The organism is Actinosynnema sp. NPDC059797 (assembly GCF_042732085.1).
Classification (GTDB): domain Bacteria; phylum Actinomycetota; class Actinomycetes; order Mycobacteriales; family Pseudonocardiaceae; genus Actinosynnema.
This window is the reverse complement of record NZ_JBHWIE010000025.1, coordinates 1-55,776: the sequence shown is the minus strand read 5'-3', so window position 1 is coordinate 55,776 and position 55,776 is coordinate 1. Positions and strand designations below refer to the sequence as shown.

The following is a 55,776-nucleotide window of genomic DNA, read 5'->3' as shown; positions in this document are numbered from 1 at the left end:
GGGGTTCCGGTCCGACTACGCCCTGGCACGGGCGATGGACGTCAACCGCTCCACGGTCACCCGCGTGCTCAACGGCGCGCTCCAACCCGGTCCCGCGTTCATCGGCGGCGCGCTGACCGCGCTCGCGCCGATGCAGTTCCACGACCTGTTCGAGATCGTCTCCGTGCCGCGTTGACCACTCTCCGTGTCAGCCTCGGGAGGCTTTTCAGGTGCCCGGCACGCGTAGGCGAGTGGAGTGCGCCGGCCCCTGCTGTGGAGACTCACCCGAATGCGTGACACTAGAAGCGTCGAAGCGGTCTGACTCGATGTGACCAGTGGCCAACGCACGAAGTTCGGCGGCGGAAGGACAGCGGCAGGTGAGCGACGAGTCACGGCACGCGGCTTCGGCGTTGCGCCGGGACCTGGTGGGCGTCTCGGGCTCCCCCGACGCCCGCGCCTGGTTCGACGCGAACCGCGGGCGCGTCGCGGACGTGCTGCGCTCGGCGGTGGACGAGCCGGAGGCGGTGGCGGCGCTGCTGGCGGAGGTGTGGCCGGCGGTGCCCCCCGACGCGGACGAGGACTGGTTCCGGTCGCTGCACGAGGCCGGCGCGCGGCTGGCCGCGGTGCTGCCCACGTCGCTCGTGCTGGCCACCGCCTTCCGGCGGGGCGCGCGCTCGCTGCGCGCCCGGGGCCTCCTCCAGCTCGCCGCCGCGCAGGGGATGCGCGAGCTGGCCGTGCACCGGGTCCGCGACGACGACCCGGCCGCGACCGCGGCCGCCCTGGACGACCTCGCGGAGACCTACCGGGCGCAGGGGCGGATGCACCGGGTCGTCGGCTGCGCCGACGAGGCCCTGGAGACCTTCTTCCGGCACGGCGACCTGCCCGGGGCCGCGCGGGCGCTGACCCGCCTCGGTGAGCTGATGACCGAGGTGGGCAGGCTGACCGCGGCGGTCCGCTACCTGACGCGCGCGGACCGGGTGTTCGCCGAGGCGGGCGACCCCGCGGGCGTGCCGGACCGGGCCGGGGCGCTGGCCCTGCTCGGGCGGGCGCTGTGGCTGTCCGGCGACCGGCCGGCCGCCCACCGCGCGTTCAACCGGGCGCTCGCGTCGCTGATCGGCGTGGACGACGCGGCCGCGCAGCGGGTGCGCGACCTGGTGGCGGAGCTGGAGCAGCTCACTCCCGGAACAGGTTGACCAGCGCCAGGACGAGCTGGATGAGCAGCCCGGCGGCGAACCGGGGGCCGGTCCGGTCCACCGGGCGGCGGCGGCGGTGGTGGCAGTGCGCCCGGCGGCAGCCTCGGCGGCGGCAGGGGCGGGCGTGGCGGTCGTCGGGTTCGTTCATCGCCTCGGCGCGGGTTCCCGTTCAGAAGTCGGCGGTGGTGTCGGGGTCGTCGGCGAGCAGGTTGAGCACGTCGGGGCAGAGGAACACCCGGCGGTAGCCGCGGAACTCCCACGGCACCAGGATGCCCAGCTCGACGAGCCTGCCGGTCAGGTCGGTGGCGGCCCTCGTGGTCACGCCGTGCCGCTCGCACAGCCAGGGGTGGTCGACCACCGGGAAGCCGATCAGCTCGGCGGCCACCCGCGGGAGCCTGCCGCCGGAGGGCAGGCGGCGGGCGTAGTCGGCGGCGAGGTCCTCCAGGCGGGCGATCAGGCGGAGCTGGGCGTGGGCCTGGGCGCGGAGGCCGGCGGTGAAGAAGTCGACCCAGTGGTTGATCATCCCGGTGTCGACCACGGCGCGGAGCTGCCGCCGGTAGTCGGGCATGGCGTCGTCCAGCCACACCGACAGCGGCAGGACCTGGTCGCGCAGCAGGCCGGCGCGCACCAGCTCCAGGAGCGAGAACAGGCGCGCCACGTGCCCGTTCGCGGTCGGGAAGGGTTGCAGCACCTCCAGTTGGTAGTGCGCGATCGCGATCTGCGCGGTGCGGGGCTGCCGGTCCTCGTCCCGCAGCCACGTCGACCACTGCTCCAGCAGCGCGACCAGGTGGGCGCCCGTGGCGGTCAGCAGGTAGGCGTCCCCCGGCGTGGCGCCGAGCCGGCCGGGCGCGTCGCGCAGCACGTCACCGGGCCGGTCCGGCGGGCGGCCGGCCATGATCGCGGCCATCTGCCCCACCAGCTCCACGCCGTTGGGCACGCCGGCGCGGAGCCGCGCGAGACCGTGCTCGCAGGCCCGCCGGTAGGGCGCGATGGCCTCGTGCTCGGTGCCCTCCAGCGGCGGCGCGCCCCGGGACATCAGCAGGTCCACGACGAACGCCTCGCGCAGGCCCATCGCGATCCCGGCCAGGCCCGCCGAGCTGTTCGCGTCGCGGACCTGGGTGGCCCGCACCAGCGCGGAGCGCACGCCGAGCCGCTCGGCCGCCTCGTCGAGCCGGCCGAGCGCGTGCTCGGCGTCGGCGCAGGACCGGTAGGTCGACAGGGGCAGCCAGAGGTCCGAGGGCAGCGGCGAGGGGAGGTAGGCGCCTTCGCGGAGGAGGTGCTCCGGGATGCCGGGCATCGGGAGGACGGGCGCCCACTGCCCCGGGGGCAGAGGCCGGAAATTCATGGCGCAGAGCATCTACGAGAACCGTCCCCTTGGCAATAGTGGAACGAATTGAAGCTGGATGGCACTTCACTGCCGTTCACTCAGAGCGATGACCGGGGAGCCGACCGGTCGACCGCACTGCTCCACTCGGGTCGTCCGTATTTGTGCGGTTCCACCGAGCGCGGTGCGATTGATCATATGCCCAGCTCACGAATGGTCCAGCGGAACGGCCCAGCGGACCGGTGGCCAATTCTGGGGAAACCCGGCGTGCCCAGCTTTATTCCACTCCGCGGAAGCGACGTCGTCGAGCACCGAAGGCCGTTCGTTCCGGAAATAAGCGCACCCACGACCTCCCGCCGGCCATCACTCGATCGAGGAGCAATATTTCCCCACAACCGTCGAACACGTGCGGGAGCGGCGGCCCGGTCCCCGACGGACCCAGGCGGCTTGCGATGGTGCCACAGTGGTGCCATATTGGCACCATGGACCTGACACCGTACGTCGACAACCTCCGCCGCGAACTCGCCACGGCCGCCGAGGCCGGCGGGGCGGAGGCCAGGGCGTTGGCCGAGCGGTTGGCGGCGCCGCTGGAGTCCGCCGTGCGGTTGACGCTCCTGGAAGCCTTGTCCACGGCCGCCGACGAGATCACCCGGGACCTCGCGCCGGGCTCCGTGGACGTGCGGTTGCGAGGGCGCGACCCAGAGTTCGTGGTGGAAGTTCCCGAGGGCGCGGCGGTGAGCCACGACGATGCCGCAGTGGCACCACCGGTCGTCCCCGACGAGGGTGCGGTCACCCGGATCAACCTGCGCCTGCCGGAGCGGTTGAAGGAGCGCGTCGAGGAGGCCGCGACCCGCGAGGGGATCTCGGTCAACGCCTGGCTGGTGCGGGCCGCCGCGGCCGGGCTCGGCGGGTCGGCCGCGCGGCCCACGGGGCGCTCCGCCGCAGGTCAGCGCTACTCCGGCTGGGTCCGCTAGCCCACGCCGAACACCGCGCCGGCACCACCGGGCCGGCACCACCGGGCCGGCGTCACCGGGTGCCACGCCCGACGCCGCGCCGACCGACGCCGCGCCGGCACCGACGGCAGCGCCCGCCAGCAGCGCCCACCGACCGCGCCGCCCACCGACCGCGCCCCACGGCGTGCCCGGCACCGCACGACGACACCGCAGACGACCACCGGGGGGACACCCATGCCCGCTTTCACCACACCGCACCCGATCACGTTGGACCTCGACGTGGTCGCCGGCGGCGCCCGGATCACCGCCGCCGAGCGCGCCGACACCGTGGTCGAGGTCAAGCCGACCGACCCCGCCGACGACAAGGACGTCAGGACCGCCGAGGCCACCACCGTCGACTTCGCCGACGGCCGCCTCGTCGTCCGGACCCCGCGGTGGCGCGGCCTGTTCGGCCGCCCCGGCTCGGTGGACGTCACCGTCGAACTGCCCGCCGGCTCGGCGGTCACCGCCCGCGGCTCGCTCACCGACTTCCGCGGCGACGGCCCGCTCGGCGAGTGCCGCATCACCACCTCCGCGGGCCACATCGACCTGCACCGCACCGGCGACCTGCGCGCCGCGACCGCCACCGGCGACGTCGTGGTGGCCCACGCGACCGGCCGCGCCGAGGTGACCACCGGCACCGGCGAGGTGCGCATCGGCAGGCTCGACGGCCACGGCGCGGTCCGGAACTCCAACGGCGTCACGCGGATCGGGGAGGTCCTCGGCGACGTCCGGGTGAACGCCGCCAACGGCGACATCCACGTGGACACCGCGCACGGCGACGTGCACGCCAAGACCGCCAACGGCCACGTGCGCGTCGGCGACGTGGCGCGCGGCTCGGTGGTGCTGGAGACCCGCGTCGGCGAGCTGGAGGTCGGCATCCGCGAGGGCACGGCCGCCTGGCTGGACGTGCGCTCGCTCGCGGGCCGCGTGCACAACCGGCTGACCGCCGCCGACTCGCCCGCCGACACCGACGAGCGGGTCGAGGTGCGCGCCCGCACCTCGCTGGGCGACGTCGTCGTCCGGCGCGCCTGACCCGACGAACACCAACACGAAAATCATTGGGGGACAACACATGTGGAACACCCACCCGGAGCAGTTCTGGCTGCGCGGCGAGCAGCCGGCCGCGCCCGTCGTCCACGACGGGGAGCTGGGCTTCTGGAACGTCTACGGCCACGAGGAGGCCGTCGAGGTGCTCGGCGACTGGGGCCGGTTCTCGTCGGACCTCTCGCGGCTGTTCCCGGAGATGCCGGAGGGGACGGCGCTGGACGGCAACATCGTCCAGATGGACCCGCCGAAGCACCGCGAGCTGCGGAACCTGGTCGGCCGGGCGTTCACGCCGAAGGTCGTCGCGGACCTGGAACCGCGCATCGAGCAGCTGACCCGGGAGCTGCTGGACCAGGTGGGCGACGACTTCGAGCTGGTCCGCGACCTGGCCTACCCGCTGCCGGTGACCGTGATCGCGGAGCTGCTCGGCGTGCCCGCCGAGGACCGGGGGCTGTTCAAGGAGTGGGGCGACCGGCTCTTCGAGGACGCCAACCAGTTCTCGCTCAAGGACGAGGACCGGGTGCGCGCGGACTTCGAGCACCAGGGCGAGGTCATCCGGCCGATGCTGGAGTACCTGGCCGCGCACGCCGCCGAACGCCGCCGCGCCCCGCGCGAGGACCTGCTCACCGCGCTCGTCGAGGCCGAGGTGGACGGGGCGCGCCTGTCCGACGTCGAGGTGGTCAACTTCGCGAGCGTTCTGCTCGTCGCCGGCCACATCACCACGACCATGCTGCTGGGCAACACCGTGCTGTGCCTGGACGCGCACCCGGACCAGTTCGCGGCGGTCCGCGCCGACCGGTCCCGGGTGCCCGCGGCGATCGAGGAGTCGCCGAGGTTCCTCACCCCGTTCGCCTCGGTCGTGCGCGTCACGGCGGAGCCGCAGGTCGTGGGCGGCGTCGAGGTGCCGGCGGACCAGATGCTGATGGTCTGGCCGGCCGCCGCCAACCGCGACCCGCGCCGGTTCGCCGACCCCGGCGCCTTCGACGTGGCCCGCGACCCCAACCCGCACCTCGCCTTCGGCCGGGGCGTGCACTTCTGCGTGGGCGCGCCGCTGGCCCGCCTGGAGGGCCGGGTCGTGCTGGAGGTGCTGCTGGACCGCTTCCCGCGGCTGCGCGTCGACCCGGACCGCGAGCCGGTCTTCCTGCCCTCGCCGAACCTGACCGGCGTGCGGTCCCTGCACCTGCTCACCGACTAGGGACACCCCGCGCGACCGCGTCGGGCCCGGCACCAGGTCGGGTGTCACGCGGTCGCGCGGGCCGTTCGCCGCAACCGTCACGGTGAGCCGCCCGGACGGCACGGTGCGGCGCTACGATCACGGGCGTGCGTCCCCTGGCTCCCGGAGTCCACCAGCTGCTCGGCAGGCCTCCGCACATGATGAACGCCTACCTGGTCGAGGACGTGCTGGTGGACGCGGGCACGCCCGCCGCCCGCAAGCGGATCGCGCGCCAGCTCGACGGGCGGAAGCTCGCCGCCCACGTGGTGACGCACGCCCACCCCGACCACTTCGGCTCCAGCCACGCCCTGTGCGAGCGGTACGACGTGCCGCTGTGGGCGGGCAGCCGGGACGTCGCGGCGATCGAATCGGCCCGGCCGGTGCCCGCGCCCGGCCTGCTGCCCGCGCTGCTGGCGAAGATGCCGATGCCCGAACCGCACCCGGTCGCCCGGGGCCTGGTCGAGGGGGACGAGGTCGCCGGGTTCACCGTGCTGGACGCGCCCGGCCACTCCCCCGGCCACATCGCCCTGTGGCGCGACCACGACGGCGTGCTGATCTGCGGCGACGTGTTCTTCAACCTGCTGCGGCCCGGACCGCCGCCGAAGTTCCTGACGCACGACGTCGAGCGCAACCGCGAGTCCATGCGCCGGCTCGCGGAGCTGAGGCCGAAGCTGGTGCTGTTCGGCCACGGCCGCCCGCTCCGCGACCCCGACCGGCTGAAGCGCCTGGTCGGATGAGGGCCCCGGGACCGGTCAGCCCGGAGCCCACCGGGCCGGGACCCACCGGGCCGGGACCCACCGGGCCGGGACCCTCCGACCCGGGACCCGCCGACCCGCGGCCGGGCACCCTGGAGCGGGACCGGGAGCTGGGGCGGATCACGGCGGCGCTGGACTCGGCGGCGGCCGGCGAGGGCCGGGTCGTGGTGATCGAGGGCCGGGCGGGCATCGGCAAGACCCGGCTGGTGCAGGACACCCGCGCCCTGGCCGGGCAGCGCCGGTTCGGCAGGCTCCAGGCCGTCGGCGACGTGCTGGAGAGCGCGATGCCGTGGGGCGTGGTCCGGCAGATGGTGGAGCGGTCGGTGTCCCGCTACCGGGGCGAGGTCCGGGAGCGGATCCTGGCCGGCCCGCCGGGGAACGCGCTGGCCGCGCTCGACGGCGCGGCGGCCGACCCGGGCGAGGCCGAGCTGGCGCGCACGCTGCACGCGCTGTGGTGGGTGGCGGTGGACCTGTCCGCGACCCGGCCGCTGCTGATCACCGTGGACGACGCGCACTGGGCGGACCCGTCGTCGCTGCGGTTCCTGGCCTACCTGTCGCGGCGGATCGCGGACCTGCCGATCGCGCTGGTCGTCGCGACCCGGCCGCCGGAGGGCAACACGGGCCCGCTGGCGCAGCTGAGCGTGTCGCGGCAGGCCGAGCGCCTGCTGCCGCGCCCGCTGACCGAACGCGCGCTGGGCGACCTGGTCGCGGCCCGGGGCGTGCGGCCCGCGCCGGAGGTGGCGGCGGCGCTGCACGCGGCGGGCGGCGGCAACCCGTTCCTGACCGGCGTGCTGGTCGACGAGCTGGAGGCGCTCGCGCTGCCCCTGGACGACCCGCGCACCGCCGACCGGGTCGGCGGCCTCGGCCCCAGCACCGTGTTCCGCGCCGCGCTGGGTCGGGTGCCCGCCGAGGCGGTGCGACTGGCCGGCGCGGCGGCCGTGCTCGGCACGGCGGCCGACCCGTGGCTCGCGGGCGAGGTCGCCGACCTCGGCGCGGACGAGCTGGCGCGGGCGGTCGAGGCGCTGGTGGCGGCGAACGTGCTGGCCGGCGAGGAGCTGGCGTTCCCGCACCCGGTGGTGCGCGAGGCGGTGCTGGCCGACCTGGGCCCGGTGGCGCGGGCGGCGCTGCACGCCAGGGCCGCCACCAGGCTGTGGACGGCGAAGGCGCCCGCCGAACGGGTCGCCGCGCACCTCTCGCGGGCACCGCGCGGCACCCTGCCGGAGGCCGCGGACGTGCTGCGCCGGGCGGCGGCGGCCCTGCTGGCGGCGGGCGACCCGCACACCGCCGCGTCCCACCTGCGGCGGGCGGTGGAGGAGCGGCCGGACGACGCGGGCCTGCGCGCCGAACTGGGTCGGGCGCTGCTGCGCGCCGGCGACGCCGCGGGCGCCCGCGAGGAGCTGCGCGCGGCCGCCGCCGCCCTGCCCGACGCCGAGCTGTCGGCCGCCGCCGCGTCCGCCACCGCCGCGGTCGACGGCCCGGACGCGGCGATCGCCGAGCTGGTCGAGGCCGTGTCCCGGCGCGGCCCCGACGCGGGCAGGCTGCACCTGGAGGCGCGGCTGGCGGTGCTCCGGTCGTTCTCCCCGAACCACCGCCGGGCCGCCTCGGCGCACCTGGGCGGGTACGCGTCGCTGGCCGGCCGCACCCCCGACGAGCGCACCCTGCTGGGCCTGCTCGCGCAGACCGGCCGCTACGAGGTGTGGCCCGCGGGCGAGGTGGCCGCCACGGCGTTGCGCGCGCTGTCGAACGGCGCGTACTTCGACGACGCCACCGGCAGCACCGACGCCATGGTCGCGTGGGTGGTGGCGCTGATCGCGCTGGTGGCCGCGGACGGCGTCGAGGAGGCGCGCCGGGAGGTCGAGCGCGCCCGGTCCCGGGTGCGGGCGCACGGGTCGCCGGTCGAGTACGCCATGGTGGCCAACGCGAACTCGTTCCTGAGCTGGCGGCTGGGCGACCTGGGCGCGATGGCCGCGGACGCCGAGGGCGCGCTGGCCGCCGTGCGGGACGAGGACCCGGTGACGCACGTGGTGGCGCTGCGCGCGACGGCCACCCACTTCCTGTGCTACCTGGGGTTGGAGCGGGGCGACCCGGGCGGCGTGGCCGAGGTGCTGGCGCGGTTCGACGCCCTGCACCCGGAGACGCCGCGGATCATGCCCACGATCTGGCTGCACCAGCCGCGCGCCCTGCTGGCGCTGGCCCGGGGCGACGCGCGGACGGCGCGCGAGGAGGCGTTCCGGCAGCGCGACGCCCAGGCCGAGGCCGAGATGGACCCGCCGTCCGTGCCGTGGCGCGACCCGGCGGTGCGCGCGGCGCTGCTGCTCGGCGACGGGGCCGGCGCGCGGGAGCTGGCCCACGAGCAGGTGGCGCTGGCGCGGAGGTGGGGCGCGGCCACCGAGGTCGGCGCGGCCCTGCGGCTGCTCGCGCACGCCGACGCGGAACGCCGGGTGGAGCTGCTGGTCGAGTCGGTGGCGGTGCTGGAGACCTCGCCGGCCCGGCTGCACCTGGCCAAGGCGCTGGCCGACCTGGGCGAGGCGCTGCGGGTGGCGCGGCGGCGCGCGGACGCGCGGGAACCGCTGCACCGGGCCATGGAGCTGGCCTCGGCGTGCGGGGCGACGGCGCTGCGCGGGCGGGCTGCGGAGGCGTTGGAGGCGCTGGGCGACCGGCCGCGGCGGCTGGTGCTGCCGGGCGCGGAGGCGTTGACCGCGAGCGAGCGCCGGGTGGCCGACCTCGCGGCGCTCGGGCGGGCCAACCGGGAGATCGCGCAGGAGCTGTTCGTGACGCCCAAGACGGTGGAGAACCACCTGGGCCGGATCTACACGAAGCTCGGCATCAGCGGCCGCCGCGACCTGGCCCGCGCGTTGGCCTGATCGGTGTAGGAGACGCCTGGGGGTCGTCCGGATACACCCAAGTTCCGCCGGGGGCAGTTGAGGGGCCTTCCCTCATGCCCGGCGACGTTTGCGCAGGTCAAGCTATGTCCTGTCACACCGAGGGGGCACTGCGGGAGGCGGTTCCCCCCACTTCACAGGAGGCAGGACCATGTTGCGCAAGACCGTGCTCGCCGCCGTCGCCACCGCCGCCGCCGCGCTCACCCTGCCGGGTGTCGCGTCCGCCGACCCGGTGTTCACCGCCCCGGAGCGCTGCGCCCGGATCAGCGACCTCGCCGGCCCCGACTTCCACGTCCGCCAGTGCGGGGTCAGCGACGTCGACCAGTTCCGCGCGGGCTTCGCCGGCAACGGCAACAGCCACTGCGGCCCGGCTTCGCTCTACAACGTGCTGCACTACTGGGGGCACCAGGAGGACGCGCCGGTCGGCTGGCTGACCACGAAGGTCGGCAACCTGAACCCGACCGACCCGGCCCACTACAACGTCGTGACCAACTCGATCGGCCGCATCGCGACCGACGCGGGCTGGAGCCACGAGGACGGCACCAACACCACGAACCTGCGCGCCGCCTGGAACGTCGCCACCGCGCCGGCCAGGAACAGCGGCTGGTTCGTGGACTCCGGGTACGTCAACTCCCACAGCGCCGCCGACTTCGCCGGCGACCTGGCGAGGAAGCTCGACTGGGGCCCGCTGCAACTGGTCTACGGCCGCTACGCGGACGGCCCGTCGGACAGCCTCAAGCGCACCGGCGGCCACCTCGTCACCGTGGTGTCGGCCAAGGGCTCGTTCAACGGCGACGTGGTCGAGCTGAAGCTGGCCGACCCCGGTCGCGCCCCCGACCACGGGCAGGGCGACTACCTGGCCACGCAGTCGGCGTACGAGGCGTTGGACGTGAAGCTGGAGCGGGTGAACTTCAAGCAGTACGTGCCGTCGAAGGACGACCCGAGCACGCCGGTGAACGAGGCGCTGCTGCCGGGCACCTACAAGGACGTCGAGCGGTGGGAGCTGACCGGTCCCCGCTACGTCAGCGACACCACGCGGCAGATGGTGGAGGGCTTCAACTGGTTCGTCATGGCTCCGCCGATCGGCTGAGCAGCGCCGGCCGACCGGCCGCGACCGACCCGGAGGGCCCCGCTCGCGAGCGGGGCCCTCCCCGCGCGTCCGGGGTGCCGCGAACAGCGCCTCGAACGCCTGTTCGATCCGTCCACACCTGGGGACAGGTCTGTGGACAACTCAGTTCCCGCGGGTCAGGGCCTGTGCGTGGGCGAGCAGTTCGTCCACGGTCCACTGGTCGTAGGCATGCCGCCCGCGCTTCTCCGCGACGATCCGGCCGTCGGGGGCGATGAGGAAGTCCGCGGGCAGCCCGAGCCGGCCCCCGGTCGCCCGGGGCGGCGGGCGGCGACCGCGCAGCAGCGGTCCGAGGTCGCGCGCGACGCCGCGGACGATGGCGCTCCACGCGCGCGGGTCGAGCAGGGCGCGGGGCGCGGCCTCGACGCCGAACTCCGCGTAGAGCCGCTTGTCCGGGTCGGCGACGACGGCGAACGGGAGGTCGGCGACGTGCGGGCGCAGGTCCGCCGCGCCGGAGTGGAACACGACCACCTCGACGACGCCGTGCGCGGAGATCTCGTCGTGCCGCAACACGATCGACCGCAGGTGGAGGTTGCAGACCGGGCAGCCGGCGAACCGGCGGAACTGGAGGTGCACCAACCGATCCGGGTCGGGCACCCGCACCGCGCCACCCCGGACGGTCTCCCACTCGGCCATGGTTCCCCCTCTTCAGCGTGCGCTGTACGCCTACGATCGCACGTTATGCGCGTATGCCGTACGCTGTCAAGGCGATGCCCCGCCCCAAGTCCCTCACCACCACCGCCCTCGCCGCGGCCGCCCTGGCCGTGGTCGACCGCGACGGCCTGGACGCGCTGTCCATGCGCGCGGTCGCCGCCGAGCTGGGGATGGGGACGATGTCGCTCTACCGGTACGTGGCCGACCGGGAGGAGCTGGAGGCGCTCGCCGCGGAGCTGGTGTTGTCCACAGTGGACACCTCGCCGCCCCGGCGCGCGTCGTGGGACGAACAGGTCGCCGTGCTGGTGGAGCGGCTGCGGGCGGCGGTCGGCGAGCACCCCCGGGCCGTGCCGCTGACCACCGCGCACCGGCACCGGTGCCCGAGCGCGCTGCGCTGGGCCGAGGCCGTGCTGGGGGTGCTGACCCGGGCCGGGTTCGACGGGGCCGAGCGGGCGATCGCGCTGCGCGCCCTGCTGGGGTACGTGATCGGCGCGATCGAGCTGGAGCACCGGGGTCCGCTGGACGGGCCCGGCACCACCGCGATGGCCGGGCTGGGCGAGGGGTTCCCGCTGCTGGCCGAGACCGCCGGTGCGGCGAGGGGGATCGACGCGGACGAGGAGTTCCGGCGCGGGCTGGCCGTCGTGCTGCGCGGGCTGCGCCGGGGCTGAGGGGCGGCGGACCCGTCGGGCTCCGCGGACCCGGGGTGACCGGCTCGGGTCCTCGGGTCGGGAGTTGGCCGGTGCGGAGACCGAAGCCGACCTCGGCCCCCGCACCGAACGCGACGAACACGGAGTTGCGCTCCGAGCGTGGCGTCGACGTGGGCGCGGCCGACTCCCGCTGCGTCTCCAGGTCAGGTTCGTCGATGAGGGGTCGGGTGACCCCTCGCCCGTCCGCCACCGCAGCTGCGGACGGGAAGTCGTGAGCGGTCCGGCCTACCGGGAGATCAGGCCGGTCACGCGATCCGGTCGTCGGGCAGGTCGAGCAGCTCTTCGAGCACGCTCGTCGCCGGCCCGTGCCTGCGCCAGGAAAAACGGCTGGGCGCCAGGACGTTCACCTCGTCGGCGGGCATCCGCATCGCGACCGCGTCGTCCGGCGTGTGCAGCCGCACGACGTCGATCACCGCGTCGTGCGCGCGAACGCCGACCACCGCCGCGAGCTCGCCCCTGGCATCCCTGGGGTGGAGGAACTGGAAGCCCCGCGCGATGAGTTCGCGCAGCTGGATGGAGGTGCGGTTGGTCGCCTGGTCAGCCGACGAGGTCATCGAACTCCCCGTCCCTGGCCCCGGCCACGAAGGCCGCGATCTCCGCCCTGGTGTAGACGAGCGCGGGGCCTTCGGGGAAGCGGGAGTTGCGCATGGCGACCGAGCCGTCGGTGAGCGTGGCGAGTTCTACGCAGTTGCCGAGCGCGCCGCTGCGGGCGCTCTTGCGCCACTCGACGCCGACGAGATCGGCAGCGGGCATACCGTTGTGGACCTGAGCGGTCATCGACATCACCCTCCAACCCGGAGACACATCGTCGTGGTGATGCATCTGCACGTGCATTTGATTGTGCACGGACCGTAGCACTGGCTGACGCACGGGTAAATGCACGTGCAGATGCAGAGCGTGAACTTCGCCCGTACGGAGGAAGCCCTACAGGTCCGCTCGGATCTTGCTCAGCAGCTGCCGGCTGCGGTCCGGCGTCTCCGCGTCCACGGTGAGCCGGTCGAACACCCGGCTGTAGACCTCCAGTTCTTCGAGTTTGTCCAGGTAGAGGGCTCCGGCGAGGTGTTCGAGGTACACGATGTCCGGCAGGTCGGGCTCGCCGAAGCGCAGCATCGTAAAAGCACCTTCCGCTGCGTAACCGCTGAGCTGGTACGGCACGATCTGGAGGGTGATCGGGCTTTCCTTGGTCACGCTGAGCAAGTACTCGATCTGCTCCAGCATCACGCGCCGCCCGCCGATGGGCCGGTGGAGCACCGACTCGTCGATCACCGCCCACAGCCGCGGCGCGCCCGGTCGCTGGAGGATCTTCTGCCGCTGCATCCGCAGCGCGACCCGCCGCTTCACCGCCGGCCCCGCCAGCTCGGGTCTGCCGTGGCTCGCGATCGCCATCGCGTAGTCCTCGGTCTGGAGCAGGCCCGGCACGAACAGCGTCTCGTAGGTGAGGATGCGCGAGGCCGCCTCCTCCAGGCCGACGTAGTCCTGGAACCAGTCGGGCATCAGGTCCGAGTACCGGTGCCACCAGCCCGGCGAGTTCGAGCGGCGGACCATCTCGAGGAACTTCCCGCGGACCTCGTCCTCGGTCACCCCGTACATGGTCAGCAGGTCGTTCACGTCGCGCTCCTTGAGCCCGACGCGCCCCAGCTCCATGCGACTGATCTTCGACTCCGAGCCGCGGATCGCGTAGCCCGCGTCCGCGCGGCTGATCTCGGCCGCCTCGCGGAGCCTGCGCAGCTGCGCGCCGAGCACGATCCGCAGAGCGGTGGGCCCGCTCTCCCGCTCGGAGGTCGGCTCACCCGTGACCATCGTGGCACCTCCCGACCGTCATGCCCCTGATCCACCCCTGGCCCACTGCCGGTCCAGCTCCGATTGGAGTCGTCCACCCGAACAGCGGTTGCGCCCGGAAGGGGCCAACTCGCATCGTCACTGAACGTACACCCCCGATCTTGCCGCGTCAGATGTGCGCGGCTCACTCACGCGGAAGGCCCATACGCTTACGCTGAGCGGACTGTGACGCGGTGCACGAAACATCGCCCCTTCTCCCCCGTTATGCGAGGTCAACACAATGTCGGGTTCGTCCTCGGACGCCGCCACCCCCGTCTACATCGACACCACCAAGGCCAGCATCGCCAGGGTTTACGACGCGTTCCTCAACGGCAAGGACAATTACGAGATCGACCGGGAAGTCCTGCGCCGCGTCCAGCAGGTCGCCCCCGAAGCGGCGACGTTGGCCGTGGACAACCGCAACTTCCTCATCCGCGCCACCCGTTTCGTCGCGAGCCAGACGGGTATCACGCAGTTCCTCGACTGCGGTTCGGGTCTGCCCACCGCCGAGAACACCCACCAGGTGGCGCAGCGGATTAACCCGGACGTACGAGTCGTCTACGTCGACAACGACCCCGTGGTGCTGGCGCACGGCCGGGCGCTGCTGGAGGAGAACGACCAGACCCACTTCTCGGCGGCGGACATCTTCAAGCCGCAGGAGATCCTGAACGACCCGGTGGTGCGCAAGCACATCGACTTCTCCGAGCCGCTGGCGTTGTTCCAGATGGGGACGCTGCACCACTACAACGGCACCACCCCGACGTCGGCGGAGATCATGGCCGAGTACATCGAGGCGCTGCCGTCCGGGTCCTTCGTCGGCATCTCCCACTTCCTCGACCCGGAGACCGAGGAGCACTCGGCCATCGCGCGGCGGATGGAGGAGACGTTCCTGCACTCGCCGATGGGCAGCGGGCGGTTCGCGACCAGGGGCGAGCTGCTGGGGCTGTTCAAGGGCCTCGAACTGATCGACCCGGGCCTGGTCATCTGCGCCGACTGGTGGCCGGACGGGCCGCGGTTGAAGGAGTTGGACACGGTGAGCTACTGCATCGCGGGCGCGGTGGCGCGCAAGCCCTGATGATCTTCGGTAGCCTCGGGCGCCGCGGGGAGGGCACGGGGCTGTTCTTCGAGGAAGCTCGCGTCGCACGATCGAGTGAACCTCGCAAAAAGATGTACGGAAACACCGTTCCCGTACATCGGTAGAGGAGAAATCGACGGCCGAGCGACCACCCCCAACCCTGCCAACGGGGCGGTGAGCACGGAGACGGGGTGGTCGCCCGGCCGGTCCGGCCAAGCAGGACTGGACGGCTGGACCGCACGACCAGGCCGGCCCGCGCGACCGGGCCGGACAGAACCGAAGGAGGCACCGACTTCGCACCCAGGACCAGGGGTCTGAGCCCCACCCCACTCGCACCCCCGGCGGCTTGCCGGCCACACCAGCCAGCCGCCTGCCGGCCACACGCCGGTCGGCCAACTGCGCGTCCACCAGCCAGCCGCACACCAGCCGCCGACCACACATCCGCAAGCCCGAACATCCGCAAGCCTGACCGCGCACCAGCCGCCGGTCCCTGTGCCCAGCGGTCACACACTCGCGCACTCGCGGCGCGCACGCCGGTTGCCGCCCGCCGCACGCCGACCCAGGCGAACCCTCGCTCCCGGCCGCCGAACTCGCCGCACGCCGCACATGCTGCTCGCCACACGCCGCACCCGTTGCCGCCGCACCCGCCACACACCGCACCCGTTGCCGTCGCGTCTCGCGGGCTGACTTGCCCGCCGCGCGCCCGCAGAGGAGTGCCTCGTCCGTCGCCGTTGCGTTGGCCGCCGGCCCGTTGCGGCGGCCGGGTGCTTGGGGTGGTTCGTTGCCCGTCCCAACCTGCTGCTTGGCCGCCGGGAACCGCGCTCTTGGCCGGACGCGCGAACCGGTCAGCCTTGGGGCGGTTAGCGTCCCGCGCGTCGAAGCGGCTTTGGGAGCGCTCTCATGTCCACATCGGACCACGCGGGTGGCCCGGCTGTCGTCGAGGCTGGAAGGGCTCGGTGACAGCCGGGCCGGCTAGTCCTAAGCGGACACCCGGTTGGTGAAGAACTCGGTCAGCACCGGGGCGGTCACCTTGGCCTTCACCATGTGGGTCTGTCCCGGCAGGACTACCAGCTGACCCTTCGGCAGCGCCGAAGCCAGGTACCGCTGGGCGTTCCGCATGTACTCCGGGCTCTTCTCCCCCGCGATCACCAGCGCGGGCACCTCCGCACCCGACCACCGACCCGCGGGCGGCGGGGTGCCGTGCTGGTACTCGCCCACCACGGCCAGGTCGTTCGGCAGCGTGTGGGCCACCCCCTTGAGCTTCTTCCACGGCGGCATGAGCGGGAACATCGCGATGAGGAACCCGGGCGTGCCGACGTAGCGCATGAACAGCTTCACGGCGTCTCCCCGCCGCCCCTCCGCGATCGCGCGGGACACCTCCGCCGGGAAGCCCGGGTCCATCGGCCGGTGCGTGTTGTCGATGATCATGGGCGACTCGTAGATCGCCACCCGCTCCGCCGCGACACCGCGGTGCGCCGCCTCGGCGACCAGCGCACCGCCCGACGACATGCCGAACAGGTGGGCCGAGCCCCCGGCCTCCTCGATCAACGCGGCGATGTCCTCGACCTCGCGCTCGACGTCGTACGACCCCGCGTCACCGCTCTCACCGCGGCCCCGCCGGTCGTAGGTGTAGACGGTGAAGTCCGACGACAGGGCCTTCGCCAGCTCGGCGGCCGGGCCGAACCCGCGGTAGCACAGGGCACCGTCCACGATGATCAGCGCCGGGCCCGACCCGACCTTGCCGTACGCGATCCTGGTGCCGTCCTTGGACACGACGTGCGCCATCTTCCTCGTTCTCCTCATGTTCTCGGGCGCGACCCTGTCGGACCACGTCGAACCAACACCCAACGGACAGGACCGAGCGCGTCCGGCGGCTTCGCGTGCCGCTCGGACGCCTCGATCAGGACAGGTCGCCGACCCAGGCCGACCACGCCCGCTCGTCGCGGTCGTCGCCGGCGAACACGTGGTGCATGGCGGCCAACCCGCCGTGCAGCGTGCGGAAGAACCGGTACATCGCGTCGGCCGTGCGGACGCCCACCGTCTGCGAGTTGGCGAAGTACACGACGCCCGGCACGCCGTCGAGGGTGACCTCGTCCCCGGTGCGCGGCGCGCGGTCCAGGCCGAGCCGGTGGCCCAGGCGCGCCCAGGTCGCGGCCCACTCGCCGACCGGCGGACCGAAGGCGGTGACCGGTCGCGCGGTGCGGCCGGTGAAGTGGCGCAGGTAGGTGACGAGCGTCTGCCAGAACATCTCGCCGCCGGCCGTCATGGCCTCGAACTCGTCCTCCCAGTCGTCGCCGGGCAGGAAACCGCCGGCGACCATGCGGAGCACGGTACTGCCCCGGTCACGTCCTTCGATCAGGAACTCGTAGGCGACGAACCGGCCGTCGGGCGCCTTCTCGCCGCCGTAGGCGAGGTGCTTGCCCGGCTCCCAGGCGGTGACGGGGTGGCTGGGGGCGTACCCGCCGAACGCCTGGCGCACCGCGGCGCCGGGCTCGACCTCGTTGCCGCCCATGAACCACGAGTCGATGCCGGGGCCGGTGGCGATGGCCTCCCACACCTGCTCGGGTGTCACGCCGTCCAGCTCGACCTCGTTGACGCCTTCGAACGCGTGGCCCACGGTCACTCCTCGGGGATGCTCGGGTGGACGGCGACGACGACGCGGTGCGCCCGACCGCCCGCCGCCGACTCGTCGTGGTACTTGGCGACCAGGCCGGTGACGGCGACCGCGAGTTCTTCGGCGAACGCCGCCCGTTCGGCCGCGGAGGCGAAGCGGACCTCGCCGTCGAGGGCGAAGGTGGCGACCCGCTTGCCCGCCTTGGACGCGCCGGTGATGAGGTGGCCGACGTCGCGGACCGTGCGGGCGGCCACGGCCAGCAGCCAGCGCGCGGACAGCCGGTCGGGTGAGCGCGCGGGATCGGGCTGCACGGCGGCCAGCGCCACGGGCGAGATCACGTAGGACGCGGCGGTGGCCCGCATGACCCGCTCGGTCATGTTGCCCCTGCGGCGCTCCTCGGCCAGCTCGACCAGACCGTGCTGCTCCAGCGTGCGCAGGTGGTAGTTGACCTTCTGCCGCGGCAGCCCCACCTTGGCCGCCAGCGTGGTCGCCGAACCCGGCTCGGCGAGTTCGGCCAGCAGCCTCACCCTCACCGGGTCCAGCGTGACCTCGGCTGTCGCCGGGTCCTCGATCACTGCCACATCAAGCATGGGAGAACCTTCGCACCGACAACTCGGATTGTCAAGACAACTTTTCTTGTCGGTGGAAGCTGGAGCTGGGACTGCGAGGAGGGAGGAAGGGTGAGCAGCAGAGCGGGAGGGAGGGGGAGGGAGAGGGAGACAGGCGGGCAGCGGGCTGGCCAGCGGGCTGGCGGGCAGCGGGCTGGCCAGCGGGCTGGCGGGTAGGCAGGCAGGCAGGCGGGGCGGACAGGCCGGCGGGGGAGGCGGATGCGGAGGCGGCTGGTGGAGAGGGCGTCGGCACAGGCGGAGCGCCGAGGCCGCGCCACAACAGACCCCAGGCCGCCAAACCCCAGACCACCAGACCAGGCCACCAGACCGCGGGGCGGCTCGTCGAGCCGCCCCGTCGGTTCAGAGCGGCAACCGCCCCACGTGCGCCCCGCGCTCGAAGTCGAGCAGTTGGCGCTTCCGCGCCAGCCCGCCGCCGTACCCCGTGAGGTCGCCGGTGGACCCCACGACGCGGTGGCACGGCACCACGATGCCGACCGGGTTCTTCCCGTTGGCCAACCCGACCGCGCGCGCCGCCGACGGCCGGCCGAGCGCCGCCGCCAGCTCCCCGTACGTCACGGTCTCCCCGTACGGGATCTCGCGCAGCGCCTGCCACACCGCCCGCTGGAACGGCGTGCCGATCAGGTCGAGTTCCAGGTCGAACACCTCGCGCTCGCCGGCGAAGTACTCGGCCAGCTGCCCGGCCGCCTCCCCGAACGGCCCGGGGTCCTCCGGGCCGAACGTCTCCTGCGCCGGCCGGTGGCGCTGGTCGGTCATGTAGACGCCGGACAGCGCGCCGCGGTGCGCGACCAGCGTCAGCGGGCCGACGGGGCTGTCGACCACGGTGTGGGTCATCTGTCTCCTTTCACGCGGGCAGCCGGTTGACCGCGTGGTCGCCGGTCGCCCAGAGGTGCTGGACGGCGTAGGCCCGCCAGGGGCGCCACGCCTGCGCCCGCCGCACCAGGGCGGCGGGGGTGCCGGGCAGGCCGAGGTCGCGGGCGGCGATCCGGATGCCCAGGTCGGTGGGGATGAACGCGTCGGGGTCGCCCAGCGCGCGCATCGCGATCACCTCGACCGTCCACGGCCCGATGCCGGGCAGCGCGAGCAGGGCGGCGCGGGCCCGTTCCCAGTCCGCGCCGACGCCCAGGTCCACCGAGCCGTCGGCCAGCGCGGTGACCAGGGCGCGGAACGCGGTGCGGCGCGACCCCGGCACGGCGAGCACCGCCGGGTCGAGGGAGGCCAGCGCCTCGGGGGTGGGGAACAGGTGGGTCAGGCCGACGTCCTCGACCCGGTCGCCCACCGCTTCGACGAGCCTGGCCGCGTGGGTGCGGGCGGCGGCGGTCGAGACCTGCTGGCCGAGCAGGGCCCGCACGGCGAACTCGGCGGCGTCGACCGTGCCGGGCACGCGGCGGCCGGGCGCCCGGGCGACCAGGGGTGCCAGGAGCGGGTCGGCGGCGAGCTGCTCGTCCACCGCGACCGGGTCGGCGTCGAGGTCCAGCAGCCGGCGGCAGCGGGCGATGGCGATGGACAGGTCGCGCAGGTCGCCGAGCGACAGCCGGCACGCCACGTGGTCCGGTCGCGGGCTCAGCGAGACCACGCCGTGCCCGTGCGGCAGGCGCAGGGTGCGCCGGTACGCGCCGTCGCGCCACTCCTCCACGCCGGGCACGGCGGTCGCGGCCAGGTGGCCGAACAGGTTGTCCGGGCACAGCGGCGCGCGGAACGGCAGCCGCAGCGACAGCACGCCGGGCGCTTCCGGCGCGGGGCCGCGGCGGGCGCGCAGGTCGGTCGGCGACAGGGCGAAGACCTCGCGCACCGTCTCGTTGAACGCCCGCACGCTGGCGAACCCGGCGGCCTGCGCGACCTCGGTCATCGGCAGCGACGTGGTCTCGATGAGCAGCCGGGCGGTCTGCGCGCGCTGCGCCCTGGCCAGCGCCAGGGGTCCCGCGCCCAGTTCGGCGAGCAGCAGCCGTTCGAGCTGGCGGACGCTGTAGCCGAGGTCGCGGGCCAGGCCGGGCACGCCCTCGCGGTCCACCACGCCGTCGGCGATCATCCGCATCGCCTTGGCCACGGCGTCCGCGCGGTGGCTCCACAGCGGCGACCCCGGCGAGGCGTCGGGGCGGCACCTCTTGCACGCCCGGAATCCCGCTTGTTGCGCCGCCGCCGCACTCGGGTAGAAGCGCATGTTCTCGACCTTGGGCGGCACCACCGGACAACTCGGCCGGCAATAGATCCCGGTGGTCAGCACCGCGGTGAAGAACCAACCGTCGAACCGGGCGTCTTTGGACCGGACGGCCCGGGCACAGCGTTCCGCGTCTTGGTGCACCGCACCAGCATCCGGCAAGGCCGGACCGTTGGCTGGCGGAAAAACGACATCGGCGTCCCGGGGCCGGAACCGCACCGCGCCGTGCGCGTCCCGGCTCGACCCGGCCCGGTCAGGCGGGCAGCGGGGCGGTGAGGCGGGCGAGCAGGTCCAGCCTCACCTCGGCCCGATCCCGGCCGTGCGCGTCGAGCACGGTGCGCAGGATCGGGCAGACCCGTGCTTCACCGGGGCACGCCCGGTCCTCACGGGCCGTGACCGGCGTGGCGCCGGTCGGGTCACCGCCGATCGCGGTCGGCATGGCAGGTCGCCGCGCCGTTCCAGCGACCGCGGTGGCCGGGCGCGCTCCGCTGAGAAGACCCCCAGGACTCCTCAGTCGAGGCCGCGCCGCCAGTAGCGGTAGTTGCCTGCAAAACCACTTGGACCGGTCCCTTCGCACCACTTCGACGACGCACCGGAACGTCCCGGCCAGCTTGGCACCCGAACTGGTTAGGGTGGACTGCCTGCTGCTCCACCGGTCCACAAAAGACCTGTTCACGCGCTCACACCGGTTTTCCGGTCCGGAAGACCGGCCCGAGGAGGCTCGCCGCGGATGACTGCTTCCGGTCGGGGGTCGGGTCCCCGAGCCCTCTTCGCGGAGCGGTTCGCCCTGCTCTACGCCGAGGCGGGCGACCCGCCGCTGAAGCGGGTGACCGAATCGGTCGGCCGGGCCAGGCGCACCGACGAGCGGGGCCGCCCGGTCCGGGCGACCGCGCAGCGGGTCAGCGACTGGCGCCGCGGGCGCAACGTCCCGGCTCGGTTCTCGGCACTCTCGGTAGTCCTCGAGGTCCTCATCGGGGAGGCGCGCAAGACCCGCCCGCAGCCGCCCGCGCCCGGCCTGTACGACCTCGACGCGTGGCGGGCGCTGTGGGAGGAGGCGCTGGCGAGCCCGGCGTCGCCCGCCGAGGACGAGGAGCCGCCCAGCTCCGACGAGATCGGCGTGTGCCCCTACCGGGGACTGGCCGCGTTCCAGGCCGAGGATTCGAACTGGTTCTTCGGCCGGGAACGCAGCACCGCCGCATTGGTGTCCCGGCTGGGCAGCGCCGCGGAAACCGGCGGAATAGTCATGCTGGTGGGCGCTTCGGGCGCCGGCAAATCGTCACTCGTGCGCGCAGGCGTCATTCCGGCCATTCGCGCGGGCGAACTGGCCGTCGACGGTTCCGAGAAATGGCCCGCGGTGGTCGTCACGCCCGGCGCGGACCCGATCGGCGAACTCGTCCGGCAGGTGCCGGAACTGGCCGACGTGCTCGACGCGCGGCCCGGTCCGGACGGGTCGGAGCACGACCGGGAGGCGGGCGGGCCCGGCCCGGACCCGTTCCCGGGGCAGACGCTGCTGGGCGTGATGCGGTTCGCCGGGCGGATCCGGGCGGCGTTCGCCGCGTACGCCGCGCGGCACGGCGGCGACCGGGTCGTGGTGGCGGTCGACCAGTTCGAGGAGGCGTTCACGCTCGCGCCGGACGAGCACCGGGTGCAGGTGTTCGTGCAGGCGCTGCACGTGGCGTGCACGCCCGCGGTCCCCGGCGGCGAGCCGCCCGCGCTGGTGCTGGTGGGCGTGCGGGCCGACTTCTACGGCCGCTGCCTGGTGTTCCCCGAGCTGGCCGACGCGCTCCAGGACCGGCAGATGGTGCTGGGCCCGATGACGTCGGCCGAGCTGCGCGAGGCGGTGTCGCGGCCCGCGAAGGCGGCGGGCCTCCAGCTCGAACCGGGCCTGGTCGAGCTGATGCTGCGCGACCTGGGCGTGCGCGGCAGCCGGCCGCGGTCGCGCGCCGGCCAGGGCGCCTACGACGCGGGCGCGCTGCCGCTGCTCTCGCACGCCCTGCTGGCCACCTGGCAGCGGCGGCAGGCGGGCAAGCTGACCATCGCCGGCTACCGGTCGGCGGGCGGCATCCAGGGCGCGGTCGCGGCCACCGCCGAACGCGCGTGGGCCGACCTGGCGCCCGAGGCGCAGCAGGCCGCCCGGCCGCTGCTGCTGCGCCTGGTCCGCGTCGGCGAGGACACCCAGGACACGCGCCGCCGCTCCACCCGGCACGAGCTGGTCGAGCAGACCGCCAACCGGGCCGCGGGCGAGCAGGCCCTGGAAACGCTGGCCCGCGCCCGCCTCGTCACCCTCGACGCGGGCTCGGTGGAGATCACGCACGAGGCGCTGCTCCAGGCGTGGCCGCGGCTGCGCAGCTGGATCGACCAGGACCGCGAGGGGCAACTGCTGCGGCAGCGGCTGGAGGAGGACGCGGCGGCGTGGGCGGCCGAGGACCGCGACTCGTCCCTGCTCTACCGGGGCGCGCGGCTGGAGACCGCCCGGCACTGGGCGGACGCCGCCGGACCCGGCGGCCTCACCGGCACCGCCCAGGACTTCCTCGCCGTGTCCACGCAGCACCGCAGGCGCGCCGCGTGGGGCATGCGCGCGGCGGCCGCGATCGTGGTCGTGCTCGCGCTGATCGCCGCCACCGCCGCCGTGGTGGCCGTGCGGCAGCGCGACGACGCGGTGTTCCGGCAGGTCGTGGCCGAGGCCGACCGGCTGGACGAGAGCGACCCGTCGCTGTCGGCCCTGTTCGACCTGGTCGCCCACCGGATGCGCCCGGACGACCCCGAGGTGCGCACCCGCCTGCTGTCCACGCAGACCACGCCGCTGGCCACGGTGCTGCTCGGGCACACCGGCCCGGTGTACCTGACGTCGTTCTCCCCCGACGGCAAGACCCTGGCCACGGCCAGCTACGACCAGACCGTGCGGCTGTGGGACCTGCGCGACCCCGACCACCCGCGCCCGCTCGGCTCGCCGCTGCTGGGGCACCGCGGCTGGGTGTCCTCGGCCGTGTTCAGCCCGGACGGCAGGACCCTCGCCACCGCCGGCGACGACCGCACCCTGCTGCTGTGGGACGTCAGCGACCCGGGCCGGCCGCGCTCGCTCGGCCAGCCGCTGGGCCGCGACCACGACACCATCTACCTGCTGGCGTTCACCCCCGACTCCAGGACGCTGGTCACCGCCAACGCCGACCACACCGCGCAGCTGTGGGACGTGGCCGACCCGGCGAACCCCCGGCGGCTCGGCGAACCGCTGCGCGGGCACACCGGGCAGGTCCGGTCGGTCGCGTTCAGCCCCGACGGGACCCTGCTCGCCACCGGCGGCGACGACGACACGGTCACCCTGTTCGACGTGCGGGACCGCCTGGCGCCCAAGCGGCTCGGCGCGCCGCTCGCCGGGTTCGACGACGACGTGCACTCGGTCTCGTTCAGCCCCGACGGCCGGGTGCTGGCCGCGGGCAGCGAGGACTGGACCGTGCACCTGTTCGACGTGACCGACCCGGCCGCGCCGCAGCCGATCGGGCGCCCGCTGACCGGCCACACCGGCGGGGTCTGGTCGGTCGACTTCAACCCCGACGGCCGGGTGCTGGCCTCCTCCGGCGCCGACGGCACCACCCGGCTGTGGAACGTCACCGACCCGGCCCGCCCGAGGTCCCTGGGACAACCCCTGACCGGCCGCAACGGCACCGTGTACGCGGTCGGCTTCAGCCCCGACGGCCGCACCCTGGCCACCGGCAGCCACGACTCGGCCGTGCGCCTGTGGTCGCTGCCGACCGGCGTGCTGGTCGGGCACTCCGCCAGCACCACCGACCCCCGCTTCACCCCGGACGGCAGGCGGCTCGTGACCGCCGCCGAGGACGAGGTGATCCACGTGTGGGACGTCCGGGACCCCGCCGCGCCGCGCATCACCGCCGCCGTCCGGCACGGCGCGCCGGTGTGGGCGCTGGCGGTGAGCGCCGACGGGCGGACGCTGGTCAGCGTCAGCGACAAGGTGGTGCGGCTGTGGGACCTCGCCGACCCCGACCGGCCCCGGCCCCTGGGCGAACCCATCGAGGTCGGCACCCGGTACAGCTCGCCGGTGGCGCTCAGCCCCGACGGGCGGGTGCTGGTGACCGGGCACGACGACGAGTCCGTGCAGCTGTGGGACATCGGCGACCGGGAACACCCCGCGCGGCTCGGCGGCCCGCTCGTCGGCCACGAGGGCTACGTGTACTACACCGGCTTCACCCGGGACGGCCGGACGCTCGTCACCGGCGGCGCGGACCAGACCGTGCGGCTGTGGAACGTCGCCGACCCGGCCGCCGCCCAGCCGATCGGGCACCCGCTGACCGGGCACAGCGGCGCGGTGCGCGCGGGCGCCGTCAGCCCGGACGGCGAGGTCCTGGCCACCGCCAGCGACGACAAGACCGTCCGGCTGTGGGACCTGGGCACGCTGAACCGGGTCAAGCCGATCGGCGCGCCGCTCACCGGTCACGTCGAAGGCGTGGTCACGGTGGACTTCAGCGCCGACGGGCAGTACCTGGCCGGCGGCGGCGAGGACAGCACGATCCGGCTGTGGGACGTGCGCGACCCGCAGCGGCCCTCGCCGCTGGAGGGGGTGCTGAGCGGGCACGAGGGGCCCCTGCGCGGCATCGCGTTCAAGCCGGGTGGGGAGGCCGTGGTGGCGTCGTCCAGCACGGACAGCACGGTGCGGTTGTGGGACCTCTCGCTGGACCACGTGATCCAGCGGGTGTGCGCCAAGACCAAGGGGACGTTGACCGAGGAGCTGTGGCGCGAGCACCTGCCCCAGTTGGACTACGAGCCGCCCTGTTCGTGACGAGCCGCCCTGTTCGTGACGAGCCGCCCTGTTCGTGACGGGGTGGTGCGGCGCGGCAGGGCGGCGGGACGCGGCGCGGCACGGGGGGCGAGGGAGCCAGTCGGGGTGGAGGGATGCCTTGCGCGGGCTGGTGGTCCGAACCACAACTCTGGTGAAACCGCAGGCGTTCCGGCGGTTCCGGTCACCCCCGATCGGCCGCACCGCGTCCCCGCGCCCGGTTCCCCCACTCGAGCTGACCTGCGGGGTTCGGGCGCGTCGTCGAACGGCCCTCCTCTCCGCCCGCGCCCGCGGGCCGGCCGGCCGCCGCCGACCCTCGTGGACTTCCGGCGGATTGTGGCTATGTTGCGGTACATGCGTTTTCTTGCCCGGGTGGGGAGCCCGCAGGCCGCGATCGCGTCGTTGACCGGCATCACCGCGCTCTACCTGACTCTCGTGGTGTTCGGGAACATCACCGACTACGACACCAACCACGCGTTCGTGCAGCACGTGTTCGCGATGGACACCACGTTCGGCTCGCCGAACACCACGTGGCGCGCCATCACCAGCCCGGCCGTGGTGACCATCGCGTACGTGCTGATCATCCTGTGGGAAGCGGTGACCGCCCTGGTGATGATCGCGGCCCTGGTGTCCTGGCTGCGCCGCCGCGAGGACGTGGCGCGGCGGCTGTCGTCCACCGGCTGGGTCATGCAGGCGCTGCTGTTCGGCGCCGGGTTCATCGCGATCGGCGGCGAGTGGTTCGCCATGTGGCAGTCGAAGGACTGGAACGGGCTGACGCCCGCTTTCCAGAACTTCGTCATCGCGGGCATCGGGCTGGTCCTGCTGCACGCGAGCCGGCGCGACTGAGCCCCCGCCCCCGCTACTCGTCCTCCCAGAAGTCGAGTCGGTGCGTCGCCCGGAAGTCCACACCGGTGATCGCGCCCGGCGCGAGCGACTGCACGTGCTCGTCCTCGGCGAAGCCCGGCCACGCCGGCAGGCCGTCGCCGTTGGGGTCGCCGGTGCGGGCGAAGTTGGACCAGTAGTCGATCATCACCTCCGACAGTTCGCGTCGACCACCGGTCAACTCGCGGTCCGGGAACAGGTACTCGATGTCCGTGCCGTGGCTCGCGCCCAGCTCCGAGGCGGCCGGGTCGGCGAACTCGAACGCGAACGTCGGCGTGTGCGCGGCCAGCAACCGGTGCTGCCGGAACGTCGGCCTCGCCCACACCCGGTCGGTCATCACGGCCGCCCACGCCCGGGTCGCGTCGTCGAACGCGGTCAGCGGGTACTCCCGCTCCACCTCGGCCGCCCGGTCGCCGAAGGCCAGGGCGAGCAGCCTCGGGTAGTCCCGGGGTCCGACCTCGCCGCGGAAGGTCGCCACGATGCCGCGGTGCTCGTCCCGCGTGGTGCCCGCCAGCACCGGGACCCGCGCGAACTCGCCCGCCTCCAGGGCTTCGGCGGGCACCGCGGGCAGGTCGGGGTTGCCGTAGCCGTAGGGCTGGAAGATGTTCATCACCATCGGGTGCCCGAGGACCTGCTCCGCGGGCAGCCCGCGCAGGCAGTCGACGTCGGCGCAGCCCAGCTCGGCGGCGACGGCCTGCCCGGCGGCCTGGACCTCCGCGGTGTCGCGCCAGCCCAGCCACGGCAGCGCGGGCAGCTCCGGGTACCAGGCCTCCGCGGGCAGGTCGGCCAGTGCGAAGCCGCTGTGCGTGATGGCCTTGTCGAACAGGCCGCGCGACTTCGGCGAGACCAGGTGCGCCGCGATCGAGGTGGCGCCGTAGGAGACGCCGAACAGCGTCACGTTGCCCGGGTCGCCGCCGAAGCCCCCGATGTTGCGCCGCACCCACTCCAGCGCGGCCCGCTGGTCCTGGAGGCCGAACGTGCCCGAGCCCTCCAGGCCCGGCAGTCCGAAACCGCCGAACACGCCGAGCCGGTAGTTGGGCGTAACCACCACCACGTCGCCCCGGGTGGCCAGGGCACGGGCGTCGAAGTAGTGGCCCGCGCCGACCGCGCCGTCGCCGTGCAACCACACCAGGACCGGCTGGCGGCCCTCGGTGGCGGGAGTGGTGACGTTGAGGAACAGGCAGTCCTCGTCCGTCGACGTGGCGTCCGAATAGGACGATCCCACCTGCGGGCACGGGCTGCCCGGCCTGGTGGCGTCCCGGACGCCGCTCCAGGGCACCGGCGGCTGCGGAGCCCGCCACCGGTTCCCACCCCCCGTCCGCGCGGCGTACGGGATGCCCTGGAAGACCGCGCGGTCGGTGTGCACCGTGCCGCGGACCTCCCCCGTCTCGACCCGCACCACGTCGTCCCGCACGGCACCGCCCCCTTCTCCTCGGCCCGCATCTCGCCCACCGGTCCCTCCCCCGCCGGCCGAGCACGCCGTCGCCAGCAGTGCCGCGGTCAGCGCCAACGTCCCCCGACGCATGTCACTACCCCCTCGTCACGGCGAGCCCCACCATCGTGATCAGCTCGCGTTCACAGAGGTCGAGGTCGACCTCCGCGTGATCGGCCGCCCTGGCGAGCACCCCGTTGCGCAGCGCCAGGACGAAGATCGCCATCGCGTCCGCGTCGAACTCCCGGAACTCCCCCGCCGACTGCCCCTCCCGGAGGAGGTCGGCCATCGCGCGGTGGTCGTCGTCGGCGTTGTCGGCGGCGGAGACGTGCGGCCGGACCTGGAGCAGCGCCACCATCTCGCTCCGGTGCGCCGCCATGAACCGCAGGTTGGCCCGCAGGAACGCCTCCAGCTCGCCCCGGGCGGAGTCGGACCGGTCCACCCGGTCCAGCACGAACGCGGTGAACCTGCGGTGCACCTCGGCGTAGACCTCGTCGACCAGCTCCTGCTTGCCCTTGAAGTGGTACGAGATCAGGCCCGTGCTGCTCAGCCCGGCGCGAGCGGCGATCTGCTTGAACGACGTCGCCCCGTAGCCCAGCTCGGCCAGCGTGGCGATCGCCGCGTCCACGATCTGCGCCCGCCTCGCCTGCTCCGTGACCGACTTTGCTCGCATGAGCAAAATTTAGCACAGCCGAGCAAGGAGGTGGGCCGAAAGAGGCCGGACAAGGAGGTATGGCCAGGTCAGAGGTGGCAAAGACGAGGACGGGGCGGAGTTCCGACGAAGTTCGCATGACTCCATGCTCGAACAGGTGTTCGAGCGGCGCAAGATCACTTTCGGGTGATCAGCCGACGATCTGGCGGAGTTGCTCCAGCAGTTCCGCGCGGCTGCCGCACCCGAGCCGCTGCCTCATCCGGGCCACGTGGTGCTCCACCGTCTTCGCCGAGATGAACAGCCGGTCGCCCACCTGCTTGTACGTCAGCCCTCCGACGACCAGCTCCGCCACCTCGCGCTCCCGGTCGCTGAGCTTGCCCGCGTCGGCCTCGACCACCGGCTCCGGCTGCCTGCGCGCCGCCCCCGCGGGCCGGCCCTGCAACAGCCTCGCGCAGTCCAGCAGCCGCACCATCGCCTGCCGGTCGGACGTGCGGATCGCCGCCTGCCCCGCCAGCCTGGCCGCGTCCCACCACTGGCCCACCGCGTGCAGCCCCCGCGCGGCCGCCTCGACCAGGTCCGCGTCGACCTTGCCCGCCAGCACGTCCAGCCAGCTCTCCGCCGCCGCCGACACGACCGCCGCGTACCGGCTCCGCGACGCGCACGCCGCCAGCGACGCCGCGTGCTCCTCGGCCGCCGACGTCTCCTCCGCGGTGATGGCCGCGTGCAGCGCGCTCCAGTGCAGCGGCACCGCCCACAAAGGCGGATCACCCAGGTCCCGCAACAGGTTCCGGGCCGCGCCCAGGTGGTGGGCCAGCCGGTGCTGGTCGCGCAGCCTCGCGGCCGCCGCGGCGAACTCGCCCAGCGGTAAGAACGCGAACAGGTCGACCGGGTGCCGCAGCACGGCCTCGCACGCCTGCTCCCAGGTGCGCTTCAACGTCGCCAGGTCGCTGTCCCGCCGCGCCACGCCGACCTCCAGCGCCACCGCGAACAGCCAGTCCCGCGCCTCCAGCGGCCGCCCGGCCCGGCGCAGCGCCAGCAGCGCCTCGCGCGCCGCGCCCAGGTTCCCGCGCAGCATCTCGACCCACGCCCGCAACAGCCTGTGCCGCACGGACATCAGCGCGCCGCCCAGCGACGTCGCCACCGCCCGGTCCAGCACCGACTCCGCCACCGACAGCTCGCCGCCGTGCAGGGCCACCAGCGCGGCCAGCGCGGCGGGCGTGTCCGGCAGCAGCACGGAGCGGCCCGCGGGCTCCAGCAGGCCGGTCGCGCGCACCAGGGTGGACAGCGCCGAGGTCGGCGCGCCGGTGACGGACTCCACGACCCCTTGCGCCATCAGGGAAGCGGCTCCGTCGAGCATGGTCGGCGGCGCGGGCGGCAGGGCCGCGGCGGGCAGCCTGCCCGTGCCCACCTGGCCGATCACCGCGAACGCGGTGGACGTGGCGCTCGGCGACCACCGGTGCAGCTCGGTGCTGCGCGCCAACTGGCCCCGGTGCGCCAGCGCGATGGCGGCCACCTCCGCGGCCGCGCCCCGGTGCGCCGACCCGCCGGCGATCACCTGGTCCGCCAGCCGCAGCGCCGCGTCCAGGTCGCCCGCCATCGCCGACGCCACCGCCCGCCGCACCGCGACCTCGGCCGTGGGCGTGCCGACGGCGGCCAGCAGCCGGGCCGCCAGCGCCGGGTCGGACGGCAGCGCCTCGCCGGCCGCCGCCTGGAACGCCGCCGCCATCCCCGGCCCGGCCACCCCGACCAGGGGCCGCACCAGCTCCAGCACCGGGCCGCCGGACCGCAGTTGCAGCTCGGCCAGCTTCTGCCGCACCGCGATCCGCCGGTCGGTGCGGCTCAGCGCGGCCACGGCGGTGCGCGCGATCGGCAGCAGCGCCCCGTCCGGCCCGAGCAGCCCGGTGGCGCGGGCCGCCTCGATGACGTCCCCGACCTCGTCCACGTCGACGCCCAGCAGCCCGCCGAGCAGGTCCAGCCGCAGCGCGGCGCCGGCCTCGGCGGCGAGCAGGAACTTCTGCACGTCCGGTTCGAGCCAGTCCAGGTCCGCCCGGAACGACGCCACCACCTCGGCGGGCACCTCGGGCGCGGTCAGCCCGGACAGCCGCGCCACGAACCGCGGCACGCCGCCGGTCTGCCGGTGCACGAACTCCGCCAGCCCCCGCGCGGGCGCGGGCAGCACGGCGCGCACCTCGTCGCGGGTGAACGGCTCGGGCATCAGCGCGGGCCGGACCCGGCCCAGCGACTCGGCCAGCGCGGCCAGCGCCCGCGACCGGGGCCACGGCCGGTGGGCCACGACGACCGGCCGGTCGCCCCGCTCGACCGCCGCGCGCAGCTCCAGCAGCTCCGCCTCCGGCAGCAGGTGCGCGTCGTCCACGACCACGGCCTCGACGCCCGCGTCCTCGAACGCCCGCGCGAACTCCCGCAGCGCGGTGGTCTTGCCGTACCCGCCGGGCGCGACGACGCCGAGCCGCGCGGGCACGCCGGACGCTATGGCGTCCAGGACCTGCTCGACCTGCTGGGACAGCACCGGCCGGGTGATCATCGCCTGGTTCAACGACCGTCCTCGTGGTTGCGGGCGCGGCGGTGGCCGCCGATGGGCGCCAGGCCGCGCACGACGCGCTTCACCGAGCGCCGCTCGGGCAGGTCCAGCGGGGTGATGTCGACGGGCGGCCGGGGCGGCGGCGGGGCGAACTCCGCGTCGGCCGGGTCGGCGCCGCCGACGGGGAAGCGCAGCAGCGGGTCGTCGTCGCGCAGCATCACGGACGTCTCGATGGGCTCGGGCTCCGACTCGGGCCCGACGACCAGCCGGCGGGCCGCGAGCGCCGCGCCCTTGACCACCGAGGTCTCCGGCGCGGCCTCCACCAGCACCGGGCCGGGCAGCGACGCGGCGATCAGCGGGATGCGGGCGCTGCCGCCGACCAGCACGGTCGTCCCCGCGCCGGCGGCGACGCGGGCGTGCTCGGCGACCGCGTGCTCGACCGCCGGCCGGATCAGCTCCTCGAACTTCGCCCTGGTCAGCGGCACGTCCACGCGCCCGGACGGCAGGTGCGCCGGGATCGAGGTCTCGACGGTGCCGGACAGCAGCCGCTTGGCCGCCTCGCAGTCGCGCCGCAGCCGGGCGAACAGCGCGCGGGCCCGCGGGTCCTCGACGTCCAGGTCGGCCAGCTCCCGCCCGAGGGAGGCGCGGACGTGCGCGAACACCGCGTCGTCGAAGTCCGCGCCGGCGTCCTGGTCGACGCCCTCGACCGCGGCGACCAGCTCGTAGCCGCCCCCGGCGGCGGTGGTGACGACGGCCGAGGAGAACGCGTGGCTGCCCAGGCTGAAGACCCCGAGCGCGCCGGTGAACGGCCGGTTGAACGCGTGGTTCTCGGCCGCCGCGACCGGTTCCGGCACCAGGGACGCCTCGACGCCGGTGGCGCGCAGCGCCCGGTGCAGGAGGCCCTTGGCGTGCGCGCCCCAGCCGGGCGGGTGCGCCACCGCGACGTGCCGCGGGTACCCGCCCTCGCGGGCCGCGACCTGGTTGACCACCCACTTGACCAGCAGCGCGGTCAGCTCCTCGGGCGTGCACCGCTCGGTCCCGAGCACCACGGGCACCACGTCGCCGACGCGGCGGGCGAACCCGGTCGCCGTCCACGCGGGGTCGCCCGGCTCGCCCACGAGGACCGTGCCGTCCGCGGTGAGCTGCACCGCCGTCGCCACCCCGCCGCCGGGACCGCCCAGGCCGACCGGCTCGGGCTCGCCGCGCCCGGCGCCGCCCAGCCGGCACACGGCCGCCGCCGTGCGCGTGGTGCCCACGTCGACCCCGAGGACGTACGGCAACTAGGAGCCCCCTTCTCACCTGATCGAAGTACGGCTGTACCTACACGGGTCACGACTAGGTCACAAGCCGATCCCCTAATCCCCTAGGGAGTGAACGACTGACACCCCATAGTGGTTGCGGGATCTACGGGGAGTAATCCCCGATGGCCGCTGAACCCCAGGTCGATACGTTCATCACCACACCGACCCCATCCCTGCCAGGTCGGCTCCCCGCGTCCTATTCCGACCAGGAGAGATCCACCATGGGCTCCAGCCCCAACACGCTGCACGACTTCGTCCTCGACCTGCTGAGCGACCCGACCGCGCTGGCCGACTTCCAGGCCGACGCCGCGGGCTCCCTGGCGCGGGCCGGTCTGAGCGACATCAGCGCCGCTGACGTGCAGGAAGTCATCCCGCTGGTCCTCGACTACGCGCCGACCGGGAGCCTGCCCGCCCTCGACGGCCCGCTGCTGGAGGACCTGCCGCTCGACGTCGCCGACGGTCCGGTGGAGGCGATCTTCCGCCTCAAGGCCGTGACCGACCAGCTCGCGGTGTCCGGCGCGACCGGCGCGTCGGACCTCAAGGCCGCCGCGGCGGGCACGTTGAGCGCGGACGCCGAGGGCCTGACCGTCTTCGGCGGCGTGTCCAGCTGGGACCTCCTCGACGCGTCGGGGGCGGCGAAGCTGACGGTCGGGGGTGACTTCTCCGCGGTGAACGACGTGGCCGGCACCCTGGACGGCCCGCTGGGCACCGCCACGGGTCAGGTGCAGGACCTGACCTCCACGGCGACCGGCGCGGTGGACGGCGCCGTCGCCACCGAGGGTGGGGTCACCGGCGCGTTGCCGGGCGCGGACAGCCTGACCAGCACCGCGTTCGGCTCGCTCGACACGCTGACCGGCGTGGTCGACGGCGTGACCGGTGGCCTCACCAGCGCCCTGCCCGGCGACCTGGGCGGCGTCGCCGACCTCGGCGGCGTCACGAAGGTCGTCGACCTCGACGCCCAGGCGCACGTGGCCGGGCAGCACCACACCTTCGACTCCGACGCGCCGCTGGCCACCGTGACCGACACGGTCGCGGGCGCCGCGCACACCGCGGGCGTCGGCGGGGTCGTGAGCAACGTCACCGACGCGGTGAGCGACGTCGACCTCCCGGTCGTCGGCTCGCTCGGCGTCGACGACCTGCTCTTCTGAGACTGATCCACTACCGGAGAGCCGGTCCCGTCCGACCAACGGGACCGGCTCTCGCTTTCCCCCCGACGGGTGTTGGCGGCACACTCTGGTGGGTGATGTCCGCGCCTTGGCTCGCCGTGCTCGACGACACGATCCGGGCTTGCGCCGCGCACAACCGGCCCGACCTGGCCGAACGGTTGCGCGAGAAGCGCGCCCGCCAGCTCGACCCCAAGATCCGGGTCCTCGTCGTCGGGGAGCCGAAGCAGGGCAAGAGCCAGCTCGTGAACGCGATGGTGAACGCCCCGGTGTGCGCGGTGGGTGACGACGTCACCGGCACCGTTCCCACCTTCGTGCAGCACGCGGAGACGCCCTCCGCGGCGCTCGTGCGCGGCGCGACCATCGCGAACACGCCCACCGAGCGCTTCGCGCCCCACCCCGTGCCCACCGAGCGCATCCCGGTGCCGATAGACGAGCTGGCCAGGCAGGTCAGCACCGGCCACGGCGACCTCGTCCGGGCGGAGGTCGGCATCCCGCGCGCCCTGCTCGACTCCGGCCTGGTGCTGATCGACACGCCGGGCGTCGGCGACCTGCGCCCCGCGCACACCGCCAGCACGTTCACCGCGCTGCTCCAGGCCGACGCGGTGCTGATGGTGTCCGATGCGACCGCCGAGCTGTCCGACTCCGAACTGGAGCTGCTCAAGCAGGTCATGACGTCCTGCCCGAACGTGGTCGTGGTGCTCACTAAGATCGACATCGCGGCGCAGTGGCGGCGCGTGGTCGAGCGGAACCGGGCGCACCTGGCCCGCGCGGGCGTGACCGCGAAGCTGATCCCGGTGTCCTCGGCGCTGCGGCTGCGCGCGGCCCGGACCGGGGACAAGGCGCTCAACGCCGAGTCCGGGTTCCCCGAGCTGATGGCGTGCGTGCGGCAGGACATCCTGGCCGCCGCCGACCTGCTGGCCCGCCGCTCGGTCGCGGTCACCGCCGCCTCGGCCATCCGGCAGCTCGTCGTCCCGGTCCGCGAGGAGCTGTCCGCGCGGGCCTCGCACCGCGCCGGGGACACCGTGGCCGCGCTCAACGAGGCGCAGCGCCGCATCGACGAGCTGCGCCGCCGGTCCGCGCGCTGGCAGGTGGTGCTGGCCGACGAGATGGCCGACCTGCTCTCCGACATCGAGCACGACCTGCGCGACCGCACCCGCCGCATCCTGCGCGAGGTCGAGCGGACCTTCGAGACCGCCGACCCGGCGCTGGGCTGGGACGAGTTCGAGAAGTGGCTGGAGGACAACCTCACCGAGGCGGCCGCGGCGAACTTCGCCTGGCTGCTGGACCGCTCCGAGTGGGTGGCGGAGAAGGTCGCGAAGAGCTTCCCGGTGGCGCGCGACGACCTGCTGCCCGAGTCGGTCTTCCCCGACGACGTGCTGGACCGGCCGGCGCCGCTGGACAAGCCGCTGATCGAGAAGTTCGGCCTGGCGCAGAAGGCGTTCACCGGGCTGAAGGGCTCCTACGGCGGCGTGCTGATGTTCGGCCTGGTCACCAGCCTCGCCGGGATGCCGCTGATCAACGCCATCTCGCTGGGCGCGGGCGCGCTGTTCGGCGGCAAGTCGATCCTGGACGAGAGCGACCAGCGGCTGCGCCGCCGCCAGGCCGCCGCGAAGGCCGCCGCCGCGCGGCACGTGGACGACTTCTTCCTCAAGTTCAGCAAGGACTGCCGCGACGCCGCCCGGCACGTCCAGCGCAGCCTGCGCAACCACTTCACCACGCTCGCCGAGGAGATGCAGGAGACGCTGCTGGAGTCCGCCCGCAGCGCGCGCCGGGCCGTGCAGGAGGACACCACCGAGCGCGAGCGCCGCGCCCGCGAGGCGCAGCGCGAGCTGGACCGGCTGGTGAGCCTGTACCAGCGGGTGCAGGCGCTGGCGGGCGGGCAAGCGCCCCCGCTGGGGATCAGCGCCTGATGGCGGTGGAGGACGAGGTCGGGGCGCTGCTCGTGGACGCCCTGGCGGTCTACCGGGACAGCCCTCGCGCGGTCGCGTGGCTGCGCGGGCACCTGGAGCGGCTGGGCGAACCGGTGCGCGTGGCCGTGGCGGGCGCGCCGCGCTCGGGCAAGTCGACCGTGGTCGGCGCGCTGGTCGGCGAGGAGTTCGCGCCGCCCGCGGTCACCACGTGGTACCGGGACGGGGCGCGGGCGCGGGCGTTCGCGGGCCAGTACGAGGCGCCGATCGCGCGGCGCGACGGCAAGGCGTTCGTGGACGCGCCGGACGCCGAGCGGGTCGTGGTCGAGTGGCCGTCCCGCTCGCTGCGCGACCTGGTGCTGGTCGACACCGCGCCGGGCACGCCGGTCGAGCAGGTCTGCGGCGAGGCCGACGCCGTGCTGTACCTGACCAGGCATGTGCACGCCGACGACGTGCGGTTCCTGCGGGCCGCGCACGACCACCCGGTGGCGCGGGCCGCGCCGGTGAGCACCGTGCTGGTGCTCGCGCGGGCCGACGAGATCGGCGGCGGCCGGATCGACGCGCTGTCCTCGGCCAAGCAGATCGCCCGCCGCTACCGGCGCGAGGCCGCCGTCCGGCCGCTGTGCCAGAACGTGGTCGCGGTCGCCGGGCTGCTCGCGGTCGCCGCCCGCACGCTGCGGCCCGAGGAGTTCGCCGCGCTGGCCGCGCTCGCGTCGCTGGCGCGGACCGAGCTGGAGGACCACCTGCTGTCCGCCGACCGGTTCGTGGGCGAGGACTTCCCGGTGCGGCTCGACCCGGCGGTGCGGCGCGGGCTGGTGGACCGGTTCGGCATCTTCGGCGTGCGGCTGACCACCACGCTGATCCGGCAGGGCTTCGACACCCAGGTCAAGCTGACCGGCCAGCTGGTGCAGCGCAGCGGCCTCGGCGAGCTGCGCGACTCGATCGGCGTCTACTTCACCGAGCGCCGCGGGGTGCTCAAGGCCCGGTCGGCGCTGCTCGGCCTGGACGTGGTGCTGCGCGCCGAACCGCGCCCCGGCTCGGCGGGCCTGGCCGCGGCCGCGGAGCGGGTGGTGGCCTCCGCGCACGACTTCCGGGAGCTGCGGCTGCTGGCCGCGCTGCAGTGCGGGCGCACGCGGCTGCCCGGCGAGCTGGAGGCGGAGGCGTCCCGGCTGGTCGGCGGGCTGGGCACGGACCTGCTGGTGCGGCTGGGCGTGGCCGAGGACGTGGACCCGGGCGAGTACGGCGCGGACGAGCTGCGGCACGTCGTGCTGGACGTGCTCGCCCGCTGGCGCGACCAGGCGGCCAACCCGGCGCTGGACCAGGCGCGGCGGCGGGCCGCGGCGGTGGTGGTGCGCAGCTGCGAGGGGATGCTGGCCGAGGTGGAGCGGACCCGGGTCAGCTGACCGCCTCGATCACCGCCCGCACCGCCGCCGACGGCGTGCGCCGCGGGTCGGAGACCAGGAACAGCGTGCTGTCCGGCAGCTCGCGCACGCGCTGGAGCGTGCCCGCGTCGAGCTGCTCGGCCACCGCCACGCGCGGCAGCACGGTCCAGCCCAGGCCCGCCACCGCGCACGACCGGACGGCCTCGATGCTGCCGAACCGGGTGATGCTCGGCGCGGCGGACAGCTCGCGCACGAACCGGTCGCTGTAGGAGCACCCCTCCTCCAGCAGGAAGTACCGCTCGTCCAGCACCACGCCGGGCGCGGCGACCAGCTCGATCGGCTCCACGCCGACGGCGGTCGCCTTCAGGCCCGGCGCGGCCACCGACTCCTCCAGCACCAGGGCCAGGTCGAGGGTGCCGTCGCGGACCCCGGCCAGCGCCCGGCGGGTGCCGGCGGGCGACAGGTGCACGGTGATGCCGGGGTACCGCAGCGCCACGTCGGCTATCCGCTGCGGCAGCCGGTAGGCGCACACGGACTCCGGCGCGGCGACCCGGACGTCCCCCTCCACGGCGGTGCTGCCGCGCACCGCGTCCCGCAGGCGCTGCTCGGCGGTCAGCACCTCCCGGGCGTGCTCGACGGCCTGCCGGCCGGCCTCGGTGAGCCGGGCGCCGCTGGGCAGCCGGTCGAACAGGCGCGCGCCGAGGTGCCGCTCCAGGGCCTTGACCTGGCTGGTCACCGTGGATTGCACGAGGTGCAGCTCGGCCGCGGTGGCGGTGAAGCTGCCCGTGCGCGCGAGCACCAGGAGGGTGCGCAGGAGGCGGGTGTCCACCACATCGACAATACCGATAGGACTGATCGCTGGGAATCGTTGGACTCGATGATGGCACGTGGGGGACGCTGTCCCCATGACCGCAGAGGCACCCACCGGCACCGTGCTCCGCTACAGCGCCTTCACCACCGACCCGGCGGGCGGCAACCCGGCCGGCGTCGTGCTCGACGCTACCGGCCTCGACGACGCCGCCATGCTCCGCGTCGCCGCCGAGGTCGGCTACTCCGAGACGGCGTTCGCCTTCCCCCGCCCCGAGGACGGCGAGTTCGACGTCCGCTACTTCAGCCCGCTCGTGGAGGTCCCGTTCTGCGGGCACGCGACCGTGGCCACGGCGGTCGCGCTGGGGCGGACCGGCCGGCTGCGGTTCCACACCAGGGCCGGGCTGGTCGAGGTCGACGCCGCGCCCGGCGCCGCGAGCCTGACCAGCGTGCCCACCTCGTCGGAGCCTGCGGCGGAGCGGGACGTGGGCGCGGCGCTGGCGGCGCTCGGGTGGTCGGCCGGCGACCTGGACCCGCGCTACCCCGCGCACTGGGCCTACGGCGGGGCGCGCCACCTGGTGCTGGCCGCGCGCACGCGCGAGCGGCTGGCGGCGCTGGACTACGACTTCGACGCGCTCGGCGACCTGCTGCGGGCGCACGGCGCGGTGACCGCGCACCTGGTGCACCGGCGCGCGGAGGGCGTGTTCGACGCGCGCGACCCGTTCCCGGTCGGCGGCGTCGTGGAGGACCCGGCCACCGGGGCCGCCGCGGCGGCGTTCGGCGGCTACCTGCGGGCCATCGGGGAGATCACCCGACCGGGCGTGCTGACCATCCACCAGGGGGTGGACCTGGGACGTCCGAGCACGCTGGAGGTCCGGGTCTCGCCCGACGACCCGCGGGTCACCGTGACCGGCGCGGCGGTCCGGATCTAAGCGCGCTCCAGGACCACCACGGGGATCTCCCGGTCGGTCTTCTCGGTGTACTCGTCGTAGGCCGGCCACACCTCGGTCATGAGCCGCCAGAGCCGCTCGCGCTCCTCGCCGGTCGCCACGCGGGACCGGACGCGGAACCTGTCCGCCGCGACCTGGACCTCGGCGGTGTTGTCGGCCTGCATGTTCCTGAACCACGCGGGGTGGTCGGTCGAGCCGCCGTTGGAGGCGACGACCACGTACGCGTCGCCGAGCGCCCGGTAGATCAGCGCGGTGCGGCGCGGCTGCCCGGTCCTGCGCCCCCGCGTGGTCAGCAGGAGCGTGAAGACGCCGGGCCGCCACTCGTGGCCCTCGGCGCCGTTGGTCTCGACGTACTTCTGGATGTGTTCCCTCACCCAGCCGACGGGGCTGTCCACCACTGACATGCCACCGAAGCTACCGAGGGAGGGCCTCCGCCGCTCGTCGGGCGGGGCCGCCGGTCGCTACTCCCCAGTCACGACCGGCGGCCCCGACGGGGTGGGGACGTCCGCCTCTCACCCCCTGGCGCGCCCGGTCCTCCGGCGCAGCTCCGGACCCCGCCCGCGTAAACGGGGTCCGGGTCGCTCGGTCGCGTCGTGAGACGCGGTCGGACCGGGCGGCCACGGCCTGCTCGCCCTAGTAGATCTGGCTCTTGCGGCGCATCTGCTCTCCTCGGCTCCGGTACTCCGCCAACTATGACCGGCGCGGGGGCTGGCGGCTCATACGAAAGGGGGATAGAAGAGCGTTATGCCCGAGCTGGAGCTCCGCCACCTGCGCGCGGTCTGCGCGATCGCCGAAGAGGGCAGCCTGACCAAGGCCGCCACCCGCCTGGGGCTCACGCAACCCGCGATGAGCGCCCAACTGCGGACCGTCGAGCGGATCGTCGGCGGCCGGCTGTTCGACCGCACGCCCAACGGCTCCCTGCCGACGGACCTGGGCAGGCAGGTCGTCGGCACGGCCCGGCTGGTGCTCGACGAGGTCGAGCAGCTCGTGGTGCTGGCGCGGGGCCGCAGCCGCGGCGACGCGCCCGGACCGCTGCTCGTCGGCGGGGTGCCCACGCTGTTCTTCGGGTCCTTCGTGGAGGAGCTGCGGCGGGTCATCCCCTGCTCCGGGGTCCGCACCGAGATCCTGCCCGGCGCGTCCGACCTGCTGGAGCTGCTGGTGTCCGGGCAGGTGCACCTGGCCGTGCTGGACCGGTTCGAGGGGCTGGAGCGGCGCGAGCTGCGCGGCCTGGAGGTCCGGCGGCTGGTCAGCGAGCCGCAGTTCGTGGCGCTGCCCGAGTCCGACCCGCTGGCCGCGCAGGAGGAGGTGGACCTCGCGCAGCTCGCCGACCGGGACTGGGTGTCGCCGCCGGACGAGATCGTCGGCAACCGCCTCCAGGTCTTCACCGCCTGCGCCGAGGCGGGGTTCACGCCCCGGTTCACCCACCACGTCAACGAGGCGAGCACCGCGCGCGGCCTGGTCGCCAACGGCGCGGTGTCGTTCGCGCTGCCCCAGTCGCGCGGCGGCGACGGCATCGTCATCCGGCCGCTGCGCGGCGCCCCGCTGATGGTGGACCTGCTGCTGGCGACCCGGCGCGAGGGGCCCGCCGCCGGCCGGGCGGACGACGTGTTCGCCGCCGCGGCCAGGGCGTACCGGGCGGTGCTGCCCCGCAACCCCGGCTACGCGAAGTGGTGGCGGGAGCACCCCGAGGCGCACCGGGAGATCGACGCGGCCCTGCTGCTGGGCTGACCCGCCGCCACCCGGTCCCCGGACCGGGCGTCACAGCGCGCGCACGGCGTCCTCGATCGTGGTGGGCGCGCGGCCGATCAGCTTCTCCAGGTCCGGCCGCACCTCCGCCAGGGCGCCGCGGCCGATGGCCACCTCGATGTCGGTCAGCAGCTCGGCCACGAAGCCGGGCAGGCCGAAGCCCTCCAGGCCCGCCACGCGCTCGGCCGCGGTGACCGGCGTGTGCGTGGTGCCGCGCAGCGCGGCCAGCTCGTCGAAGCTCCACGCCCGCGGCCCGGTCAGCTCGTGGACGGCGTTCTCGTGGCCCGGTTCGGTCAGCGCGATCGCGGCGGCCAGCGCCAGGTCGTCGCGGGACGCGCTGGCGACGCGGCCGTCGCCGGCGGCCGTGACGAGGGGGCCCGGGTTGAGGTAGTTCTCGTGGTACATGCCGTTGCGCAGGAACGTGAACGCCACGCCGGTCTCCCGGATGGCCTCCTCAGTCGCCCGGTGCGCGGCGGCCAGGCCCAGCGGCGAGGTGTCGGCCTGGAACACCGACGTGTAGAGGATGTGCCGGACGCCCGCGTCGGCGGCGGCGCGCACGGCGGCCCGCTGCGATCGGATCCGCTGCTCGTCGGGCCCGTCGGCGGACACGAGCAGCAGCTTGTCCACGCCCGCGAAGGTGCGCGAGAGGTCGCCCGCGAAGTCGCCGGGCCGCACCTCCACGCCGAGGTCGCCGACCCGCTCGGGGTGGCGCGTGGCCGCGACCAGCTCGCCGGCCGGGAGGCGGGTCCGGGCGTGGTCGAGGATCAGGGAACCGAGCCGGCCGGACACGCCGGTGATCAATGTCGTCATGCCGCTGAACGTAGGCAAGTAACTTTCGATTCGTAAGTACCTACTTTTCCGTGGGGTACTTACAGTCCGGTAAGTCTCCAGCTAGAGTGCGGTCCATGGGCGAACCGGCTGACGTCTACGACCCGAACTGCCCGTCCCGGCTGATCGCCGACCACGCCACGAGCCGGTGGGGCACCCTGGTGCTCGCCAAGCTGCTGCGCGGCACGATGCGGTTCGGCGAGCTGCGCCAGGCGGTGACCGGGGTGAGCGAGAAGATGCTCGCCCAGACCCTCCAGGCGCTGGAGCGCGACGGCCTGGTGCACCGCGAGGTCCACCCGGTGATCCCGCCGCGCGTGGACTACTCCCTCACCCCTTTGGGCACCCAGATCGCGGAACGGGTCAAGGGGCTGTTCACCTGGATCGAGGACAACCTGCCGAGCCTGGTGGCGGCGCAGGAGGAGTACGACGCGCGGCGCGCGGCGAACGTGTGACCGATCACGTCCAGCCCTCGGACCTGTGCCGCGTACGAGCACGCCCGTCGCGGGTGCGTCGCCGGCGCAGAGCTGCGGACATCCGATCTCTGTGACGGTCGGTGAACCCAACGTCAGGTGAATTCCCGGTGAGATTTGCCAGAATGGGGTCATGACGCAGCCGTTCACGGACGATAGTCACCCGGCCGAGCCCTACCCGGGAGCTCGGCCGGGACACTGCTTCGTGCACCTCGACGGCGCCGGCTGGCCGGTGACCCCCGACCCGACCGCCGTGTCCGGGTGGCGGGTCGCACCGGACGGGGCGGACCTCGACGACTGGCTGGCCGGGCACGGCGAACCGCCGCTGACGGGCCGGATGCCGGTGCTGGCCTACGGCTCCAACGCCAACCCGGCCAAGGTGACGTGGTTGCGGGAGGAACTCGGCCTCACCGGCCCGGCGGTGGTGCTGAGGGCCCGGTGCGAAGGGCTCGCCGCGGTGTGGGCCGCGGGGCTGCGCAAGACCGACGGCCAGCGGCCGGCGACGCTCGCCGCCGCGCCGGGCGTCGAGGAGGAGCACGCGGTGTGGTTCGCCACCGCCGAGCAGCTGCGCGTGCTCGACCGCTGCGAGGGCCGCGGCCTGCGCTACCGGCTCGTCCGGGTGCGCACCGGCCGGGTCACCCTGTTCAACGGCGCCGTCGTCGACTCCGTGCTGGCCTACACCGGCGCGGGCTGGCGGCGGATGCCGCTGCTGGTCAACGGCAGACCGGTGCGCTGCGCCGACGTGGACCAGCGGGGCGCCCACCGCCTCGCCGGGCGGCCCGCGGACACCGACGGCCTCGACGTGACGCCGGTGCACGGCGACCCGACGCCGGACGACTGGCCCGACCGCCTGTTCGCCTACGGCACCCTCCAGCCGGGCATGGGCGCGTGGCACCTGGTCGAGCCGTTCGTGGTCGGCGACCCGGTGCCGGCCGCGCTGCCCGGCATGCTGCACGACACCGGCCTGGGCTACCCGGCGCTGCGCCCCGCGGGCGGCCCGACCGTGCCCGGCCACCTGCTGCGGCTGGCGAACCCCGAGGACGCCCTGCCCGTGCTCGACGAGTACGAGGGCGACGAGTACGCGCGCGTCCGCGTCGCCCTGCCGGACGGCCGGGTCTGCTGGACCTACGTGTGGCGCTCCGAGGTGGGCGACATGCCGCTGCTCGACGGCGGCTGGGTCGAGAACCACCGTTGATGCCCCCGATCCGGTGAATTCTTCGCCGGGTCAGCCAACCACCCGGCCGCGGGGTACGTCCTCCGGGTAGACCACGCACCCGAGCCAGGAGGTGGACATGAGGCGACTCGCCGTCCTCGGCGCCCTCGCGGTCGCGCTCACCGCGTGCGGCAACCCGGGCCCCGCCGCCGACCGGTCGACCGTCGCGGTGGAACCCGGGTCGAGCAGCGACGGCGTGGCCCCCGTGCCGCCGTCGTCCGCGCCCCTGGCCACGCCGCCCTCGCCGACACCGCCCCCGTCGACGCCGCGGGCGTCCGGCCGGTGCACGGCCGCGGTGCTGGCGGGCGAGGTCCAGCCCGGCGACCCCGCCGCGGGCAACCGGCACGCCAAGCTCGTGGTGACCAACAACGGCCAGGCGCCGTGCACGCTCAACGGCTACAGCGGCCTCCAGCTGCTCGACGCCTCCGGGCAGCCGGTGCCCACCGACCTCCAGCGGACCACCGACCCGGGGCCCACCCTGGTGACCCTGCCGCCGAAGGGCCGGGCGGCGGCCAACCTGGGCTGGACCGTCGTGCCGACCGGCGACGAGCCCGTGCAGGGGCCGTGCGAGCCCGAGGCCGCGCAGGCCAGGGCCATCCCGCCGGACGAGACCCAGCCGATGAGCCTGTCCTGGGGCCTGGGCCCGGTGTGCGGCGGTGGGAAGATCGAGATCAGCGCGTTCTACCCTGCCTAGGTGATCGAGTCCAACGTCCCCGGCCACGCCGGGGAGCTAGCCGTCCGCACCTGGCCGAACCTCGACGCCACGTGGCTGGCCGTGCTCGTGCACGGCTACGGCGAACACGGCGGCCGGTACGGGCACGTCGCCGACGCCCTGGTGGGCGCGGGCGCCCTGGTCGTCGCGGCCGACCACGTGGGCCACGGCCGCTCGGCGGGCGAACCCGCGCTCGTCACCGACTTCGACGGCGTGGTCGCCGACGTGGCCACCGCGGTCTCCTCGGCGGCCTCCGACCTGCCCACGGTGCTCGTCGGCCACTCGATGGGCGGACTCGTCGCGGCCCGCTACGCCCAGCTGCACCCGCTGTCCGCGCTGGTGCTCTCCGCGCCGGTGCTCGGCACCTGGCACGGGCTGGACCTGCTCTCGCTGCCGGAGGTCCCGGACACCCCGATCGACCCGGACGTGCTGTCGCGCGACCCCGAGGTCGGCAAGCGGTACGCCGCCGACCCGCTGGTGTGGCACGGGCCGTTCCGGCGGGAGACGCTGGAGGCGCTGGAGCGCGCCCTGGACGAGGTGAACTACGGGCCCACGCTGGAGCACCTGCCCACGCTGTGGCTGCACGGCGACGCCGACGAGCTGGTGCCGCTGGCCGACACGCGCACCGGCACCGACCGGCTGCGCGGCCTGCTGTTCGAGGAGCGCATCTACCCCGGCGCCCGGCACGAGCTGTTCAACGAGACGAACTCGGACGAGGTGCTGGCCGACGTGGTGGCCTTCGTCCGGAGGGTGCTCGACCTGGGCTGAGGGTTGGGCCGGGGCTGAGCCAAGGGCCAGGCCGGACTGAGGGCTGGGCCGCCGGGCTGAGTCGAGCCGAGGGCTGGGCGGGGCCGAGGGTCGGGCTGAGTCGAGGCCGGGCCGGGCCGCGCGACGCGCCGGCGGCCACCTGCCGCGGCCGGGCCCGCCCTCGCGGGGCCTGCCGCGGTCGCTTCCCCGATGCCCGACGGCGCGCCCGTGACCGCACGCCCGACGGTGGGGATCGCCCCGCCGCGCGGTCGTCCCGCGTGGTGGGGCGATCCCCGGGTCGAGCAGGTCACGTCGAGGGGGTGGCGCGGCAGGCGCGGTCGCCGCCCCACCCGTCAGACGCGGGTGCGCGAAGGTCAGTCGTCGTCTTCGTCGTCCCAGCCCTCGGTGGCGGTGGCGTTGCTGTAGCCCGTCGCGGCGCCGTCGTCACCGGAGAAGCTCCACACCTCGTGGTGGCCCGCGTTGTCGCCCTCGTACGTCCACGACAGCTGGGCCCAGTAGCCCGCACCGTCCTCGCCGGCGTACAGGTAGTCCTCGGCGAAGTACGAGTACTCCTCGGAAGCGCCGGCCACCACGTTGTGGATGACCGCCCCGTCCGAACCGGCCGCCGCGGTCCCGCCGTCGTACTCCACGACGTCCGCGGACGCGAGACCCGCGGCGCCGAGCATGAGCGGCAGCGCGGCGACGCCGGCGACCACGAAACGGATGATGCTGCGCATGGTTGAACCTCCTGGTTGTCGTGTGGTGCCATGCGAAGACATCGTTACCGGGGTGGACCGGCCCTCGCCGGGCTGCTACCGCATCGTGTGACGTCCAGTTTGAACAGGCAAAACGCCCTGATCAGCGGTCATCACAAGGGGTGTTCGCAAGGCTGAGCTTGTGAGTGACGGCGGGTGAACCACGGGGTCCACCCGACCAGGTCGTGGACATCGCCGCGCCGGAGGAGTAGAAGCCCCGGCGACCGTCGCGGCGGGTCCGCCGGCGCGGGTCCGAAGCGGGCCGCTGACGCGGCGCGCGCGGATCGTGGACAATTTCACCCCGAGATGGCAGAGGACGACCTGGAGCTGCTGATCACCGCGGTGGTGGCGGCCGACGACGAGCGGCAGGCGCGCGAGGCCTGCGGCGGCCTGCTGCGCCGGGTCGGCGGCCGGGTCGTGCGGACCCTGGACTGCTCGGACGAGGAACCCGGCTGCTGGTCGGTGACCATCAGCCTGGTCAGCGGCGAGCGGGTGGGGCAGAACGTGGCGGGCGCCCTGGCCCGCGCCGTGCGGACCTTCGTGCGGCGGCTCGACGACGGGCTGCCGCTGCCGCGCGTGGCGTGCGAGCCGCCCACCGCGTGGACCGTGCTGGACGACCCCGAACCGCTCGACGCGCTGGTGCCCGGCGTCGAGCGGCTGCTGGTGGAGGCCTGGGCGGGCGGCGACCCGCAGCACCGCGAGCAGGCCGAGCCGGAGCCGCCGGCGGCGGAGGACCGCGAGCCCGCGTCGAGCACCAGGCTGCTGCTCCGGGTCGACGTGGCGACCGACCGGTCCGCCGGGGCCGAGTGGCAGGCACGGGCCGTGGCGAGCCGGGTCGCGCGCAATGGCAAGATCACCCGAGTGGCTCCCCGGGGTGATCTACTGAGCGTGCACGTCGACCTCGGTTCCACCGGGAATTCACCTGACGTGGCGCTACGGGAGGCCGTGGCGTCGCTGGGCCGTTCGGGGTGGTCCGGCCCGGCGTGGTCCGGCCCGTCGGCGACGGCGCGCTGGTCAGCCGCGCCCGTCCCACCAGCCGGGATAACCGCGCTTGAACTCACCGCGACCCCGGCTTCGGCATTCGTGTGGACGGTGCCCGACTGACCTCGACATCACTAATCCGATCGAGTGGTCTTCGCCTCCACCCGATTAGCCGATACCGCTTGTGAAACGTGATAATTCAGTTTCTAATTTCAACAATAGGAACACCAACTTTCCAGGAGGGTCGGGAGCGCACATGGCCAGCATCGGAGAGGTCCGCGGCTTGATCGAGCAGGCCATCGCGAAGGCCAACGAGAGCGTGAGCGCCCTGCAACAGGCCGCTGACCTGGTCGAAGACGCCCAATCGCTGCTCAGCACCGCCACCGAGGGCAGCAACAGGTCCGAGGCCGAACAGGTGAACGCGCGATTCGCCGAGGTGGTCAGCGGGGTATCCGACCTCCAGAAAACACTGAGCGCCGGGATCAGCCAGGCCGAAGGCATGAATTCAGAGCTGTGACGTGACGTCCATCGGCGAGGTCAAGCTCGCGCTCGAACAGAGCTGCGAGTTGCTCCGTGATGCCTACCGGTGCGTCCGGGAGGCCGAGAGCGCGTTGGTCGAAGCGGTCGACGCGCTGGGCAAGGCGAGCGCCAACCACCACCAGCCGCTGCTGCCACCGGAGTTCGCCAAGGCCCGGGAGATGTTCGCCGACGAGCTGGAGCTGATCGTCACGAGCCTCGAACTGGCCCGACGACTGACGACGGAGCTGTGACGACGTGAGCAGGCGGGAGGATCGCCAGAGGCGGATCACGGACGCCTTCGAGGAGTTCCGGCGCTCCGTGGCCGCCGCGCTGGGCAACGCCTCGCGCGAGCACCGCCTCGCCGCCGAGGAGCACGCCCGCGGCATCTTCGAGGCCGTGCTGCGCGGCGAGGGCGTCGACCGGGCGCTGGACGACCCGCTGCTGGCCGGGGTGCTGCGCAACGAGCTGTTCGACCAGCACGTGGCCCAGGCGGTGGCCGACCGCGTCGAGGCGTTCCGCGAGTGGTCCGAGCACGGCCCCGACCGGCTGGCCGCGCTGGTCGGCGCGGTGGCCGACGGCCCGGCGTCCCGCCCGCCCGAGGAGTGGCTCGGCACGCCCGGCGCCGCGGACGGCAGCGAGGGCGTGCCGGAGCTGTGGCGCATCGGCACGGGCACGGTGCCCAGCGCGCCGGAGCGCCGCGGGTTCCCGGTCGCCGTGCCGCTGCTCGACCAGGCCCACCTGCACGTCTCCTCCACCCACGCCGGCCGCGTCACCGCCGAGGGCATGGTGGAGAACCTGCTGCTGCGGCTGCTCAGCCACTTCCAGCCGGGCCTGGTGCACGTCCACGTGTGGGACGTCGGCCAGCTCACCGGCGCGCTGCCCGGCCTGTACCCGCTGACCCGCGCCGGGCTGCTCACCGTCCACGACCCGGCCCGGCTGCACGAGCTGCTGGACGAGCTGTCCGACCACATCCGCCGCGTCCACACCGGCGTGCTGGTCGAGGGCCACCACTCGGTGGGCGCCCACTCGGCGGGGGTGACGGGCGGCCGGCGCACCGAGCCGTGGCGGGTGGCCGTGCTGTTCGGCAACCGCCGCCCGCTCAAGGAGGAGCACCAGCAGCAGCTCCAGCGGGTGGCGCGCAACGGGCTGGCCGCGGGCATCCAGCTCGTCGTCGTGGACATCCCGGTCACGGTCAACTCGGCGGTCGAGACCGTCACCGTCACCGACGACCTGACCGCGAAGTGCACCATGACCGGCGACAACGTGGTCGTCGAGCTGGACCCGCCGTTCCCGCGCGACCTGGTGCCCCGCGCGTGCGCGGTCATCGCCGAGGCCCGCGAGGCGCGCCGCACCCGGCTCAGCTCGTTCGGCGACCTGCTGCCCGAGGACCTGTGGCGGGAGAGCTCCGCGGCGGGCGTGGTCGCGCCGGTCGGCTTCCACGAGGGCGAGCCGGTGCACGTCGCCCTGGGCGACACCTCGCCGCACGCCCTGATCGGCGGCCCGAGCGGGTCGGGCAAGACGAACTTCCTCTACGCCATGCTCGGCAGCCTGGCCGCCCGGTACGCGCCGGACGAGCTGGAGCTGTACCTGCTGGACTTCAAGGAGGGCGTGTCGTTCGCGCAGTTCGCGCCGGGTCGCAAGGACCCGACGTGGCTGCCGCACGCGCGCCTGGTCGGCGTGAACGTCAACACCGACCGCGAGTTCGGCGTGGCGCTGCTGGCGTTCCTGGCCGACGAGATGCGCCGGCGCGCCGACGCGGCCAAGCGGCACGAGGTCACCAAGCTGGAGCAGCTGCGCGAGGAGGACCCGGACGGCCACTGGCCCCGGGTGGTGGCCGTGATCGACGAGTTCCAGTACCTGTTCGCCGAGCGCGACCAGGTCACCGCCAAGGCCACGCAGCTGCTGGAGGACGTGGCCCGGCGCGGCCGGTCGCAGGGCATCCACCTGGTGCTGTCCAGCCAGGACGTGTCGGGCATCGAGGGCTTCTGGGGCAAGTCGGCGATCTTCGAGCAGTTCACCGTGCGGATCGCGCTGCCCAAGGCGCGGCGGGTGCTGGCCGAGCCGCAGAACGACGCCGCGGTGGAGCTGCCGCGCTGGCACGCCGTGGTCAACCACGAGTCGGGCGTGCGGCCGGGCAACGAGGTCGCGCGCATCCCCGACGCCACCCGCAAGGGCACCATCGACGCGTTGCAGGTCGAGCTGCACCGCCGCCGGCCCGCGGACCTGGCCGAGCCGATCCTGTTCGACGGCAGCAAGGTGCCCGCGCTCGGGTCGCTGCCCGACTACCGGGCCCTGCGGCCAGGCACGGCCCACCCGACCGTGCTGCTCGGGCAGGTCATCGACGTGGCGGGCAGCGCGGCCAAGGTCCGGTTCGCCCGCACGCCCGGCCGGAACGTCGCGGTCATCGGCTCGCTGGCCGAGGACGCGGCGGCGGTGCTGGCGGGCGCGGCGCTGTCGCTGGGCCGCCAGCACGAGCCCGGCGAGGCCCGGTTCACGCTGGCGCACCTGACCGAGGACGCCTGGCCGCACGCGGACCGGCTCGCCAAGCAGCTGCGCGACGCCGGCCACGAGGTCGGGCTGGTGGGCCTGGACGGCATCCGCGGGCTGGTCGACGACACCGCGACCCGGATCACCGCGAGCATGACCGGTGAGACGGGCGCGCCGCTGGAGCCCCACTACGTGGTGGTCTACGCGGTGGACGCGGCGCAGGCGCTGCTGGAGATCAAGGACGACAAGCGGGTCTCCGGCGTGGACCGGCTGCGCACGGTGCTCAAGCACGGCCCGGAGCACCGGACGCACGTGCTGGGCTGGTGGCGCGGCGTGCAGCGGCTGAAGAACAGCCTGCCGCCGGGCGTGTACGACGACGTCGGCGCCTGGGTGGCGTTCGACGTGCAGGGCAAGGACCTGGTCTCGTTCGGCCCGGAGCAGGTGCTGACGTGGTCGCCCCGACCGCGGCGCGGCCTGTTCTTCGACCGGTTCGAGCACTCGCGCCCGCAGGTGGTCATCCCGTTCGACACCGAGCCGCGCCGCGGTTCGGCCCTAGCCGGGGAGGAAGCATGATCGGACACGCGTCCTTGGTGCCGGTGCAGCGCACCAGCGGGGAACTCGTGCCGCGGACCGTGCCGGGCTCGGCGGTCGAGCGGTACAAGGAGGTCGTGCGGCAGGTCGACCAGTCGCTGGAGCGGATGCGCGAGCACGACCGCGAGCGGGTGCGGCTCATGGTGGGGTGGCTGATCGCGTCCCAGGAGCGGATGGCCGCGGTGATCGAGCAGGAGCGGGTCACCAGGGGCCTGGCGCGGGTGCACTGGGAGGCCGTGGTCGAGCTGCTGTGGGACGAGCGGTGGATGAAGATCACGCCGATGCCCGCGCCCGACGAGTCGGTGCCGCCGCGCTCGCAGCAGGAGTACGACGAGGCGATGGACCGGGCCTACCGGGCGTTGGAGGAGGCCGCGCAGAAGCGGTCCCTGCTGCGCCGCAAGAGCGCCTGAGGGGCTCCGCGGGCCGGGCGGCGGCGCCCGGGTCGGCCACCGCGGCGCCCGGGCGGCGGCCACGGCAGCCGGGCGGTCCCACGGCGTCCCGGGCGGCGGCCACGGCGCCCAGGGCGGCGACTGCGGCGTCCCGGCGGCCCCACTGCGCCCGGGTCGGCCACCGCGGCGTCGGGCGAGGTGATCCGGCGGACATCCGGGCAGGCGGGGCGCGACGCCCGGGTGATGATGCGGTCATGCGCGTGCTCCCCACCCCCGCCGACGTGATCTCGTCTCACCCCGACCCGCTCCTGCGCTGGTCCTCGCAGTCCCTGCGGCCCGGCCGCGGCGGGGCCGCGTGGGCGCACGGCGACGCGGTGGCCGTGTGGGCGCCGGGCCTGTACCGGCGCGACCGGCTGGTGCTGGCCGGGCCGCCCGCGGACGTGGCGGTGCTGCTGCGGGAGCACGACCGGCCCGGCGCGCGGCCGCTGATGACCGCGGAGCTGGCCGGGGAGCTGGCCGCCGAGCTGGACCGGCCGCTGCTGGGCGTGTTCGGCTGGATGGAGCGCACCGGGTCGGTGGACGCGCCGCCCGACGGCGCCCGGTGGCTGGCCGAGGACGAGTGGGGCGAGGTGGAGGCGCTGCTGCGCCGGGCCAACCCCGACTCGTGGGCGTGGCCGGGCGAGCCGCGCACCACCAGGTGGGCGGGGCTGCGCGCGGAGGACGGCGCGCTGGCGGCGGTGGCCGCGGACGCGTGGTCGACGCCCGGGGTGGGGTTCATCGCGGGCGTGGCGACGGACCCGGTCCACCGGGGCCGGTCGCTGTCCACGCGGGTGTGCGCGTTCGTCGCGGGCGCGCTGCTGGCCGAGCACGGCACGTGCGCGCTGATGGTGGACGCCGGGAACCGGGCCGCCGTCGGCGTGTACCGGCGGTTGGGGTTCGCCTACCGCAGCGTGGGGGTGCTGGGCGACGCAGGTCACAGCTGACGGCCGGAACAGCGCCCGGAAGCCGCGCGGTTGTCACTCGTATGACCGCACCGAGCACCGCGCGTGAGATCCGCCTCGCCTCCCGGCCCGTTGGCTACCCGACCCCCGAGAACTTCGAGCTGGTCGAGGCGCCCGTGCCGACGCCCGGCGACGGGCAGCTGCTGGTCCGCAACCTGGTGATGAGCGTCGACCCGTACATGCGCGGGCGGATGAACGCCGGCAAGTCCTACGTGCCGCCCTTCGAGCTGGGCGCGGCGCTCGACGGCGGCGCGGTCGGCGAGGTCGTGGCGTCCCGCGCGCCCGGTTTCGCCGAGGGCGACGTGGTGCTGCACGGCGCGGGCTGGCGCGAGTACGCCGCGGTGGACGCCTCCTCGGCGGTGCGGGTCGACCCGGGGGCCGCGCCGCTCGGCGCCTACCTGGGCGTGCTGGGGATGCCCGGCATGACGGCCTACGCGGGCCTGCTGGACGTGGCCTCCTTCAAAGAGGGCGACGTGGTGTTCGTCTCCGGCGCGGCGGGCGCGGTGGGCCAGGTCGCCGGCCAGGTGGCCAGGCTGCGCGGCGCGAAGCGGGTCATCGGCAGCGCGGGCAGCCCGGCCAAGGTGAAGTACCTGGTGGAGGACCTGGGCTTCGACGCGGCGTTCGACTACCACGACGGCCCGGTGGCGGACCTGCTCGCGGCGGCCGCGCCGGAGGGCATCGACGTGTACTTCGACAACGTCGGCGGCGAGCACCTGGACGCGGCGCTGCTGTCGTTCAACCTCTACGGCCGCGCCGCGCTGTGCGGCGCGATCTCGAACTACAACACGCCCGAGCCGGTGGGCCCGACGAACCTCGGCCTGGCCGTGGGCAAGCGGCTCACGCTGCGCGGCTTCCTGGTGCGCGACCACGAGCACCTGCGCGAGCAGTTCACCCGCGAGGTCGGCGGCTGGGTGGCCGACGGCAGCCTGCGGTACCGGGAGACCGTCACCGAGGGCCTCGACCGCGCGCCCGAGGCGTTCATCGGGATGCTGCGCGGCGAGAACGTGGGCAAGGCGCTGGTCACGCTGTAAACCGTTGGCGGGCCCGGCCGCGGGGCGCTAGGTTCGCCGGCATGTGCGCAGCCGCGGGTGTCGCAGTGATAAAGCTCCGCCGCTCCTAGCGGCCGGGGCTCGCCCCTCTTCGTGAAGCTCCGCCGCTCCAGCCGACCAGGCCGGGCGGCCACCCGTGCTGCCCGGCTCGAACGCCACGAGTCGCGGAGCCCTCCTTGCGCACCCACAACGACGGCCGGCACGAGCTCGGCCAGAACTTCCTCACCGACCCCGCCGCGATCCGCGCGGTGGTGGACCTCGTCGCCCGCACCACCGGCCCGATCGTCGAGATAGGACCCGGCGGCGGCGCCCTGACCCTGCCCCTGGAGGAGCTGGGCCGCCCGCTGACCGCCGTGGAGGTGGACGGGCGGCGGGTCCGCGAGCTGCGCGACCGGGTCGGCCCCGGCACGTCGGTCGTGCACGCCGACTTCCTGCGCTTCCGGCTGCCCGCCGCGCCGCACGTGCTGGTGGGCAACCTGCCGTTCCACCGGACCACGGCGGTACTGCGGCGGGTCGTCCACGCCTCCCACTGGACCGACGCGGTGCTGCTGGTGCAGTGGGAGGTCGCGCGCCGCCGGGCGGGCGTGGGCGGCGCGACCATGATGACCGCGCAGTGGTGGCCCTGGTACGACTTCGCGCTGCACCGCCGGGTGCCCGCGTCGGCGTTCCGCCCGCGCCCCGGCGTGGACGGCGGGCTGCTGACCGCGACCCGCCGGCCGCGACCGCTGGTGCCCGACCCGCGGCGGCGGGAGTACCAGGCGTTCGTGCACCGGGTGTTCACCGGGCCGGGGCGCGGGCTGCGGCAGGTGCTGCGGGCGGCGTACCCGGCGGCGCGCACCTCGGCGTGGGCGCGGCGGCACGGCGTCACCGACCGGGCGCTGCCGCGCGACCTCGGCGCGGCGCAGTGGGCGGAGCTGTTCGACCTGGTCCGCTAGACCGGACCGCCCCTGCCCGGACCGACCCCGCCCGGACCGACCCCGCTGGACCTACCCCCTGCCTAGACCAGCTCGCCCTCCGCGGCCACGACCCGCCCCGCGTGCACGACCAGGGTGCGCGGGGCGCGGTCCATCACCGCGGCGGTCACCGTGTCGCCCGGCACCACGACCAGGTCGGCGGGCGCGCCCTCGGTCAGGCCGAGCGCCGCGCCGAGCACCGCCGCGCCGCCCCGGGTGGCGATGTCCACGCACATCTCCACCTCCTCGTCCCGGCGGAACCCGTTGCGGTGGGCCAGCTGCCAGGTCCGGTCGAGCATGTCGCCGTCGCCGTAGGGCGACCAGTAGTCGCGGATGCCGTCCTGCCCGAGGCCCAGCCGCACGCCCGCCCGCCGCAGGGCGCGCAGCGGCAGCGGCTCGCGCGCGCCGGGCGCGACCGTGGTCACCGCCACGTCGTGCTCGGCCAGCAGCTCCACCAGCTCGTGCTGCCGGTCGACGTCCACAGTGGACAGGGCGAAGGCGTGGCTGACGGTCACCCGGCCCTGCAGGGACAGCACGCGCACCCGCTCGCAGATCAGCTCCACCTGGAACGCGCCGAGCGAGCCGGCGTCGTGCAGGTGCACGTCCACGCCGCGCTGGTGCTTCTCGGCCAGGCCGAACACGACGTCCAGGTGCCGCACCGGGTCCCGGTCGAAGCCCGCCGGGTCGAGCCCGCCGACCAGGTCCGCGCCCGCCCGCAACGCGGCGTCGAGCAGCTCGGCCACGCCCTTCTCCCGCAGGATGCCGCACTGCGGGAACGCCACCACCTCGACGTGCGCGCGCCCGGCGTGCCGCTCGCGGGCGGCCAGCACGCCCTCCAGCCGCTCCAGCCCCGAGTCGGCGTCCACCTGGGCGTGGCTGCGCACGTGCGTGGCGCCGGCCGCGATGGTGCGGCCGAGCGTGTACGTGGCGCGGTCGGCCACGGAGCGCTCGGCGGACCGCCAGTTGCGGCGGTCGTTCTCGACCAGGCCGGCCAGGCCCGGTTCGGCGGTGTGCGGGCGGAACGGCAGGCCCAGGCGCGTGGAGTCGAGGTGGGCGTGCGCGTCGGTGAACGCGGGCAGCAGCACCCCGCCCCGGCCGTCGACCACCGGGACGCCGTCGGGCGCGTGGAGGTCGGGCGCCAGGGCGGTGACGCGCCCACCGGCGCACAGGACGTCGAGCGGGTCCGTGCCGGGGGCGCTCGGCCACGGTCGCACGGAGCGGATCAGCAGGTCACCGGTCACCAGGCGACGCTACCCCCGCCGCGCGCGGCCCGCCGGCGAGGAGCTTCCCCGGGTTGAGCACGCCGGTCGGGTCGAGCACGCGCTTGGCCGCCGCCAGCACGTCCAGGCCGAGCGCGCCGACCTCCGCCTCCAGGTAGGGGGCGTGGTCCGCGCCCACCGCGTGGTGGTGGCTGATCGTGCCGAGCCCGGCGATGGCCTCGCTCGCGGCGGCCTTGGCGACCTGCCACTGGCCGACCGGGTCGGCGGTGTCGCGCGCGGCGACGGCGGTGAAGTACAGCGACGCCCCGGTCTCGTAGGCGTGCGAGATGTGGCACATGACGATGCCGCCGCCCAGCGCGTCGAGCAGGGCGCTCCGCACGGCCGCGCGCAGCTCGTCGAGCCGGGACCAGTGGGTGGCGGTCTCCAGGGTCTCCACGCACACGCCGACCTCCATCAGCGCGTCCCGCTGGCGCGGGCCGTTGAACCGGCCGTGCCGCCACGCCTCGCCGAGCGGCGTGCCCAGGGGCACCAGCCGGTGGCCGCGCAGGGTGTCGCGGCGCTTCCGCGCGACCTCCGCCGCGTCGCGGCCGTGCCAGCCGAGGACCAGCAGGCAGGGCCGCCGGAGGCCGCGCGCCCGGAGGTAGGTCTTGAGCGCCGTGGTCTTCCAGCCGCCCGCCAGGGCGAGCGTCACCTCGGTCTCGTCCACGTCGGACAGCCGGGTCACGTCGGCGAGCACCCGGTCCTGGGCCAGGGCGCGCACGACCCGTTGCCCGCGCTCCCAGCCGTCGACGGCGAAACCCTCGTAGCGCTCGACCGCCGGCCGGGGCCGCACGCGCAGCGACACCTCCGTGATGACGCCGAGCACGCCCTCGCTGCCGACGACCAGCTGCTTGAGGTCGGGGCCCGCGGCGGACGCGGGCGCGCCGCCCAGCCGCCACTCGCCCGCGGGCGTGGCCAGGCGGACGCCCTCCACCAGGTCCTCGAACCGGCCGTAGCCCGACGACGCCTGGCCGGCCGACCGCGTGGCCGCGAAACCGCCGATCGTGGCGCGCTCGTAGGACTGCGGGACGTGGCCGGTGGTCAGGCCGTGCGCGGCGAGCAGCCGGTCCGCGCGCGGCGCGGTCACCCCGGCCTGGAGCACGGCCAGCCGGGACACCGGGTCGACCTCCACCAGCCGGTCCAGCCGGGACAGGTCGAGCGCGATCACCGCGGCCTTGTCGCCGCGCAGGGCCTCGACGCCGCCCACCACGGACGTGCCGCCGCCGAAGGGCACCACCGCCACGTCGTGCTCCACGCAGACCTTGAGCACGTCGACGACCTGCTCCGGGGCGCCCGGCAGGACCACCGCGTCCGGCACCGCCAGCCCGCCCTCGCCGCGCTGCCGCAGTAGGTCCACATAGGACAGACCGCCGGCGCGGCCGAGCCGCGAGTCCCGGTCGACCCGGACGAAACCGGGGCCGACGACGTCGTTGAGCGCGGCGCGCGCGTCGTCGTCCAGCGCCGACCCGGGCACGGCGGGCGGGCGGGCCGGGGTGCCGGCCCCGGTCAGGCCGATCCGCCGCCGGAGCCACTGGAGGGCGTGCGGCGGCAGGTGCCCGGCCTCGGGGGTCCAGCGACCCCGGAGGGTGTGGTCGATGCGCTCCGTCACCGCTACAGTGTGACACATGACGTCCCAACGTCACAGTGATGACGCCCTGCTCGACGCGGCCCGCGACTGCGTGGTCGAGGTCGGTGTCCGCCGCACCACGCTGACCGACGTCGCCAAGCGCGCGGGCGTGAGCCGGATGACCCTGTACCGGCGGTTCCCCGACGTGAAGACCCTGGTCCGGACCCTGATGACCAGGGAGTTCACCACGCTGCTCCAGCGCGTGGAGGTGACCGGCGACAACGCGCGGGAACGCCTGGTGGCGCAGGCCATCGCGGGCATCCGGCTGCTGGCGGCCGACCCGCTGATGCGGCGGGTGCTCGACCTGGACGCCGAGCTGATGCTGCCCTACCTCGTGCAGCGGCTGGGCAGCACGCAGCGGCTCGTCGAGGCGTTCCTGGTGGCGCGGGTCGAGGAGGGGCACGCGGACGGCTCGATCCGACCCGGCCCCGCCGCCGCGCAGGCCCGGCTGGTGCTGCTGACCACGCAGTCGCTGGTGC

The 55,776-nt window shown here is 74.7% G+C and carries 52 protein-coding genes (1 of these 52 only partly in view); 30 read left to right on the top strand and 22 right to left on the bottom strand.

All coding sequences use genetic code 11. The features are described from left to right. Window positions 1–175, top strand: partial view of a transcriptional regulator gene (locus ACFV4N_RS10455; protein ID WP_499672212.1) — the 3' portion only. Its footprint begins 56 nt before the window's first position; 175 of the gene's 231 nt are visible here — the last part of the coding sequence; its start codon lies off the left edge, out of view; it ends in the stop codon at window positions 173–175. A gap of 181 nt (window positions 176–356) precedes the next feature. After that, a complete protein-coding gene (locus ACFV4N_RS10450; protein ID WP_499672208.1) occupies window positions 357–1,172 on the top strand; it encodes a hypothetical protein in 816 nt (271 codons plus the stop codon). Here the strand turns inward: ACFV4N_RS10450 and ACFV4N_RS10445 are convergent. Then, window positions 1,153–1,320, bottom strand: a complete 168-nt coding sequence (locus tag ACFV4N_RS10445) for a hypothetical protein (RefSeq protein WP_499672207.1) — start codon at window positions 1,318–1,320, stop codon at window positions 1,153–1,155. The genes ACFV4N_RS10450 and ACFV4N_RS10445 overlap by 20 nt on opposite strands. A gap of 21 nt (window positions 1,321–1,341) precedes the next feature. Further along, window positions 1,342–2,517, bottom strand: coding sequence for a Fic family protein (locus ACFV4N_RS10440; RefSeq protein WP_499672206.1), 1,176 nt, complete (start codon window positions 2,515–2,517; stop codon window positions 1,342–1,344). Between the two features lie 461 nt (window positions 2,518–2,978). Here ACFV4N_RS10440 and ACFV4N_RS10435 point away from each other — a divergent pair, with 461 nt between their 5' ends. The 6 genes from ACFV4N_RS10435 to ACFV4N_RS10410 all read left to right on the top strand — a co-directional run bounded on the left by ACFV4N_RS10435 (window position 2,979) and on the right by ACFV4N_RS10410 (window position 10,475). After that, window positions 2,979–3,470 (top strand): toxin-antitoxin system HicB family antitoxin, encoded by a 492-nt coding sequence (locus ACFV4N_RS10435; protein ID WP_499672205.1) that lies wholly within the window; start codon window positions 2,979–2,981, stop codon window positions 3,468–3,470. 213 nt (window positions 3,471–3,683) lie between these two features. After that, window positions 3,684–4,523, top strand: a complete 840-nt coding sequence (locus ACFV4N_RS10430; protein WP_499672204.1) for a DUF4097 family beta strand repeat-containing protein — start codon at window positions 3,684–3,686, stop codon at window positions 4,521–4,523. 40 nt (window positions 4,524–4,563) lie between these two features. Continuing rightward, the gene (locus ACFV4N_RS10425) at window positions 4,564–5,730 is read left to right on the top strand and encodes a cytochrome P450 (protein ID WP_499672203.1); all 1,167 of its coding nucleotides are present in this window, start codon (window positions 4,564–4,566) and stop codon (window positions 5,728–5,730) included. A 125-nt stretch (window positions 5,731–5,855) separates the two neighbouring features. Continuing rightward, the gene (locus ACFV4N_RS10420; RefSeq protein WP_499672202.1) at window positions 5,856–6,485 is read left to right on the top strand and encodes an MBL fold metallo-hydrolase; all 630 of its coding nucleotides are present in this window, start codon (window positions 5,856–5,858) and stop codon (window positions 6,483–6,485) included. Then, window positions 6,482–9,367 (top strand): helix-turn-helix transcriptional regulator, encoded by a 2,886-nt coding sequence (locus ACFV4N_RS10415; protein ID WP_499672201.1) that lies wholly within the window; start codon window positions 6,482–6,484, stop codon window positions 9,365–9,367. Before ACFV4N_RS10420 ends, ACFV4N_RS10415 begins: the two co-directional genes overlap by 4 nt. 169 nt (window positions 9,368–9,536) lie before the next feature. Then, entirely contained in the window at window positions 9,537–10,475 is a 939-nt protein-coding gene (locus ACFV4N_RS10410; protein ID WP_499672200.1) for a hypothetical protein, read from the top strand. Window positions 10,476–10,616: 141 nt separating this feature from the next. Here the strand turns inward: ACFV4N_RS10410 and ACFV4N_RS10405 are convergent, their stop codons facing one another. Further along, the gene (locus ACFV4N_RS10405; RefSeq protein WP_499672199.1) at window positions 10,617–11,147 is read right to left on the bottom strand and encodes a peroxiredoxin-like family protein; all 531 of its coding nucleotides are present in this window, start codon (window positions 11,145–11,147) and stop codon (window positions 10,617–10,619) included. Window positions 11,148–11,200: 53 nt separating this feature from the next. Here ACFV4N_RS10405 and ACFV4N_RS10400 point away from each other — a divergent pair, with 53 nt between their 5' ends. After that, on the top strand, window positions 11,201–11,833 hold the full coding sequence (locus ACFV4N_RS10400; protein WP_499672198.1) for a TetR/AcrR family transcriptional regulator C-terminal domain-containing protein: 633 nt from the start codon (window positions 11,201–11,203) through the stop codon (window positions 11,831–11,833). Between the two features lie 284 nt (window positions 11,834–12,117). Here ACFV4N_RS10400 and ACFV4N_RS10395 read toward each other — a convergent pair whose 3' ends face one another. The 3 genes from ACFV4N_RS10395 to ACFV4N_RS10385 all read right to left on the bottom strand — a co-directional run bounded on the left by ACFV4N_RS10395 (window position 12,118) and on the right by ACFV4N_RS10385 (window position 13,672). Continuing rightward, complete coding sequence (locus ACFV4N_RS10395; RefSeq protein ID WP_499672197.1) at window positions 12,118–12,426, bottom strand: hypothetical protein; 309 nt, start codon at window positions 12,424–12,426, stop codon at window positions 12,118–12,120. Beyond that, the gene (locus tag ACFV4N_RS10390; RefSeq protein WP_499672196.1) at window positions 12,410–12,649 is read right to left on the bottom strand and encodes a DUF397 domain-containing protein; all 240 of its coding nucleotides are present in this window, start codon (window positions 12,647–12,649) and stop codon (window positions 12,410–12,412) included. The genes ACFV4N_RS10395 and ACFV4N_RS10390 overlap by 17 nt, the downstream gene beginning before the upstream one ends. A 147-nt stretch (window positions 12,650–12,796) precedes the next feature. Next, window positions 12,797–13,672 (bottom strand): Sco1979 family transcriptional regulator, encoded by an 876-nt coding sequence (locus tag ACFV4N_RS10385; RefSeq protein ID WP_499672195.1) that lies wholly within the window; start codon window positions 13,670–13,672, stop codon window positions 12,797–12,799. Window positions 13,673–13,931: 259 nt separating this feature from the next. On the opposite strand from ACFV4N_RS10385, the gene ACFV4N_RS10380 reads away from it, so the two are divergent. Continuing rightward, window positions 13,932–14,765 carry an SAM-dependent methyltransferase gene (locus tag ACFV4N_RS10380; protein WP_499672194.1) on the top strand — a complete coding sequence of 278 codons (834 nt, stop codon included), beginning with the start codon at window positions 13,932–13,934 and terminating at the stop codon, window positions 14,763–14,765. A gap of 978 nt (window positions 14,766–15,743) precedes the next feature. Here ACFV4N_RS10380 and ACFV4N_RS10375 read toward each other — a convergent pair. From ACFV4N_RS10375 to ACFV4N_RS10350, 6 genes are all read right to left on the bottom strand, one after another. Continuing rightward, window positions 15,744–16,550: an alpha/beta fold hydrolase gene (locus ACFV4N_RS10375; RefSeq protein WP_499672193.1), complete on the bottom strand. Its 807-nt coding sequence runs from the start codon at window positions 16,548–16,550 to the stop codon at window positions 15,744–15,746. A gap of 115 nt (window positions 16,551–16,665) precedes the next feature. After that, on the bottom strand, window positions 16,666–17,382 hold the full coding sequence (locus tag ACFV4N_RS10370) for an SRPBCC family protein (RefSeq protein WP_499672192.1): 717 nt from the start codon (window positions 17,380–17,382) through the stop codon (window positions 16,666–16,668). Between the two features lie 2 nt (window positions 17,383–17,384). Next, a complete protein-coding gene (locus tag ACFV4N_RS10365; RefSeq protein WP_499672191.1) occupies window positions 17,385–17,969 on the bottom strand; it encodes an ArsR/SmtB family transcription factor in 585 nt (194 codons plus the stop codon). Between the two features lie 378 nt (window positions 17,970–18,347). Next, window positions 18,348–18,839, bottom strand: a complete 492-nt coding sequence (locus ACFV4N_RS10360) for a methylated-DNA--[protein]-cysteine S-methyltransferase (RefSeq protein WP_499672190.1) — start codon at window positions 18,837–18,839, stop codon at window positions 18,348–18,350. A gap of 10 nt (window positions 18,840–18,849) precedes the next feature. After that, window positions 18,850–20,307 (bottom strand): DNA-3-methyladenine glycosylase 2 family protein, encoded by a 1,458-nt coding sequence (locus ACFV4N_RS10355; RefSeq protein ID WP_499672189.1) that lies wholly within the window; start codon window positions 20,305–20,307, stop codon window positions 18,850–18,852. A gap of 109 nt (window positions 20,308–20,416) precedes the next feature. Next, window positions 20,417–20,602: a hypothetical protein gene (locus ACFV4N_RS10350; protein WP_499672188.1), complete on the bottom strand. Its 186-nt coding sequence runs from the start codon at window positions 20,600–20,602 to the stop codon at window positions 20,417–20,419. A 291-nt stretch (window positions 20,603–20,893) separates the two neighbouring features. Between ACFV4N_RS10350 and ACFV4N_RS10345 the strand changes: the two genes are divergently transcribed. Both ACFV4N_RS10345 and ACFV4N_RS10340 read left to right on the top strand, forming a co-directional pair. Further along, window positions 20,894–24,955: an NACHT and WD repeat domain-containing protein gene (locus ACFV4N_RS10345; protein ID WP_499672187.1), complete on the top strand. Its 4,062-nt coding sequence runs from the start codon at window positions 20,894–20,896 to the stop codon at window positions 24,953–24,955. 351 nt (window positions 24,956–25,306) lie between these two features. Then, on the top strand, window positions 25,307–25,798 hold the full coding sequence (locus ACFV4N_RS10340) for a DUF2165 domain-containing protein (RefSeq protein ID WP_499672186.1): 492 nt from the start codon (window positions 25,307–25,309) through the stop codon (window positions 25,796–25,798). Window positions 25,799–25,811: 13 nt separating this feature from the next. Here the strand turns inward: ACFV4N_RS10340 and ACFV4N_RS10335 are convergent, their stop codons facing one another. From ACFV4N_RS10335 to ACFV4N_RS10320, 4 genes are all read right to left on the bottom strand, one after another. Next, window positions 25,812–27,248: a carboxylesterase/lipase family protein gene (locus ACFV4N_RS10335; RefSeq protein ID WP_499672185.1), complete on the bottom strand. Its 1,437-nt coding sequence runs from the start codon at window positions 27,246–27,248 to the stop codon at window positions 25,812–25,814. Window positions 27,249–27,363: 115 nt separating this feature from the next. After that, the gene (locus ACFV4N_RS10330) at window positions 27,364–27,939 is read right to left on the bottom strand and encodes a TetR/AcrR family transcriptional regulator (RefSeq protein ID WP_499672184.1); all 576 of its coding nucleotides are present in this window, start codon (window positions 27,937–27,939) and stop codon (window positions 27,364–27,366) included. Window positions 27,940–28,108: 169 nt separating this feature from the next. Then, window positions 28,109–30,460 (bottom strand): helix-turn-helix transcriptional regulator, encoded by a 2,352-nt coding sequence (locus tag ACFV4N_RS10325; RefSeq protein ID WP_499672211.1) that lies wholly within the window; start codon window positions 30,458–30,460, stop codon window positions 28,109–28,111. A gap of 8 nt (window positions 30,461–30,468) precedes the next feature. Next, window positions 30,469–31,737, bottom strand: coding sequence for an Hsp70 family protein (locus tag ACFV4N_RS10320; protein ID WP_499672183.1), 1,269 nt, complete (start codon window positions 31,735–31,737; stop codon window positions 30,469–30,471). A 242-nt stretch (window positions 31,738–31,979) separates the two neighbouring features. Here ACFV4N_RS10320 and ACFV4N_RS10315 point away from each other — a divergent pair, with 242 nt between their 5' ends. The 3 genes from ACFV4N_RS10315 to ACFV4N_RS10305 all read left to right on the top strand — a co-directional run bounded on the left by ACFV4N_RS10315 (window position 31,980) and on the right by ACFV4N_RS10305 (window position 36,234). Then, window positions 31,980–32,906, top strand: a complete 927-nt coding sequence (locus tag ACFV4N_RS10315) for an IniB N-terminal domain-containing protein (protein WP_499672182.1) — start codon at window positions 31,980–31,982, stop codon at window positions 32,904–32,906. Window positions 32,907–33,001: 95 nt separating this feature from the next. Beyond that, complete coding sequence (locus ACFV4N_RS10310; RefSeq protein ID WP_499672210.1) at window positions 33,002–34,834, top strand: dynamin family protein; 1,833 nt, start codon at window positions 33,002–33,004, stop codon at window positions 34,832–34,834. After that, a complete protein-coding gene (locus ACFV4N_RS10305) occupies window positions 34,834–36,234 on the top strand; it encodes a P-loop NTPase family protein (RefSeq protein WP_499672181.1) in 1,401 nt (466 codons plus the stop codon). The genes ACFV4N_RS10310 and ACFV4N_RS10305 overlap by 1 nt, the downstream gene beginning before the upstream one ends. On the opposite strand, the gene ACFV4N_RS10300 is transcribed toward ACFV4N_RS10305, so the two are convergent. Next, the gene (locus tag ACFV4N_RS10300) at window positions 36,227–37,042 is read right to left on the bottom strand and encodes a LysR family transcriptional regulator (protein WP_499672180.1); all 816 of its coding nucleotides are present in this window, start codon (window positions 37,040–37,042) and stop codon (window positions 36,227–36,229) included. The two genes, ACFV4N_RS10305 and ACFV4N_RS10300, sit on opposite strands and share 8 nt — an antisense overlap. A 76-nt stretch (window positions 37,043–37,118) precedes the next feature. On the opposite strand from ACFV4N_RS10300, the gene ACFV4N_RS10295 reads away from it, so the two are divergent. Next, window positions 37,119–37,952, top strand: a complete 834-nt coding sequence (locus ACFV4N_RS10295; RefSeq protein ID WP_499672179.1) for a PhzF family phenazine biosynthesis protein — start codon at window positions 37,119–37,121, stop codon at window positions 37,950–37,952. Here the strand turns inward: ACFV4N_RS10295 and ACFV4N_RS10290 are convergent. Continuing rightward, a complete protein-coding gene (locus ACFV4N_RS10290; protein ID WP_499672178.1) occupies window positions 37,949–38,374 on the bottom strand; it encodes a nitroreductase family deazaflavin-dependent oxidoreductase in 426 nt (141 codons plus the stop codon). The genes ACFV4N_RS10295 and ACFV4N_RS10290 overlap by 4 nt on opposite strands. 340 nt (window positions 38,375–38,714) lie before the next feature. On the opposite strand from ACFV4N_RS10290, the gene ACFV4N_RS10285 reads away from it, so the two are divergent. Then, window positions 38,715–39,698 carry a LysR family transcriptional regulator gene (locus ACFV4N_RS10285; RefSeq protein WP_499672177.1) on the top strand — a complete coding sequence of 328 codons (984 nt, stop codon included), beginning with the start codon at window positions 38,715–38,717 and terminating at the stop codon, window positions 39,696–39,698. Between the two features lie 30 nt (window positions 39,699–39,728). Here ACFV4N_RS10285 and ACFV4N_RS10280 read toward each other — a convergent pair whose 3' ends face one another. Beyond that, window positions 39,729–40,526, bottom strand: coding sequence for an NAD(P)H-binding protein (locus tag ACFV4N_RS10280; RefSeq protein ID WP_499672176.1), 798 nt, complete (start codon window positions 40,524–40,526; stop codon window positions 39,729–39,731). Window positions 40,527–40,621: 95 nt separating this feature from the next. On the opposite strand from ACFV4N_RS10280, the gene ACFV4N_RS10275 reads away from it, so the two are divergent. From ACFV4N_RS10275 to ACFV4N_RS10260, 4 genes are all read left to right on the top strand, one after another. Next, window positions 40,622–40,996, top strand: coding sequence for a winged helix-turn-helix transcriptional regulator (locus ACFV4N_RS10275; protein WP_499672175.1), 375 nt, complete (start codon window positions 40,622–40,624; stop codon window positions 40,994–40,996). Window positions 40,997–41,147: 151 nt separating this feature from the next. Then, window positions 41,148–42,209: a gamma-glutamylcyclotransferase gene (locus tag ACFV4N_RS10270; RefSeq protein ID WP_499672174.1), complete on the top strand. Its 1,062-nt coding sequence runs from the start codon at window positions 41,148–41,150 to the stop codon at window positions 42,207–42,209. Between the two features lie 97 nt (window positions 42,210–42,306). Continuing rightward, a complete protein-coding gene (locus ACFV4N_RS10265; protein WP_499672173.1) occupies window positions 42,307–42,921 on the top strand; it encodes a DUF4232 domain-containing protein in 615 nt (204 codons plus the stop codon). Continuing rightward, a complete protein-coding gene (locus tag ACFV4N_RS10260; protein WP_499672172.1) occupies window positions 42,922–43,707 on the top strand; it encodes an alpha/beta hydrolase in 786 nt (261 codons plus the stop codon). Between the two features lie 353 nt (window positions 43,708–44,060). Here ACFV4N_RS10260 and ACFV4N_RS10255 read toward each other — a convergent pair whose 3' ends face one another. Further along, entirely contained in the window at window positions 44,061–44,423 is a 363-nt protein-coding gene (locus ACFV4N_RS10255) for a hypothetical protein (RefSeq protein WP_499672171.1), read from the bottom strand. Window positions 44,424–44,747: 324 nt separating this feature from the next. Between ACFV4N_RS10255 and ACFV4N_RS10250 the strand changes: the two genes are divergently transcribed. The 8 genes from ACFV4N_RS10250 (at window position 44,748) to erm (ending at window position 52,393) form a co-directional block, all read left to right on the top strand. After that, the gene (locus tag ACFV4N_RS10250; RefSeq protein WP_499672170.1) at window positions 44,748–45,545 is read left to right on the top strand and encodes a hypothetical protein; all 798 of its coding nucleotides are present in this window, start codon (window positions 44,748–44,750) and stop codon (window positions 45,543–45,545) included. 133 nt (window positions 45,546–45,678) lie between these two features. Continuing rightward, a complete protein-coding gene (locus ACFV4N_RS10245) occupies window positions 45,679–45,939 on the top strand; it encodes a hypothetical protein (RefSeq protein ID WP_344033880.1) in 261 nt (86 codons plus the stop codon). A 1-nt stretch (window position 45,940) separates the two neighbouring features. After that, complete coding sequence (locus ACFV4N_RS10240; RefSeq protein WP_344033881.1) at window positions 45,941–46,192, top strand: hypothetical protein; 252 nt, start codon at window positions 45,941–45,943, stop codon at window positions 46,190–46,192. Between the two features lie 4 nt (window positions 46,193–46,196). Beyond that, entirely contained in the window at window positions 46,197–49,001 is a 2,805-nt protein-coding gene (locus ACFV4N_RS10235) for an FtsK/SpoIIIE domain-containing protein (protein ID WP_499672169.1), read from the top strand. After that, window positions 48,998–49,429, top strand: a complete 432-nt coding sequence (locus tag ACFV4N_RS10230) for a hypothetical protein (protein ID WP_499672168.1) — start codon at window positions 48,998–49,000, stop codon at window positions 49,427–49,429. Before ACFV4N_RS10235 ends, ACFV4N_RS10230 begins: the two co-directional genes overlap by 4 nt. A 233-nt stretch (window positions 49,430–49,662) precedes the next feature. After that, window positions 49,663–50,391, top strand: a complete 729-nt coding sequence (locus ACFV4N_RS10225; RefSeq protein WP_499672167.1) for a GNAT family N-acetyltransferase — start codon at window positions 49,663–49,665, stop codon at window positions 50,389–50,391. Between the two features lie 41 nt (window positions 50,392–50,432). Further along, complete coding sequence (locus ACFV4N_RS10220; RefSeq protein WP_499672166.1) at window positions 50,433–51,440, top strand: NADP-dependent oxidoreductase; 1,008 nt, start codon at window positions 50,433–50,435, stop codon at window positions 51,438–51,440. A 194-nt stretch (window positions 51,441–51,634) separates the two neighbouring features. Continuing rightward, the gene (erm, locus tag ACFV4N_RS10215; protein ID WP_499672165.1) at window positions 51,635–52,393 is read left to right on the top strand and encodes a 23S ribosomal RNA methyltransferase Erm; all 759 of its coding nucleotides are present in this window, start codon (window positions 51,635–51,637) and stop codon (window positions 52,391–52,393) included. 62 nt (window positions 52,394–52,455) lie between these two features. On the opposite strand, the gene ACFV4N_RS10210 is transcribed toward erm, so the two are convergent. Together ACFV4N_RS10210 and ACFV4N_RS10205 are read right to left on the bottom strand one after the other, a co-directional pair. After that, a complete protein-coding gene (locus ACFV4N_RS10210; RefSeq protein WP_499672164.1) occupies window positions 52,456–53,652 on the bottom strand; it encodes an amidohydrolase in 1,197 nt (398 codons plus the stop codon). Continuing rightward, window positions 53,642–55,279, bottom strand: coding sequence for an FAD-binding oxidoreductase (locus ACFV4N_RS10205; RefSeq protein WP_499672163.1), 1,638 nt, complete (start codon window positions 55,277–55,279; stop codon window positions 53,642–53,644). The genes ACFV4N_RS10210 and ACFV4N_RS10205 overlap by 11 nt, the downstream gene beginning before the upstream one ends. Window positions 55,280–55,295: 16 nt before the next feature. Between ACFV4N_RS10205 and ACFV4N_RS10200 the strand changes: the two genes are divergently transcribed. After that, on the top strand, window positions 55,296–55,776 hold a 481-nt coding region (locus ACFV4N_RS10200), incomplete at its 3' end, for a TetR/AcrR family transcriptional regulator (RefSeq protein WP_499672162.1).

Bases quoted from the DNA above. Each gene is read 5' to 3' on its own strand.
- ACFV4N_RS10445 (WP_499672207.1), bottom strand. From the start codon at position 1,320: ATGAACGAACCCGACGACCGCCACGCCCGCCCCTGCCGCCGCCGAGGC.
- ACFV4N_RS10440 (WP_499672206.1), bottom strand. From the start codon at position 2,517: ATGAATTTCCGGCCTCTGCCCCCGGGGCAGTGGGCGCCCGTCCTCCCG.
- ACFV4N_RS10435 (WP_499672205.1), top strand. From the start codon at position 2,979: ATGGACCTGACACCGTACGTCGACAACCTCCGCCGCGAACTCGCCACG.
- ACFV4N_RS10430 (WP_499672204.1), top strand. From the start codon at position 3,684: ATGCCCGCTTTCACCACACCGCACCCGATCACGTTGGACCTCGACGTG.
- ACFV4N_RS10425 (WP_499672203.1), top strand. From the start codon at position 4,564: ATGTGGAACACCCACCCGGAGCAGTTCTGGCTGCGCGGCGAGCAGCCG.
- ACFV4N_RS10415 (WP_499672201.1), top strand. From the start codon at position 6,482: ATGAGGGCCCCGGGACCGGTCAGCCCGGAGCCCACCGGGCCGGGACCC.
- ACFV4N_RS10410 (WP_499672200.1), top strand. From the start codon at position 9,537: ATGTTGCGCAAGACCGTGCTCGCCGCCGTCGCCACCGCCGCCGCCGCG.
- ACFV4N_RS10405 (WP_499672199.1), bottom strand. From the start codon at position 11,147: ATGGCCGAGTGGGAGACCGTCCGGGGTGGCGCGGTGCGGGTGCCCGAC.
- ACFV4N_RS10400 (WP_499672198.1), top strand. From the start codon at position 11,201: ATGCCGTACGCTGTCAAGGCGATGCCCCGCCCCAAGTCCCTCACCACC.
- ACFV4N_RS10395 (WP_499672197.1), bottom strand. From the start codon at position 12,426: ATGACCTCGTCGGCTGACCAGGCGACCAACCGCACCTCCATCCAGCTG.
- ACFV4N_RS10390 (WP_499672196.1), bottom strand. From the start codon at position 12,649: ATGACCGCTCAGGTCCACAACGGTATGCCCGCTGCCGATCTCGTCGGC.
- ACFV4N_RS10385 (WP_499672195.1), bottom strand. From the start codon at position 13,672: ATGGTCACGGGTGAGCCGACCTCCGAGCGGGAGAGCGGGCCCACCGCT.
- ACFV4N_RS10380 (WP_499672194.1), top strand. From the start codon at position 13,932: ATGTCGGGTTCGTCCTCGGACGCCGCCACCCCCGTCTACATCGACACC.
- ACFV4N_RS10375 (WP_499672193.1), bottom strand. From the start codon at position 16,550: ATGGCGCACGTCGTGTCCAAGGACGGCACCAGGATCGCGTACGGCAAG.
- ACFV4N_RS10365 (WP_499672191.1), bottom strand. From the start codon at position 17,969: ATGCTTGATGTGGCAGTGATCGAGGACCCGGCGACAGCCGAGGTCACG.
- ACFV4N_RS10360 (WP_499672190.1), bottom strand. From the start codon at position 18,839: ATGACCCACACCGTGGTCGACAGCCCCGTCGGCCCGCTGACGCTGGTC.
- ACFV4N_RS10350 (WP_499672188.1), bottom strand. From the start codon at position 20,602: ATGCCGACCGCGATCGGCGGTGACCCGACCGGCGCCACGCCGGTCACG.
- ACFV4N_RS10345 (WP_499672187.1), top strand. From the start codon at position 20,894: ATGACTGCTTCCGGTCGGGGGTCGGGTCCCCGAGCCCTCTTCGCGGAG.
- ACFV4N_RS10340 (WP_499672186.1), top strand. From the start codon at position 25,307: ATGCGTTTTCTTGCCCGGGTGGGGAGCCCGCAGGCCGCGATCGCGTCG.
- ACFV4N_RS10330 (WP_499672184.1), bottom strand. From the start codon at position 27,939: ATGCGAGCAAAGTCGGTCACGGAGCAGGCGAGGCGGGCGCAGATCGTG.
- ACFV4N_RS10325 (WP_499672211.1), bottom strand. From the start codon at position 30,460: ATGATCACCCGGCCGGTGCTGTCCCAGCAGGTCGAGCAGGTCCTGGAC.
- ACFV4N_RS10315 (WP_499672182.1), top strand. From the start codon at position 31,980: ATGGGCTCCAGCCCCAACACGCTGCACGACTTCGTCCTCGACCTGCTG.
- ACFV4N_RS10310 (WP_499672210.1), top strand. From the start codon at position 33,002: ATGTCCGCGCCTTGGCTCGCCGTGCTCGACGACACGATCCGGGCTTGC.
- ACFV4N_RS10305 (WP_499672181.1), top strand. From the start codon at position 34,834: ATGGCGGTGGAGGACGAGGTCGGGGCGCTGCTCGTGGACGCCCTGGCG.
- ACFV4N_RS10295 (WP_499672179.1), top strand. From the start codon at position 37,119: ATGACCGCAGAGGCACCCACCGGCACCGTGCTCCGCTACAGCGCCTTC.
- ACFV4N_RS10290 (WP_499672178.1), bottom strand. From the start codon at position 38,374: ATGTCAGTGGTGGACAGCCCCGTCGGCTGGGTGAGGGAACACATCCAG.
- ACFV4N_RS10285 (WP_499672177.1), top strand. From the start codon at position 38,715: ATGCCCGAGCTGGAGCTCCGCCACCTGCGCGCGGTCTGCGCGATCGCC.
- ACFV4N_RS10280 (WP_499672176.1), bottom strand. From the start codon at position 40,526: ATGACGACATTGATCACCGGCGTGTCCGGCCGGCTCGGTTCCCTGATC.
- ACFV4N_RS10275 (WP_499672175.1), top strand. From the start codon at position 40,622: ATGGGCGAACCGGCTGACGTCTACGACCCGAACTGCCCGTCCCGGCTG.
- ACFV4N_RS10270 (WP_499672174.1), top strand. From the start codon at position 41,148: ATGACGCAGCCGTTCACGGACGATAGTCACCCGGCCGAGCCCTACCCG.
- ACFV4N_RS10265 (WP_499672173.1), top strand. From the start codon at position 42,307: ATGAGGCGACTCGCCGTCCTCGGCGCCCTCGCGGTCGCGCTCACCGCG.
- ACFV4N_RS10255 (WP_499672171.1), bottom strand. From the start codon at position 44,423: ATGCGCAGCATCATCCGTTTCGTGGTCGCCGGCGTCGCCGCGCTGCCG.
- ACFV4N_RS10250 (WP_499672170.1), top strand. From the start codon at position 44,748: ATGGCAGAGGACGACCTGGAGCTGCTGATCACCGCGGTGGTGGCGGCC.
- ACFV4N_RS10245 (WP_344033880.1), top strand. From the start codon at position 45,679: ATGGCCAGCATCGGAGAGGTCCGCGGCTTGATCGAGCAGGCCATCGCG.
- ACFV4N_RS10230 (WP_499672168.1), top strand. From the start codon at position 48,998: ATGATCGGACACGCGTCCTTGGTGCCGGTGCAGCGCACCAGCGGGGAA.
- ACFV4N_RS10225 (WP_499672167.1), top strand. From the start codon at position 49,663: ATGCGCGTGCTCCCCACCCCCGCCGACGTGATCTCGTCTCACCCCGAC.
- ACFV4N_RS10220 (WP_499672166.1), top strand. From the start codon at position 50,433: ATGACCGCACCGAGCACCGCGCGTGAGATCCGCCTCGCCTCCCGGCCC.